Genomic DNA, 54,151 nt, shown 5'->3' with positions numbered 1-54,151 from the left:
GCGTGCCGCTGCTCATCGCGCCGGACACCCGCACCTATCCCAAGTACGACCCGGAGGTGCTGTACCAGAAGCTGGGTGAAATCTGGGAGGGCGACCAGCGGCTGCCCCTCAAGATGAACCCCACGCTGCGCAGCCGCCACATGTACACGCGCGCGCAGGTGATGGAGGTGCTCGCGGGCAAGCGGACCGCCGTCTTCAAATACAACAAAGAGGGCTACGCGCTCTTGCGCTTCCGCGACCGGAGCCCGGCCCCGGCGTGCGTCGTCTTCGACGACACGGTGACGCTCAGCGACGCGGGCACGTACATCCAGGCGGGTGAGCTGTCCGTGCCCGTGGTGAACGACCCGGCGGCCATCGCGAGCCATGACTTCAACGCGGTGGTCTTCACCTGCTCGCTCAACTTCGAGACGGAGGTCCCGCACGTCCGCGCGCTGCTGGAGGTGGCCACGCGCAGGCGGCTGCCGGTGGTGTCGCTGTACGACGACATCCTCTATTACGACCTCTTCGACGGGCTGGAGCCGGACCCCCACCTCTTCTTCCGCGTGGCGGTGCCGGAGCAGGACGCGCTCGCGAAGCCGGGCCCAGAGGACTACGGGCCGCGCAACCTGCTGGGCGTCTTCGGCACGGACACGGTGCAGGGCAAGTTCACCACGCAGGTCTACCTGCGCGAGGCGCTGGCGAAGCACGTGCGCGTGCGCCACCACGCCACCGAGCCCACGGGCATCCTGCTGGGCTCCGACACGGGCTACTCGCGCGTGCTGCGTGTGGAGCCCCCGCAGCGGCTGGCGTTCGAGCGGCGGATCATGCAGGAGCTGGCGAACGACTGCGACGTGGTCATCACCGGCGGGCAGAACGGCCTGCTCTACGTGCCGCAAGGCATGGACAAACGGGCCAACGCCTCCACGCTCATCTACGAGACGTTCCTGCCGCGACTGGTGGTGCTGACCGTGGCGGTGGATACGAAGCCGGAAGACGTCATCGCGACGCGCGAATATCTGGAGTCGCTGGCCCGCGAGCACAACGTGCCCTGCACGGTGGTGGGCCTGGCGATGATGGGCGGGCGCAAGCTTTTGGGCAGCCGCTGGACGGAGACGTGGTTCCTGGGCGTCCGGGACGAGGTGCTGGAGGAGGCGCGGCGGAAGATGGAGCAGCACACCGGCCTGCGCGTCCACGCCATTCCGGAGGAAGTGGACGCACTGGCGCGGAGCGTGCTCACGCACCTGTGATGGAAGCGGGCGGCGCGATGCAGGAAGAAGGGGCCCCCGGGCTGCGGCAGTCGGCGCGCTATCTCGCCGCGCTGCTGCGGCTCCTGCGTCCCGCGTGGGGCTCGCTCTTGAGGAGCGCGCTCCTGGGCCCGGTCATCACCGGGCTCTTGCTCATTCCGCCCTTCCTCACGCGGCTGTTGTTCGACCACGTGTCGTCCCCTCGGGACCTGGGGCTTCTGCACGTGCTGGTGCTGAGCATCCTCGCCGCGTCGGTGGCGGCGGCGCTCGTGGAGTCACTGTTCGGCTACTACTCCGCGTACCTCACGGTGAAGCTGGAGAGCTCCGCCACGCTCTATCTCTTCAACCACCTGCAGCACCTGCCGGACCGCTTCTTCTCCCGGCGTCAGGTGGGTGAGCTCACCAGCCGCTTCGACGACGCGAAGGCGGGCATGGCCCTGGTGCTGGGGTTGATCCGGCTCGTCTTCTCGCAGCTCACCTTCCTGGTCGTCATCCCCTTCACCCTGGCGTCGCTGCACTGGGAGCTGGCGCTGGCGGCCGTGGCCACGCTGCCCTTCGTGGTGGCGGTGCCGCTCGTCATCGGCCGCGCCATGGGGATGGCCTGGCAGGAGGTGATGGGCGTGCACGGCGCCCTCCAGGCGCTCCAGGTGGAGACGCTGCGGCAGAGCCGCACGACGAAGGTGCTGGCGCTGGAGCCGTTCATCTACCAGCGCGCGGCGGGGCTGATGCGGTCCGTGCTGCGGGCGCACCTGCGGGCCCACGGAGTGGAGGGGCTGATGCGGCTGTTCGAGCGCACGGTGGAGGCCGCGCAGACGGCGCTGTTCACCTGGCTGGGCTGGCGGCTCATCATCCAGGGGAAGCTGACGCTGGGCGGCTTCGTGGCCTTCGTGGCGTATGCCGCGTACCTGCGCGGGCCGGTCATCGAGGCCATCGGCTTCGTCACCGGCCTGCAGCAGCGAGGGGTCCACCTGCGCCGCTTCTTCGAGTACCTGCACGAGGCGCCGGAGCAGGACCCGGCCCGCTCGCTGACGCCGCCGGCTCCGCTGACCCAGCGGCTCTCTGGCGGGGTGGAGCTGGAGGACGTGTCCTTCGGCTACCTGCCCGGGCAGGACGTGCTGCGCGAGGTGAGCGCGCGCATCCGGCCTGGCGCGGTGGTGACCATCGTTGGCTCCAGCGGCTCCGGGAAGACGACGCTCGCGAGGATGCTGACGCGGCTGGAGGAGCCGGGCCGGGGGCGCGTGCTGTTCGACGGGAAGGACGCGCGGACGCTGGAGCTGTCCGACCTGCGCCGGCAGCTCGCGGTGGTGTGGCAGGACGTGGAGCTGTACCACGGCACCGTGCGCGACAACCTCACCCTGGGGCTCCCCGCCGTGAGCGAGGAGGACCTGCGGCAGGCCGTGCGGCTGTGCGCGCTGGAGTCCGTCCTCGCCGCGCTGCCGCAGGGCTTCGACACGCCGGTGGCCGAGGCGGGCGCGAGCCTCTCTGGCGGACAGCGGCAGCGGCTGGCGCTGGCCCGGGCGGTCTTGCGCGACGCGCCCGTGCTGTTGTTGGACGAAGCCACTTCGCAGCTCGACGTGGAGACGGAGTCCGCCATCGTGCGGGCGCTGCTCGCGCGGGCCCGGGAGCGCGGACAGACGGTGGTGTTCATCACGCACCGGCTGGCCAACGCGCCCCTGGCCGACGAGGTGTGGATGCTCGCGGGAGGCCGGCTGGTGGGACAGGGGCCGCACACGGAGCTGCTCGCACGCTGCGCGCCGTATCAGCGGCTGTTCCGTGCGGGCATGGGCGAGGCGGACGCCGCCTGACGCGGCGGAAAGGAAGGGTCCCGGTCATGGCGAACGAACTCCCACGCCCCACCGCGCAGCCGCTGCCCTCGCGGCTGCCGCTCCTGGAGGACCCGGACCACGCCGGCCTCTTCGTCGTGCGGCGCATTGGCACGCTCACGTTGCTGCTCATTTTGGTGCTCGGCGCGGGGATGGTGCTCGCGGGTTCGCTCGTGCACCTGACCGTGTCCGTTCCGGACGCCGTCCCGCCCCGCACGGAGTCCGTGTCGCTGGGCACCTATGTGTTCCGGCAGCTGAAGCTCTGGAGCCCTTCGCGCCCGGGAGGCACCTCGCCGTGAAGAAGGTGGGCATCATCGACAGCGGCGTGGAGGTGGCCTTCCTGCGCGAGCACGCGATGCACCTCGCGGGAGCGGCCACCTTCTCGCTCGACCTGGACGCGCAGGTGCTGGAGGCGCGCGCCTACGAACGGGAGGAGCTGGAGGCGTGGCGGGACGGCACGGGCACGCTGGACATGGAGGACACGCACGGGCACGGCACGGCCGTCCTGAGCATCCTCTACGACCAGGTCCGTCCCTGGCCGGACGTGGAGGTCTACGTCGCCCGCGTCCTCGACCAGAACATCCGAGGACACTCGCTGTGCCTCGTGGAGGCGATGGGGTGGATGCTCGATGAGGTGGGCGTGGACGTGCTCAACCTGAGCCTGGGCACGACCCACCGCGCGCTGGAGGCATCCATGCGGGAGGTCACGAACCGCGCGGCGGCACGGGGCGCCATCATCGCCTCGTCCGCGGGCGGCATGCCCACCCTGCCCGCGCAGCTGGAGTCCGTGGTGTCCGTGGGCGACCCCGCCCTCATGGAGCGCGTGGGCGCGGACGTGAAGGTGGACCACGTCGTGAAGGAGCGGGAGGTGAAGCTCTACATGGGCGGCCACTGGATGCAGGTGCCCATGACGACCAGCTTCGCCTGCGCGGTGGCGGTGGCCGAGGTGCTGCGCGAGGGGCCTCCGCCTGGATGGCGGCGCAAGCCCGGCTGAGGCAGCTCACTGCGCGGGTGCGCCCTGGGTGGGCGGCGTCACCTCCGTGGCCACATCGCCCAGGTCCAGCACGTCACCGTCCTTCATCTTCAACGGCCGGCGCAGACGCCCCTGCGAAGAGCCGCCCAGGATGAGGAGGACGCGCTCGCCCGCGCGCACCCCGCCGAGCGAGAAGCGGCCCTCCGCGTTGGAGACGTGCTCCAGCAAGGGTTGCTCCCCCTCGATGAAGACGAACGCGCCGGAGACGGGCGCCTTCGTGGCCCCGTCCACCACCCGGCCCCGAACGGTGCCGGAGGCCTCCAGGGGAATGTCCACTTCGAGCACCGCGCCCGTGGTGGGCGAAGCCGTGATCTCACCAATGGAACCGTCCACCGTGCGCGCCGTCAGCTTCACGGGGTCGGGCGGGACGTCGCGCAATTCGAAGCGGTCGCCGGAGAACTCGAAGGGGCCTCCGCCCTTGGAGAGGTAGCCCCTCTGGAGTTGGAGGGAGAGGGTGAAGCCGCGAACGGGCTCGCCCTTGCGCACCACGCGGCCGCGGAGGAAGGCCGCGGGCATCAGCCGAACCACCACCTCCTTTTCGAGCGTGACGGGCACGGGCGCGCTCGAGCGTCCTCCATTGCGCGCGCCCAGCAGCACGCGGTTCGGGATGGAGAAGCCCGGTCGGAAGGAAACGGCGAAGCGCCCCTCCTCATCCGAGGGTGTCATCGACAGGGGGGTGCCATTTCCTTCCGCGGCCGTGAGGGTGATGACGGCATGGGGCGACGGCGAGCCATCCTGCTCCAGGACGACACCCCGGAACGCGCGCTCCTCGGGCGGTTCCTCCCAGATGAACTCGATCTGGGCCGTCCGTCCCGCCTCCACGCGCACCTGCTCTGGCTTGCCCTGAGCGAAACGGCCGCGCGCCGAGAGCGTGACCGTGTAGGCGCCAGCGGGAAGGGTCATCCGGAAGACCCCGTCCGCGCCCACGTCGGCACTGCCGAGGATCATCCCCGTGGCCCCCGGCTGCCTGTCCGCCATGGCCGTCACCTCCAGCTGACCCTCCGAGAGGTCTCCACGGGCCGCGCGCACCCTGCCCTCGAGGGTCCCCGTGCCATCCAGGGTGAAGTCCGCCCGGGCCGTGCGGTTCTCCTCCACGGAGACGGTCTGGCGGATGCCCGCCGTCGTCCCATCCTGGCTCGCGGAGAGGGACAGGATGCCCGTGGCGATTCCCTCGAGCCGGTAGTGGCCGTCCGCGTTCGTGCGGGCCTCGATGGAGCTCAACTCCATTCCGCGGCTCCAGCCGCTGACGCCGGAGATCCGGGCCGCGGCCACCGGCGCTCCGTTCCGGTCTCGCACCTGGCCCTCCACCGCGCCGGTGCCCGAGAGCTGAAGTTCCACGGGAAAGCGTTCGCCCTGCCTGACCGTCAGGCCCCGGCGCATGGCGGGCGAGTAGCCCGAGGCCGTGACCTTCGCGTCGTAGCCGCCGGGGGCAAGCCCCCGCACGAGGAAGTGCCCCTCCGCGTCCGACACGGCGACGCCGGGGTCCGCGTCCCCGCCGGAGCGGCTGACGTCGACGCGCGCTCCCTCCACCGGCTTGCGCGAAAGCGCCTCGACGACGCGGCCCTCCAGCACCGCGCCCGGTCCCAGCTGGATGCGCACGTCGCGCACGGTGCTGCCCGCGGCGCAGAGCACTGGCAGGTCAAGCGCGCCGGACTCCTCGCCGCGCCGCGCGGACAGGAGATGGGAGCCGGGCTCCACCTCCACGGAGAAGCCACCCTGCGCACCCGTCGTCACCACCTGCGAGGCGCTGCCGCCGACCCGCACCTCGGCGTCCGCGGCCGGCAGGCCCTTCGAGTCCACGACGAAGCCCTCGATGACGCTCGCCAGCCGGAGCGCCAGCGTCAGCGGGCCTTCCGTGGGGATGAGCAGACGGCCCAGCACCAGGCGCGCGTAGCCGGGGGCGCGGGCCTCCAGCTTGTAGGTGGCCGGGGTGAGTCCGTCGATGCGGAAGTTCCCCCGCTCGTCGCTCGTGGCATAGACGCGCTCGTCGTCGGGAGCATCCGGGCGCTGCCAGGTCTCCAGGTCATGGGCGTGCGCCGTGAGGACGATCTCCACGAGCGGTAACGGTTCATTCGTTCCGCGCACCACCGTGCGGCCCGCGAGTGATTGCGCGGGCTCCAGGGAGATCCGCAGCGCCGTGCGCGACTCGCCGAGCGGGCGGGACACGTCATGCAGCAGAGGGGTCCGGCCCGGAGCGCGCACCGCCACGAGATAGCGCCCGGGCCCGGAGGCAAGCCGGACGTGGCCTTGCGGATCCGTGACCCCAGAGCCCATCAGCGTCCAGGTGGACGCCCGCGCCCCCCTTGCGTAGAGCCGCACGGTGGTTCCGAGTGAAGGCTTTCCATCGGACAGCACCTCCACGTCCAGGACGCCATCCGCTTCGCTCGGGGACTGCGACTCCTGGAGCCCCTCCACGGGGCCGGAGCGCTCCGGTGTGGGCACGGTGTTCGCGGGGCGCTTCCGCGTCAGCGTGGCTTCCGCATTGCTCTCCTGCGTGACGGGGCCACCGGAGCGCAGGGCCCAGAACAGCACGAGGCCGCACGCGACCAGGACCGCCACTCCACCGATGAGCCACCTGCGCATGCCCGCCGTCCTCGCCCCCGCCTCCATGGGGCACATGGCCACCAGTATCCCCCGAAGCGGCGCGCGCGTCCCCGCACGGTGAAGCCGTCACGGGTGGAGCCGGCCTCCCGCGAGGAAGATGTACAGCACGCTCACGGCGCCCCCCACGAGCAGTCCCACCAGCAGCAGGATGAGCCAGGAGCTGACGGGCGCGGTGGGCCCCGCGATGGTCTGCGTCTTCCAGCGCTCGGTGTCGGCGGCCACGGCTTCCAGTTGCTGCTCCAGCCGCGCGATGTCTCCGTGCCTGGCGTCCAGTTCGGCACGGACCCGCGTGAGCTCGGCGTCGGCTTCAGTGCTGGGATTCTCCATGCGTTCCATGGGCGAAGCTCCTTGGGGCTACGGAACCGGGAAGGTGGGCGGAGGTCCGCTGTCCCACGCTGGCTTGTACGTGGGACTGGAGGCCTCCGGAGGCATCCTGCCGCCTCCCCAGACGACGGCCCACTGGAGCAACACCCCTCCCAGCACTACCCCCACCACGAACGCGACGATTCGATACTCCGAAGCCGGCCGGGGCTCCTTCACGGCCCGCGCCTGCCACTTGCGGGCCTCTCGGGAGCGCGCCTCCAGGGTCTGCTCCAACTCCTGCACCTTGCGCCGCGCGGCCGCCAGCTCCACCTGCGCGCGCTCAAGCTCGCTCCGGACCTCATGACCGGAGCGGCCGACCCCACCCTGGACGCGTTCCACGGACCGCACCTCCCTGTGCAGCGAGCCTACCGCAGGGCCCCGCCGTAGCGGGAATCCCTACCGGGCCACCGGCCGGAACCACGTGGGCTCGGAGCGGACCGTCGTGCCGCCCGTGAACATGCCTCCGGCGAAGAAGGCGTCCTCGAAGAAGTGGTACGGGTGGACGAGCTCCGGGCGGCTGACGGCCTCCAGCTTCGCGGCGAGCGCGTCGGGGATCCGCACGTCGAGCGCACGCAGGTTCGCCTCCAGCTGCTCCATCCGCGTCGCGCCGATGATGGTGAACGCCACGCCGGGCCGGCGCGTCACCCACGCGAGCGCCACCTGCGCGGGCGAGCGGTCCAGCTCCGTCGCCACCTCGCGCAGCACGTCCACGATGGCCCAGTTGCGCTCGGCGAAGAGCTTCTCGAAGCCCGGGTTGCCCCCGCCCTGGATGGATGGCAGCCGTCCCTCGCCCTTCGCATGTGTGCCCTCGCGGGTGTACTTGCCGGACAGGAGTCCCGACGCCAGCGGGCTCCAGGGCGTGATGGACGCGCCCAGCGCCAGCGCCGCGGGGATGTGCTCGCGCTCGATGAGCTGGCGCGGGAGCTGCTCCCCCGCCGCTGAAATGAGCCTGGCCGCTCGACTCCCGCTCGGGCAGGCGGGCATGCTGCGCGTCGCTGAGTCCCCTTCTCGTGGACTGTTATGGCGGAAGTCGGGCCGGTCCCACACCGAAAGGACAGGAACATGGCGCAGCACGGACAGCGTGTCGGTCTCTTCATGGCGCTCACGATGGCGGCGGCCCTGCTGGGCGCTCCCGCCCACGCGGCGAACACGGCGAAGAAGCCCAAGCCCTCCACTTCCGCGAAGGCGGACGCCGGAGTCGAAGACAAGGACGCGGGCACGGCCGCCACGCCGGAGAAGGACACCACCGCGTCCGAGGGCGCCGGCCGCTGCACGGGCAAGGCGAACTTCTGTGGCGTCTTCTCCCAGATGTACTGCAGCAGCCAGCCTGGATGTGCCTACATGTTCGGGTCCAATATGTGCGGCGGCGTGGCCATCGCGTGCGAGAAGGCCACCAACGAAGCGTTCTGCAAGAAGATCAAGGGCTGCTCCTGGAAGTAGCCCTCTCGCACTGCCGGGGGACTCCATGCCGAAGCGCGAATTCGACGAGGGCATCGACACCGCGACCCTCCCCCGCATCTCCATCCTGTTCATCCCCTTCGACGCGGCGAAGAAGTTCTACAAGGCCAACACCGCCAAGGGCGTGAAGGGGCTGAGCGCGACGCTGGATGACACGGGGGCGCGGGTGGACGGGGCGAACCTCGCGAACCCGCTCGTCCCCAGCATGGCCTCCAGCGCGTTCCTGCAGGGGCCGGACATCGCAGCGAAGCTCGCGGACATCGTGGAGCAGGAGTGCGACCTCATCCGCAACATGCACGTCCGCGACGCCGACTATGACGACAACCTCCAGTCATGGTTGGCGAGCAACGGCCCCCAGGCGGCGGACACGTCCCAGTGGAGCGACCGGCGCAAGAGCCGCATCGAGCGGAACCTGCGCGGCTACAAGCACTACCCCGTCTTCATCTTCCTGTCGGAGAACCCCACGGGTTCGCCCTTCCCGGACCGCATCGACGTCCCGGGCCTGGGCATGTCCTACGTGCGCAAGCACCTGATTGACGACGCGACGGTGAAGGGAATCAAGCACGTCAACGAGATTGCCCTCTACCTGCGCGAGGACATCGACGGACAGTTGGACAACGTGAAGGAAGACGGCTTCTACCTGGAGGCCACCACGCTCACGCGGAAGACGGCGTCCATCCAGACGAAGCTGAAGTCCAAGGACGAGTACATCCTCAAGGTGACGCTCGGGAACCGGTATGGCTACTCGGTGACGGTGGCCGGGGTGCACCTGCGCGCGTCGCTGACCGGCTCCAACCCGCATGAGCGGCAGGTGGAGCGCAATGCCTTGCAGGCCTTCTGCAAGACCGAGGGCATCCAGGTGATGGTGGGGGACTTCAACATGGACCTCCAGGAGACGGCCCAGGGCAGCCGGGGCGTCTTCTTCGACGGCCGGCCGGAGACGCAGCCCACGTACATGCTGGCCCACAAGAGCAGCGAGGCCATCCCGCTCTTCCAGCAGCAGTATTCGAACTCCGCCGGCAACGCCCACTACATGGGCTACTACCAGGCGGACACGGAGCACCTGGAGCTGTCCGGTCCCGGCATGTTCGGCCTGATGGGCGCCAGCGGCTCCCGGCACCTGAAGTCCGAGGGCAAGTACTACTCGGACCATCCGTCCATCTACCTGCAGGTGAAGTCCACGCGCCTGACCGACGAGGCGCGGGACAAGATCTTCCGCCGGAAGATCTTCCGCATCGTGAAGCCCAAGCAGTAGGGCTCCGTTCGCGTCAGTACACGTAGGGCGTTTTGCGCGCCCACTCCGTCTTGCCGTATTGCTTGTGGAGGTACGCGAAGGCCTTCTTCGCCTCCGGGGTGTTCTGGCCGCAGCCCCGCTTGCTGGAGCGGACCGCGCGGAACAGCGCGATGGGCGAGCGCGGATCCTCCGGGTGCGCCTTCGCCCAATCCAGCGCCACGCCGGAGAAGAAGGCCACGGAGGAGCCCGCCTCGTTGAGGGCCTTCCACTCCGCGGCGGCGTCCGTCCGCTCCTCTTGGCTCGCGAACGGGAGCGGCGTCTTCAGCGGATCCTCCAGGTTCTTCGGCCCCGGCACGCACCAGCCGTTGCGGTACCAGCTCAGGTCCTCGGTGAGGTCCAGCTTCGGGGAGGCGTTGGCCAGCCGGTCCCTGGCGGGCTCCAACCTCGCGGAGACGACCGGCAGTCCCATGATCAACAGCCGCGCGTCGAACTGGCGCTCCTCCGCCGTGGGCCGCGCCACGATGGCCAGCAGCTCCGCGCGGGCCTTGGGCTCCGTCTCAGCGAGCGTGGTCGCCTGGGCCTTGAGCATGGCGTCATCCCCCACCACCGCGGCGCGGGCGAACACGGCCCACGACAGCTGCCGGCGCAGCTCGGGGGTCAACGACGGAAGCGCGGCCCACTCGCGCAACCGGCGCGTGGGGACGTGGGACTCCAGGAAGGTGGCCCGCGCGGCGCTGAGTCCCATGGGTGCGCTGCCGTCCTGCTGGGGGGCCAGGACGGACTCCTCCACCAGGAACTGGGCCGCGTTGCGCAGGGCCTCGTCCCAGCCGTTCGCCAGGTGCAGCCGCTCCTCTCGCAAGGCGTTGTCCGTGGAGAGCTGGTCGCGCACCTGCTCCGGGGGAATGGCGTCCAACCGCGCCCGGGCCTCCGCCAGCTGTCCCCGCTCCCGCAGCAGCTGCACGGAGCGCCACGCGAGCGTCATGCCCGCGGGAGACTCCACCGGCACCTTCCCCGCGTCCGCGAGCAGCGTGGACACCTCCGGCGAGTCCGCGCGGGCCGACAGCAGCGCGAGCACGAGCCAGGGCTGATTCCCGGACTTCTTCCAACGGGCCACGGCGGTGCCGTAAGCCTTCGCGGGCCACGGCGCCTCCGGAGCACCGGGCTCCTCGGTGATGGGGGTGGACATGAACCGGAGCCACTCGAAGAGCTCCGCCGCGCGAGGCTTCAGCCCTGGGCAGGTGACGGCGTTGCCCTCCGCGTCGGCCCCTAGAGAAAGGCCGGCCAGCTCCGACTCCAGTCCAGAGCCCGTCCCCTTCTCCAGCACCCGCGAGAACAGCTCGCACCGCCAGGTGGCCGGCGACAGGCGCAACCGCACGAGGGACAGCAGGCGCCGCGCGGGCCCGTGCACCTCGCGCAGCTTCGGATCCGCGAGCACCTTCTGGATGGCCTCCTCCGCCTTGGTGAAGCGCGCGAGCGATGCCTCGTCCACCTTGCGCACCTCGTAGTAGTCGTCCGGCTGTAGGAACAGCGCCTCGCGAACGCGGGTGCGGGCCACGAGGTACGCGGCGAGGACCCGGTAGGGCGAGTCCGCGGTGCTGGCGATGTTCTGGAAGGCCTCCGCCGCCGCGTCGAACTTCCCGCAGTACAGGTGCATGGCCGCGGCCTGGTAGTCGCGCTCGGCCTGTCTGCGCGTCTTCTCCCGGGGCGTCAGCGACTCCTCGATGCCCGGCGCCGGGTCGGCCAGGGTGCAACCCTTGCTGAAGACGTTGTCCTGGTTGCCCACCCACTCCTTCAGCAGGGCCGGACGCTGCTTCCATTCCTTCGCGAGCGCGCGGGCCGTGACCGCGGCGTGCAGGAAGGCATCACCGTGGATATAGGCGTCGTTGGAGGCGTACACCAACTGGTTGGCGTCCACCTGCGGCAGGTCCTTGGCGGGCACGACCTCCTGCCGGACGGCGGTCCATTGATCACGGGCCCAGCTCGGGTCGGGCCCATAGCGGCCCTCCGCGTCCGTCCAACCCACCACCAGGTGCTTCTGCTCATCCGCCGTGGTGGGGATGCCCATCATCGAGCGAAAGGCGAAGGCGAGGTACGGCGGGTCGAACGTACGGCGGAGGATGCCCAGGCGTCCGGCGGCGTAGTTGCTGAAGGGCCGGTCAGGATTGTCCACGACGGAGAAGCGGGGCGCGGGCCCGAAGTCGGGTCCGCAGGCATCGGCGATGACGGGAGGAAGCAGCACCGCGAGGCCCACGAGCCCCAGGACTGTTCTTGCGTTCTTCATGGTCGGGTCTCCGCCACGGCGCGAGCGAACGCATCGGGCGTCCACGGCCGGGGGTTGAAGAGATAGAGGGTCGAAACGCCGGGAGGCACGGGCTGCCACTCGTCCATGGCCAGCCCCATGCTTCCCGAGCACGGAAGAGGCAGGCCGCGCGCGAAACGAGCACGCCAGACCGGCCCGTCCGGGCCCATGCGGAAGAGCTGCGGCACCACTTCGTCCACGGGCGCGCGGGCAATCCAGCTGCCAGACACACACCACGACGCGAGCCCCGTGATGGACAGCGGCATCCCCGGAGGCAGGCGCGCGCGCAGCCGCTGGAGCAGGTCGACGTAGGCGTCGTATTCCGAAGCGCGGGCATCGAAGTCGAGTTGCAGCGCCGTCACGTCAGGGCGGCGTCGCGCGAGCGCATCCAGGCTCCCGGCCAGCGACTCCAGGCGCTCCGGACCGAAGCGCGCGAGCGAGCTCCCCGGAAGCATCTGCAACCGCACGGTGGCCTTCAACGCGGTACCAAGAGGAACCCGGAGCGGCTGCCTGCGAGGCACCAGGTGCTCGTCCTCTTCGGTGAGATCAATCGTCGCGAGCAGGAAGGCGACATCCACCGCGCGGCCTTCCAGGAAGCCCAGGTCCTCCGGCCGCTCCCACGCCCAGAGGACGAGCCGAGGCGGCGACGACACTGGCGGCGGCGTGGCCACGGAAAGCGGCAGGCACAGCAGCGTGAGGACAGCAGTGGCCCGCAGGCCGCGCCGTGGGCCGGGTGCCGCGTGCGAATGAGACTGTTCGGGGAGCATCGCGGCCAGGAAGCCACGGCCGGGCACCCTGCCCGGCCGGCACTGCGACACATAGCAACCCACGCGCCACCCGGTCATCCACGCGCGCTTGCGCCTACGGCTCAGGTCGTCCCGGTCGTGGCGCGAACTCCGACGCAGCGGGTGCCGCGCCCACCGCCCGCCTCACTTCCCCGCCTTGACCCCCAGCATCCGCAGCGCCAGCTCCGCGTGCAGGTCCGCCAGCGTGTCCACGTCGAGCGCGGGCGTGGGTTCGAACCAGTAGGGCAGCCGCAACCCCATGGCGGAGATGGCCGCGGCGACGACGCCCGCGTTCGGCACGGAGAACACGCCCTGCGCGCGCCCCCGCTCGATGACCGCCATCAGCAGCGCGGACGACTGCTCCCGCAGCGCCAGGGACGGCGCCGCCAGCTCCGGCGGCAGCGCATGGATTTCGTCGTTCACCACCACGGCCAGCTGCGGATGGGTCGCGTGCAGCTGCGTGTGCGCCCGGACCAGGGCCCGGAGCTGCTCCACCGGCTTCGCCCCCGCGCCGAGCAGCGCCGTGCGCAAGCCCTCGTGGTGCGCCTCGTGCCCCAGCCGCACCAGCTCCGCGAGCACGTGCTCCTTGGAGGGGAAGTGCGCGTAGAGCGCGCTGGGCCGCAGCTCCAGCTCCTTGGCCAGGTCCCGGATGGACGCGTCATGGAAGCCCCGGCTCGCGAAGAGCTGGAGCGCCGTCTCCAGGATGCGGCGACGCGTGCCGTCAGCCAGCGCCGAGGCCGGAAGCACCGCCTTGCGCGCACGAAGACGGGACGGGGAGGAAGACGCCATGGGGGCCACCTTGAAAAACGAACGGTCGTTCAGCTACGGTTCCACCGACCCTGGAAGCGTAGTCCAACCCCTCTCTGAACGGTCGTTCACCCGACGATGCCCACGTTCTCCCTTCCCGACGGCGTCACCCTGCACCTCCAGGAGTCCGGCGAGGGAGCGCCCATCCTGCTCCTCCACGGGCTGGGTTCGTCCGGCAGCGACTGGGAAGCGGTGGCGCCCCGGCTGTCCGCGCATCACCGCGTGCTGGTGCCGGACGCCCGAGGCCACGGTCAGAGCGACAAGCCGGCGGGCGCGTATGGCGTGGCCCTCTTCGCGCGGGACATCGCCGCGCTGTGTGACGGGCTGGGGCTGAAGCAGGTGCACGTCGTCGGCCTGTCCATGGGCGGGATGATGGGCTTCCAGCTGGCGGTGGACCGGCCGGACCTGGTGCGCAGCCTGACCGTGGTCAACAGCGGGCCGGACATGGTCGCGCGCACGTTCCGCCGGAAGATGGAGTTCGCGGCGCGACTGCTGGTGTTGCGCCTGCTGGGTCCCCGCGGGCTGGCGAAGCGCGTGGCCCCCAGGCTGTTCCCAAAGCCGGAGCAGGAGGCCCTGCGCCAACGGGCCATCGAATCCCTGGGCGCCAACGCGCCGGACGTGTACCTGCGCGCGACGAAGGGGCTCGTCGGGTGGAGCGTCCAGGACCGGCTGAAGGACATCGCCTGTCCCGTGCTCGTGCTGCACTCCGAACGGGACTACACGCCGCTGTCCACGAAGCAGGCCTACGTGGGCCAGCTCAAGGACGCGTGGCTCCAAGTGCTGACGGATTCCGGGCATGCCGCGCCCGTGGATCAACCCGGACAGGTCGCTGACGCGGTGGAGCGGTTCCTCCGGGAAGTCGAGTCACCCGGGCGCATGACGCGTCCTGGCTGAAGCAGGAGGCAGACACATGTCGGTGACTCGGAAGGTCCAGGCCATGTCTCGCATGGCGGTGGCGGTGTGCGCGCTGTTCGCCGTGTTGGGAACCACCCAGGCCCGCGCGGGAGAGTGGGTCCACGGCGTCTATTCGAACGTCTGGGGCACCCGGAGCTACCAGCTCTGGGTCCCCACCGGCTACCAGCCCGGTGAGCCGCTCCCGCTCGTCGTGGGGCTGCATGGCTGTCTTCAGAACCCGGACCAGTTCGCGGGCCTGTCGCGGCTGAACGCGAAGGCGGACGCGGAGAAGTTCCTGGTGCTCTATCCCAACCAGGCGATGTTCGCGAACGGCACCCAATGCTGGAACTTCATGTTCTCCTCCAACCAGGAGCGAGGCATTGGCGAGCCGTCGATCATCGTCGGCATGGTGGACCAGGTGAAGAGCCACTACGCGGTGGACTCGCGCCGCGTCTACCTGGGCGGCGTCTCCGCGGGCGCGGTGATGACCAGCATCCTGATGGCCTGCTACTCGGATGTGTTCACCGCGGGCATGGTGGGCGCGGGCGCCATGTACAAGGCGGCCACCACGGCGTCCGGCAGCCTCTATGCCATGACGTTCGGCAGCATCTATTCGCCGGATGACCGGGGCTATGACGCGTGGGCGTGCTCGGGCAAGCCGCGCCGGAAGGTGCCGGTGCTCGTGGTGCACGGCACGTCCGACGACGTCGTCAATTCCGTCAACGGCCAGCAGACCGCACGCCAGTTCGTCCAGACGAACGACTACGGCGACGACGGCTCCAACAACAACAGCGTGTCCAACACCCCGGCCCGGACGACGTCCGCTGTTTCACCGGGAGGCCGCAAGTACACCGTGAGGGATTACGTCTCCAACGGCGTGCTCCTGGTGCAGCACATCGAAATCCAGGGCATGGGTCACGCATGGCCCGGCGGTGACGGCGCCTTCCCGTTCGCGGACCCGGCGGGTCCCGACGGAACCACCATCATGTGGGACTTCTTCAAACAGCACTCCCGCTGAAGGGGCGCGGTCCGTCCGGCGGCTCCCGGACTACCCGGGAAGACGTGGACAGCCCATCAGCCGACATGTTGAGCTTGGGTCAAAGGCATCCATCGCCCGTACGCCCGAGACGCCGGCCCCATGTCCTTCTTCGAAGTGCTTTCACCGGTTCCACAGAAGATGGACATGGGGGGCGACCTCCCCCTGCGCTTCCGCACGCGTCCGCTGCTCGGCCAGGTCGTGTGGCCGCTGCTCGGGCTGGTGCTGCTGGTCGTGCTCCCCGTCGCCTACGCACTGGACCAGGGCCTGTCCCTGGCCCTGCTGCGCGAGCAATGGATGCTGCCGCTGGTGGGCGTCCTGGGCCTGTTCGTGACCGGGACGCTCATCGTGCGGTGCGTGACGACCCGCTTGGAGGTGTTGGTGACGGCCTCGGAGGTGTCGCTGCGCGGTGGAGGGGCCCTGAGCGCCTTCACATGGAACGAGCCCCTGGATCACTACGCGGGCCTCGACTGCGAGCGGCGCCACCACCCGGACTGGATTGGCGCGCAGGACGAGTACGGCATCGCGCTGACGCACCGGAAGGACCCCGAGCGGAACGTCGTCGTGCACTGGGGCCGCGATGCCCGGCGCTTCGAGGACCGGCTCGCGCGCTACGCCCAGCTCCTCCGGCTCCCCGTCCGCCGGGAGCAGCGCGCGCCCATCGCGCAGCCGCGCGTCGCCCGGAGGTAACCGCTCCCACTCCGCCTCCTCTCCCGCCACGGGCGTCCCTTGACGCGTCGGATATTCCCGACGTATCAATCCGGGCCATGTCCGAACCGGATGTCTTTTCGGCGCTCTCCAATCCGGTGCGCCGGGAAATCCTGCTGCAGCTGCGCAAGGGGCCTCGCGCGGTGAACGACCTGGCGAGCGGCTTCAACCTGGGCCGGCCCGCCGTCTCCGAACATCTCCAGGTCCTGCGCAAGGCGCGTCTCGTCCGCGAGGAGCCGCGCGGCCGTGAGCGCTACTACCACCTGGATCCGCGTCCGCTGTCGGAGGTGGACGACTGGCTCAAGGCCTTCACGCACTACTGGAAGCAGCGGCTCGCCGCGCTCGAGGACGTGCTCGACGAGGAGTCACGCAAATGAATCCCCCCGCCGTCATCCAACTGGACCACGTGTATGCCCATCCGCCCTCCGCCGTGTGGAAGGCTTTGACGGACCCGGCGCTCCACGCGAAGTGGTGGGCCGCGGGCGACGTGCGCCCCGTCGTGGGCCACCGCTTCACGCTCGACATGGGCGCCTGGGGTCAGCAGCCCTGCGAGGTGCTCGCGGTGGAGCCGGAGCGGCTGCTCCAGTACCGCTTCGCCACGGGGACGCTCGACACGACCCTCACCTGGCGGCTCGCGCCGGAGGGAACGGGGACGCGGCTCACGCTCGTCCACGAAGGCTTCAACCTGGACTCGCCCATGGGCCGCCGGGCCTTCGAAGGGATGAAGCCGGGCTGGCCGGGGGTGCTCGCACGGCTGGGCACCGCGCTCGGCGCCTGAGTGCCCGCCCCCTGAGACGAGGCGTGGACGCACGGGGGGAACGCGGATACAAGGCCGCCGAATGGAGGCCGTACCCGTGAAGAAGCCCACCCTCGTCACCGAAATCTCGAAGGAGTTCACCTTCGAGGCCGCGCACCGCCTGCCCAACGTTCCGGAAGGGCATAAGTGCTCGCGGGTGCACGGCCACAGCTACCGCATCGAAATCACCCTCCGCGGCCCCGTGCATCCGCAGTTCGGGTGGATCGTGGACTTCGCGGAGCTGAACGCCGCCTGGCAGCCGCTCCACGCCCAGCTGGACCACCGGCTGCTCAATGACGTCCCCGGCCTGGAGAACCCTACGAGCGAGCTGCTGGCCGCGTGGCTCTTCGAGCGCGTGAACGTGCCCGGCACCACCGTCGCGCGCATCCGCGTGGCGGAGACCTGCACGTCCTCGTGCACCGTCTACGCCGCGGAAGGCTGAAAGCCGGCTTCAGCGCTCTATCTGGCCCAGGTTGGCGTGGATGACCGCGCCATTCAGGACCGGGGTGGTGGCGCAGAGGTAGAGCACGCCGGCGATCTCCTCCGGCGTGATGAGCCGCCCGAACGTCGTCATCCCCGCCACGCTCGCCCGGACCGCGGGGTCCGTTCCCATGTGCTCGCGGAGCATCTCCGTGTCCGTGAAGCCGGGGCAGACGCAGGCGGTGTGGACCTGGGTCCCCGCCAGGTCCTGGCAGGTGGCCCGCATCATCCCGATGAGCGCATGCTTGGTCGTCACGTAGGACGCCACGCCCTTCACGGCCTTCTCCCCCAGCGTGGATGACACGTAGAGCAGGGACGAGCCGTCCGTGAGCAGCGGCCGCGCCAGGCGGTTGAGCACCAGAGGGGCCACCACGTTGACCTCCAGCACGCGGCGCAGGTGGTCCGCGTCCATGGTCAGCGCGTCGTCGTGCTCGTAGAGGGCGGCGTTGTGGATGACGGACAAGCGCCCCTGCCCGGCGCCGTCGCGCAGCGCCGCTTCGACCGCGGGCTCCCAGCCCGGTACGGCCAGGTCCACCGGCACGTTGACGACGCCCAGCACGGTGCAGGGGCTTCGCGACACGTTGATGACGCGCCAGCCCTCCTTGCGAAACCGCTCCGCCGCCGCACGGCCAATGCCCCGGCTGGCGCCGGTGATGAGGACCTGATCAGACATCGCGTTTCCACTCCCAGGAGGCCCACTGGCCAGGGCCCGAAGCGCACTTCACCACCAGCCCGGTGATGTGGTCGCGAGCCATGCCGCTGCCGTCGCCCACCAGTTCCTCGCCGAAGACGCGCGCCAGCTCCTCCAGCGACACGTTGGCCACCGGGAGCACCGTGACGTCGCGCGCGAGGAAGCGCAGCTCCTCGCCGTTGAAGTGCGCCACGTGGTTGCCCTTTTCGTCCCGCTCCAGCCGCAGGTGCTTGGAGCGGCTGGGGAGGAAGAACGTCTCGTTCCAGGACTTGCAGCGGTTGATGATGGCCTGCTTGAGCGGGCCGTAGTCCGACAGCAGGCCATCGTCGGCCACCTCCCCCGTCAGCGCGACGTAGACGGAGAAGTTGTGCCCATGCAGGTTCTCGCGGTGCGTGGCGGAGAAGATGGTGAAGTGCCCCGCAGAGAACTTCATCTCTTCCTTGTGCAGTTCGAGGGTCGTGGTGCGCGGAGCCATGGGATGGCCCAGGGCATACCACCCAGGGCCAAGGCCGGACTAGAAGAGGAAGTCCGTGGTGAGGAAATCCGACTCTCTGCGCGTCAGGATGGATTGGACGAGCGCGGTGTTGTCCGGCGTCGTCTTTGTCGCCACCAGCGTGCGGATGGAGAACACCCGCAGCGCGTCCGCCACGGACAGCGTCCCTTCCGCGGAGTCCTTGCGGCCGTTGAACGGGAACGTGTCCGGCCCGCGCTGGCACTGGCAGTTGAGGTTGATGCGGCCCACCTGGTTGGAGAACGCGTCGATGAACCGCCCGACGCGCGCGGAGTCCTTCCCGAACAGGCTCAGCTGCTGACCGAACTGCGACTCCACCACCAGCCGCACGGCCTCCGCGTCCTCGTCGAAGACCATCACCGGCACCACCGGACCGAACTGCTCCTCCGTGGCGAGCCGCATGTCGCGCGTGACCGGGTACACCACCGTGGGTGAATAGAACGACCGGGCCCCCTGCCCGCCCGTCTGGTTGACCACGCGCGCGCCCTTCGACACCGCGTCGTCCACCAGCCCCTGGAGGTATGTCGCCTTGCCCGGCTCCGGCAGCGGCGAGACGGCGACGCCCGGGTCCCAGGGCATGCCGGGCTTGAGCTTGTCCACGGCGGCGGTGAACTTCGCGAGGAACGCGTCCACGATGTTCCGGTGCACCACCAGCAGCTTGAGCGCCGTGCACCGCTGGCCATTGAAGGACAGCGTGCCGGTGATGCACTCCTTCACCGCGTTATCCAGGTCCGCGTCCTCCAGGATGGTGGCCGGGTTCTTCGCGTCCAGGCCCAGCACGGACTTGAGGCGGTGCGGCCGGGGGTGCATGCGCTTCAGTTCGCTGGCGCCCTTGTTGGTGCCAATGAAGGCGAACAGGTCCACCTGCCCGCTCTCCATCAGCGCGCCCACGGTCTCCCGGCCCCGGCCATAAATGATGTTGATGACGCCGGGCGGGAAGCAGTCCCGGAACGCCTCCAAGAGGGGCCGCACCAGCAGCACGCCGAACTTCGCCGGCTTGAACACCACGGTGTTGCCCATCAGGAGCGCAGGGAAGAGCGTGCTGAAGGTCTCGTTGAGGGGGTAGTTGTACGGCCCCATGCACAGGGCCACGCCCATGGGCGCGCGGCGGATCTGCGCCATGATGCCCTGGTCCTGGACGAAGCGGGACGAGGTGCGATCCAACTCCTTCAGCGCGCGGATGGTCTCCACGATGAGATCCACCGTGCGGTCGAACTCCTTCTCCGAGTCCGGCTGCGTCTTGCCAATCTCCCACATCAGCAGGTTCACCACGGCGGTGCGCTGGGCGCGCATGGCGGTGAGGAAGCGCTCCACGTGCTCGATGCGCTCGGCGACCTTGAGGGAGGGCCAGACGCCCCGGCCGGAGTCGTAGGCCTTCACCGCCGCCGCCAGCGCGTCCAGGGACTCACGCGAGGTGAGCAGCGGGGTCGCGCCAATGACCTTCTGCTTCAGCCCGTCCGGGGTCCGGACGAACACGGGGCTCGCCACCGGGTTGAGCTCACCGGCCCAGGTGCGCAGCTCGCCTCCCACCAGGTACTCGCGCTGCTCCAGATAGGCAGGCAGCCGCACGCCGGGGGGAATCTGCTCTTCGGTGGGAAAGAGGGTGTCGAGTGCCGTCATGGACGGCCTTTCTAATCAGACACCGCGCCCCCGGCACGGTTTCCCTTCATGATGAAACCATGATGAGGAGACGAGCCCCCCATGCGGTTCGATGCGGGGCGCATCTGGATGATGGCTCCACCCTGATGCGCGAGAGGTGGTCCATGCTGAAGTCCCTCCTGAGAAGTGCCCTGCCCCTGCTCTTGATGATGCTCCCCGTGGCCACGCGGGCCCAGCTGGATGCGGGCGCCCCCGCTACGAGCACCATCATCGGCACGGTGCTTGACGACACCACCAAGAAGCCCGTGATGGACGTGGTGGTCTCCGCGACCTCACCGAGCCTGCAGCGTGAGCAGGTGGTCGTCACGGACGCCCAGGGGAACTACCGCATCCCCCGGCTCCCCGCGGGTACGTACACCCTGAGGTTCGAAAAAGAGTCGTTCAAGCCTTTCGCCCGCCCTGAAATCCAGCTGAAGCCCAACCGCACCATCCGACTGAACGTGGAGCTGCTCCCGGAGAGCTGGTCGTCGACGGAAACCATCGTCGGCGCGCCCCCGACCATCGTCGGCGCGCCCCCGACCATCGACGTGGGATCCACGAACCAGGGCGTGTACGTGGACCCGGAGTTCATCAAGCGCATCGCGGTGGTGCGCCCGGTGGGCAAGGGCGGCGCGACGCGCAGCTTCGAATCCCTGGCGGAGCCCAAGCCTGGCAATGGCTACGTGGTGGACGGTCTGAGCACGAACACCCCGTCGGGCGACGGCGACCCAAACAGCACCAACGACCGCGCGCGTGCCCCGTCCTGGGCCCTGCCACACATGCACATCGTCGTCCCGGACGGCACTCCGCAGACGGTGTACCGCGCGCCCCAGGCCTCGGCGGACCCGACGCCGCAGCCCGCGCCGGAGCGCACCGAGGCCCCGCAGGGTCAGCGCTTCTTCGACATGTACTTCAAGGGCTACGGCGTGAACCCCACCGTGGACACCGAGGAGGAGCGCTTCTCCACCTTCTCCGTGGATACGGACACGGCGTCGTACACACTGACGCGCGCCTACCTGGAGCGCGGCGCGCTTCCCGACGAGCAGGCCGTGCGCGTGGAGGAGTTCGTCAACACCTTCGACTACGACTATGCCAACGCTGCGGACGCGCCCTTCAGCGTGAACGTGGAGGGCTTCCCCTCCCCCGCGCGCAAGGGCTACCAGGTGGTGCACATCGGAGTGAAGGCGCGCGACGTGAGCAACGCGCAGCGCAAGCCGTCACACCTGGTCTTCGTCATCGACGTGTCCGGCTCCATGGCCATGGAGAACCGGCTGGGCCTGGTGAAGCGCTCGCTGCGCCTCTTGGTGGACGCGCTGGATGAGCGGGATCAGGTGTCCATCGTCGTCTACGGCGACACCGCCCATCAGGTGCTCGCCCCTACCAATGCCACGCAGAAGGCGCTCATCCTGAGCGCCATCGACAATGTCCAGTCGGAGGGGTCCACCAACGCTCAGGCGGGCATGGAGCTGGGCTACACGCTGGCCGCGAGCCACATGCTCAAGGGCGGCATCAACCGCGTCATCCTCTGCTCGGACGGCGTGGCGAACAACGGCGTCACCGAGGCGGATGGCATCTGGGCGCTCGTGAAGGAGAAGGCGGCGGCGGGCATCACCCTGTCCACCGTGGGCTTCGGCATGGGCAACTACAACGACGTGCTGATGGAGCGGCTGGCCCAGGTGGGTGAGGGCAACTACTCCTACGTGGACAAGCTGGAGGAGGCCCGCCGCATCTTCGTGCAGAACCTCACCGGCACGCTCCAGGTGGTGGCCAAGGACGTGAAGCTCCAGGTGGAGTTCGACCGCAAGACGGTGTCCCGCTACCGCCTCATCGGCTACGAGAACCGGCTGCTCACCAAGCAGCAGTTCAACGACGACCGCGTGGACGCGGGCGAGGTGGGCGCGGGCCACGCCGTCACCGCTCTCTATGAAGTGAAGCTGCGCGACCCGTCGCAGACGAACTTCGGCACGCTGCGCATCCGCTACAAGGCCCCGGAGGGCGGCAGCTCGCGCCTCATCGAGAAGGCCATGCCCATGACGCTCCTGCGCCCCGCCTATGAGAAGGCCGCGTCCCCCACCCGCCTGTCCTACGTGGCCGCCGCCTTCGCGGAGAAGCTGCGCGGCTCCTACTGGGCGCGCCCGCTCACCTACGACGCGCTGGTGTCACTGTGGGAGGAATTGGGCACGCCGCTGAAGTCCCGCACTGACGTGGTGGAGCTGGGCAACCTCATCCGGCTGGCGAAGAAGCTGGACCGCCGCGAGGACCGCTTCGAGTCCTTCGCGCCGGTGCGCACCATGGACGCCGACCGCGTCCCCACCATCAAGTAGGGACTGTCCGGATGCCGCGCAGGCTGCTGCCCACCCTCGTCGCACTCGTGCTCGGCCTCGCCGGGCTCGCGGTCGGCCTGGGCTATCTCCACCGCATCTTCGCCGCCGAACGCGAGGATGCTCGGGCCTCGCTCCGTTCCCGGCGCGAGGCCCTGGAGCAGTACGCCCGCGCGTCGTTGGGGCAGGCGCTGCGAGAGGGACTGGATGCCTCGCGTTCCACGCTCGCCGCGGCGAAGGAGGATCCGCTCGTGGCCACGCCGGGGCTGTACCTGCGGGAACAGGGGGAGCAGGTGCTGCCGCGGCTGGCTCTCTTCGATACGGCGGGGGACTCACCCGCGAAGGACCGCTACGCGCGGCTGCGCGCCGGCACGGAGGTCGCGGACGAGGACGAGGGGCCCTGGAAGGAACGGCTGGAGCGGATGGCGCTGGTGGAGCAGTCGCTGAAGGCGAAGGACCGGCGGGCCACGCTGCTGTCGCTGATGGCGCTGCTCCAGCACCGCGCCCGCTTCGTGCTCGCGTCCACGAGGGACCTGCCCTCGATGCTGGTGGTGCTGGAGGACGTGGCGGCGCGGGGCGACGTGGTGCCGGACCTGATGCGGGCCCTGGTGCGCGACGGGCTCGTGGATGGACAGGGCGGTGGGCGGCTGGAGGGGTTGCAGCGGCTGCTGTTGCTCAAGCGCTCGCGCTTCACGCCGGAGGACTTCGACTTCCTGCGTGGGAAGGTGGTGGCGCTCTCCATGCGCGTGGGCGTGCCGGTGACGGACTTCGAAGCGAGGACGCGCGAGATGGCGTCGACGCCGCTTCCCCTGCCGGAGGAAGTGCGGGAGCCGGTGCTGGCGCGGTCCGGCTGGTACCTGGAACCGCTCCAGGGGGCCGACGTACGCGGGCTGGCGCTGGACCTGTCAGGGCTCCTGGCGGGGCTCACCCGCGAGATGCGGGAGCGCGGCCTGCTGAAGGCGGACGGACACGTGGCCCTGCCGGGGGATGCGCCAGTACTGACGCTGGCGTCGCTGCCGGTGGCGGTGGAGTCGTCCGAGTGGACACGGGGCGAAGAGGCGCTGGAGAGCCGCTACCGGATCAAGACGCTGATGCTGGTCCTGTGCGCGGCGCTGGCGCTCACCATCGCGGTGCTGGCCTTCGTGGCGCAGCAGCGCAAGTACCGCTTCCTGGAGCTGAAGAGCGACTTCGTGGCCACGGTGTCGCACGAACTGCGCACGCCGCTGGCCTCCATCCGCCTGCTCGCGGAGACGCTGGAGTGGCGGGTGGCGGAGGGCGCGGACGCGAAGGACTACCCCGCGCGCATCATCCGCGAGGCGGACGGGCTGGGCTTCCTGGTGGAGAACCTCCTGTCCTTCAATCGCATCGACAAGGGGCGCTGGGTGCCGAAGCTCGCGCCGGTGCGGTTGGACGAGCTGGTCTCCAACCTGCGCCGGGACCTGGAGTCCGGCGCGCCGATGCCGGTGGAGCTGACCGCGGACGTGGACGCGCGTGAACTGAACGCGGACGCGCAGTTGCTGCGGCTGCTGCTTGCGAACCTGGCGCGCAACGCATGCGCGTACAACACGCGAAGCCCCGTGTGCCTGCATGTCCAGACGCTGTCCGGAGGTCGCGTGCACTTCACGGACAACGGCACCGGCATCCCGACGTCCGAGTGGGAGCACGTCTTCGGCGAGTTCTACCGGCTGTCCGGCCGCGACGGCCGCGAGGTCCCCGGCAGCGGGTTGGGGCTCGCGCTGTGCCGGAAGATTGCCCGGCTGCACGGAGGCACGCTGCGCGTGGCGGCCTCCAGCACCGAAGGCACCACCTTCGAACTGACGCTTCCCGAGTACCGGAGCAACGCATGACCACCGCCGCCCCCACCGTCCTCGTCGTGGAGGACGACCCGAACCTACGGCTCGCGCTGCGCGACAACCTGGAGCACCAGGGAGGCTACGCCGTGGAGGAGGCCTCCACGGTGAAGGAGGCGCGCGAGCACCTGTCCCGCCGCGACTTCCAGCTCATCCTCCTGGACGTGATGCTGCCGGATGGAGACGGCTACTCGCTCTGCCGCGCGCTGCGAGAAGAAGGCCTGAGCGTACCGGTGCTGATGCTCACCGCGCGCACGCTGGAGGAGGACGTGGTGCGCGGCTTCGAGTCCGGCGCACAGGACTACCTGGGCAAGCCCTACCGGCTGCGCGAATTGCTCGCACGTGTGGGCGCCCACCTGAAGCGCGGTGGCGGTGTCGCCCCGGCGAAGGTCCTGCGCTTCGCGGGCTACAGCGTGGACCTGGACCGGCGGCGCGTGGATTCCCCCGAAGGCGCGGAGGTGGAACTGACGCGCAAGGAGTTCGACCTGCTGGCCTTCTTCCTGAAGGAGCGCGAGCGGGCGCTCAAGCGCGACGAAATCCTGGACGCGGTCTGGGGCACGGACGTGGTGGTGGATCCACACACCGTGGACAACTTCGTCTCCAGCCTGAAGCGCAAGCTCAAGTGGACCAGCGCCTCACGCTTCTCCATCCAGACCGTGCGCGGCGTGGGCTACCGGATGGAAATCGAGCGAGGCTCCTGACCGCTTGTCAGCCCCGGGACCGCGGGAAAGACTGGCCGCATGGCCTCTGCTCGCCGCGTCCTCGTCCCGCTGCCCGATCATGATTTCGACGTCACCGAGGTGGCCGTCCCCTGGCGCCTGCTCACCGACGCGGGCCACGAAGTGGTGTTCGCCACGGAGAAGGGCCACATGCCCGCCGCGGATCCGCTGCTGCTCACCGGCGTGCTCTTCGGACAGCTGGGCGCGGATCCGGAGCCCAAGCGCTTCTATGGCGACCTCACGCTCACGCAGGCCTTCCAGAAGCCTCTGACCTGGGACGCGGTGACGCCGTCGGATTTCGACGCGCTCCTGCTGCCTGGAGGCCATGCGCCGGGCATGCGGCAGTACCTGGGCAGCGGCGCGCTCCAGGCGAAGGTGGCGGCGTTCTGGGCGCTCCAGCGGCCCGTGGCGGCCATCTGCCACGGCGTGCTGGTGCTGGCGCGCACGAAGGACCCCGCCACCGGCAAGAGCGTGCTCCACGGCACGCGCACCACGTGCCTGCCGAAGTACATGGAGCGCTCCGCGTACCTGCTGACCGCGTGGAAGCTGGGGCGCTACTACCGCACCTATCCCGCGTACGTGGAGGAGGAGGTCGTCGCCGCGCTCGCGGACCCGAGCCACTTCGAGCGAGGCCCCCGCGTCCTGTCCAAGCGCGGCACCGCGACGGACCACGCGCCCGCCTTCGTGGTGGAGGACGGGCGCTACGTGTCCGCGCGCTGGCCGGGGGACGCGTACCTCTTCACGGAGCGCTTCCTGAAGCGCCTTTCGGATTCCCCGGATTGACTGGATATCTAGCCTGATGGCATGAAGCCAGGAGACTTTGTTCTTTCAGAAAACAAAGTCTACCTGGGATGTACAAATACACCTCCCAGGAGTTCCTCCATCTGCTGGCGGTACCCATGGGAGACGTCATGAGCCACAAGGGAATGATCCGCGGTCTGTCTTTGCTGGGAGTCGTGGGCGCGCTGGCGGGCTGTTCGGGCCCGGAGGCCGGAGACACCGCGCAAGAAGCCGTGGGCCAGGTGGAGAGCGCCGCCGTGGTGTCGACCATCACGGAGGGCGACTACGTCATCCGCTCGGTGCGGACGAACAAGTGCATCGACGTGGCGTCGTCCAGCACGGCGGACGGCGCGAAGGTGCAGCAGTGGGACTGCAACGGCACCAACGCGCAGAAGTTCCACATCTCGCCCACGTCGGGCGGGTTCTGGAAGATCATCAACGTCAACAGCGGCAAGGCCCTGGACATCGTGGGGGTGAGCACCGCGGAGAACGCGGTCCTCCACCAGTGGACCTACGTCGACGGCGCCAACCAGCAGTTCCAGTTCATCAACCGGGGCGGCGTGCAGTTCAGCTTCCACCCGCGCCACACCGGCATGGCCATGGACCTGTCGTATGGCCTGCCTGACAACGGCACCCTCATCGTCCAGTACCCGTTCTACGCGGACCGCGACAACCAGCGCTGGACGTTCGACAAGGTCTCCGGCGGCGGTGGGGGCGGCGGCTCGGGCTTCGGGGGCATCCTCACCCGCGACATGTTCAACACCATGTTCCCCGGCCGCAACGGCTTCTACACGTACGACGCGCTCATCGCCGCCGCGAATGGCTTCCCGGGCCTGGCGACGACGGGTGACACCGACACGCGCAAGCGCGAGGTGGCCGCCTTCCTGGCCAACGTGTCACACGAGACGGGCGGGCTCGTGTACATCGAGGAGATCAACAAGGGCGACTACTGCGACACGTCGTGGGGCCCTCCGGGGTGCAGCTGCGCCCCGGGCAAGCGGTACTTCGGACGCGGACCCATGCAGCTGTCGTGGAACGGCAACTACTGCGCGGCGGGCAACGCGCTGGGCCTGCCGCTCCAGGCGAACCCGGACCTGCTGGCCCAGGACGCGAACGCCGCGTGGCGCACGGGCTTCTGGTTCTGGACCACGCAGAACGGCGCGGGCTCCATGACGGCCCACAACGCCATCGTCAACGGCGCGGGCTTCGGTGAGACCATCCGCACCATCAACGGGTCGGTGGAGTGCTACGGCCGCAACCCCGGCCAGGTGAAGAGCCGCGTGGACACGTACAAGCACTTCTGCAGCCTGCTGGGCGTGAGCCCCGGCAACAATCTGGAGTGCTAGGCCCGGTGCGGGTGGCGCTCAGCGCCTCTGGCGAGCGCCACCTGCATCCGTCAGACACGCCCCTAGCGGGCGGGCGCCTGGTTGCGCCAGATGAGCAACACCTGGTTGATGGTGTTCACCCACCGCCGCGCGGCGTCCGCGTCCTCGTAGATGCCGTCCTTCATCAGCTTGAAGACGAAGTCGTTGCCATCCTGGAGGAGCAGCCGGATGCCGTCGCCCTTCCAGAAGCTCTCACGCACCTCCGCGCGGGCAATGTCCTTCAAGTAGAAGTTGAAGAGCAGCGTGCCGTTGGCGTCCTCGGCGAAGACGCGCTTGCTGGTCATCGTCGCCAGGTAGGTGCCGAAGAACGTGTCATCGGGCCTCCGCGTCGCCACCAGGGACTGCAGCTGGATGTCTTCCTTCGGGGCCAGCAGGACCTTCGTCTTCATGACTCCCCCTCCTCGGACCTGCCGCCCTGGAACAGCGGGCCTTCCTTGTAGAGCTCTGTGTATCCACACGTGTCACAGACCGCGGCGAACAATGAAAGGACCTGCGGCGTCGCGAAGCTGTCGTCCGGCTGCAAGGTGTAGCGGCTGGGGGGGACGGTCAGCAGGGTGTTCGGGCAGTTGATGCAGAGGAGGGTCTTCGACTCCTTCTGCACAGGGTGTGCGCGCAGGGGCATGGACTCAGTCCTCGGTGATCTTGTTGTGGCCGCGAGGCGTGTTCTTGTTGATCTTGTCCCGCGCCGCCTGGTCCTTCATCCGCGCGATGTCCGCCTGCGTCTGCTCGTGACGGTTCGAATCGATCCGGTCATAGGCGTCGTCCATGACGGCCCCCAGCCCCCGTCCCACCACGGCAGCGCCGCCAATGGCCTTCCCCACGCCCCGCACGACCGAGCCGCTGCCCGGATACACGAGGTCCGCCACGCCGGAGACCAGGCCCACGGCCCCCGCGACCTTGCCGATGGCGTCGTAGGTCTTGTCCCGCTGCTGCTGGCTCGCGGAACGGCCATTCCCCGCGGCCTCGATGCCGGCCATGACCGGGTCCTCCGCGGGCTCCTCCCCCGAGGAGGGCATGCTGAAGGGGTCTTCCGTCTGGGAGCGGCCTCCCCCGAAGAAGCCCCCCTCGTCATCCGGCATGACGGCCGGCATCTGCAAATCCGCCTGGCCTCCGGGACGCCGGAGCGGCTCGGGAGCGTCGGAGAAGAACCCCGCTCCGGGCTTCCGGCCCGGATGCGGAAACTCCTCCTGGGGCGGGGTGGGCCCGCGCGGACGCAGCCGCACCTCTTCCACCCGCGCGGTGTTGGACTGCGGAGCCTCGTCCTCTTCGTCGAAGAAGCCAGCCATGTTTCCCCCTCATGGGATTATTCCCACGGAGCTGCATTCCCAATCCTGGGCCGCGAAGTGCGACCCCGTCAAGACAGGGGGGAGGGGGACGCGGCGGGTCCCGCCGTCAGGGAAGCTGGCCCAGCAGTTCGAAGAGGGCCTCGCGCGTCAGCCCCGCCGCGTCGCGCGCCACCGCCTCCAGCATCCCCCTGGCACGGCCCAACCGGGCCGGGTCTGCTTCCTCCAGCGCGGCCACGGCGGCCTCCTGGAGCTCGCGCGACGCGGCCGGGCCCAGCTGGCCCTTCAGCAGGAAGAGGGCCTCCGCCGCCGGAGCGCCGGAGCGAACCAGCGCCACGGCGGAGCGGGCCGCGACGTGTGGACTCTCGTCGCGGAGGTGCTCGCGCAGGGCCGCGATGGCCTCGGGCGACAGCGGACCGCGCAACCCCAGCAACGCCGCCGCTTCCTGCCGGATGGGCGCTTCCGGCGCGGTCAGCGGGCGCAGCAGCGCGGACTCCAAGCCTGGCAACGCGGGCGCGGGCCGCGCCTCTCCGTTCAACTCCTCCAACAGGCCCCGCAGCGACACCAGGGCCAGGTAGAGGCGCGCTCCGTCGGAGTCGCGCACCTGCTCCAGCAGCCGGGGCGCGGTGAGGTCCGGCGCCAACGGGGCGAGCGCGGCCAGGGACTCCAGCGCGGAGAGGGCCACGGCCTCCTCGTCCTCCAGGAGCGCCAGCAGCTGGCGCAGCTCCGACGCCGCGGCGGTTCCCAGCCGGCCCACGACGCGCGCCATGGCGCCGCGCACGGAGGCCCTCGGGTGCTGGAACAGCCCGTCCAGCGCGGCGAGCTGGAAGGGATCCACCCGGCACACCCCGGCGAGCACGCTCGCGGCGTTCTCCAGCGCCGGAGCGTCCGCCTCCATCCGCGTCAGCGAAGCCAGCACGCTCTGGACGGCGAGCCCGGCGAGGCCCGGCTGCGGAGGCCACCAGCTGCGCTGCAACAGGAACAGCAGGGGCTCCGTGACCGCCGTCCCGGGCCGCCCCAGCTCCTCCAGGAGCGCCCGCGCGGTCCGCTCCCGCGCCGCCGGCTCCCCGGACACCAGCAACTCCTCCAACGCCGACTGCGCCTCCTCGCGTGTTCCCGCATCGCGCGAGGACAGCCGCCCCAACCCTTCCTCCACCGTGCGGACACGGCCCTTGCTGCGCTCCGAAGACATGGCTCCACGCTAGCGCAACACCCCGGGGGCCCGGGGCCTCAACACAGGCATCAGACCTGCGCTATCTGGATGAGGTTTCCGCAAGTGTCCTCGAAGACAGCGACGGTGACGGGGCCCATGACGGTGGGCTTGCTACGGAACACCACGCCGAGTTTCACCATGCGTTCATATTCCGCCTGACAGTCGTCGACGCCGAACGACGTCAACGGGATGCCCGCGTCGAACAGCGCCTTCTGGAACACGCGCGCGGGCGCGAAGCCCATGGGCTCCAAGAGAATCTGCGTGCCCTCCGGCGCGTCCGGCGCGACGACGGTCAGCCACCGGTCCTTGGGGCCCATCGGGACATCCACCTTCAGCACGAAGCCCAGGACCTCCGTGTAGAACTTCAGGGCCCTGGACTGGTCATCCACCATCACGCTCGTCACGCTGATCCGCATTGCATTCCTCCCAGGGGTTTCCATCATTTCACTTCAGCGGTGCCGCACGCCGTGCCGGAAGCAGTCCACCGTGTGGTCATCCACGATGCCGGTGGCCTGCATCCACGCGTAGACGATGACCGGCCCCACGAACTTGAAGCCGCGCTGCTTGAAGGCCTTGGCGTACGCCTCCGACAGCTCCGTCTTCGCCGGCACGTCGCCCCGGCCCTTCCACACATTGCGGATGGGCTTCCCGCCCGCCATGCCCCAGACGAACGCGGAGAAGTCCTCGCCCGCCTCCTGCATCTTCAGATAGGCGCGCGCGTTGCCGATGGTCGCTTCAATCTTCGCGCGAGCCCGGACGATGCCCTCGTCCGCCATCAGGCGCGTGACGTCCTTCTCCGTGAAGCGCGCCACCACCTTCGGGTCGAAGCCCTTGAACGCCTTCCGGAAGGCCTCGCGCTTGCGCAGGATGACAATCCAGGCGAGCCCCGCCTGGAAGCCCTCCAGCATCAACATCTCCCAGAGCGCGCGGCTGTCGCGCACGGGCACGCCCCACTCCTCGTCGTGGTAGGTCTGGTACAGCGGATCCGCTCCCACCCACACGCAACGCTGTTGCATCCGCGCTCCTCGCTGGTTCGCGGCAGGGGCTACCACGAAGACTGAACAGGCGGCCAGTCCCGTCGTCTGTGTTTTCAGCGCGGGCGCGTCAGCAGCGCGAACAGCCCGTCGCTCCACCACCGGCCGCGCAGCCCCGGCACGAACCGCTGCCAGTACACGCTGCTGCGGGGAATCCGCCCGGGCAGCGGATAGTCGAAGTCGATGGACTGGAAGCCCGCCTCCACGGCCATGCGCCGCGCGTCCAGTTCCGTGATGGGCGTGATGTGTCCGGAGTCCCGGTAGTCCTGCTCGCAGAACGCGGGGAAGTAGCCCCGGACCAGGAAGGACAACCTTGCCGTCAGGCTGTCGTTGTTGGGCGTGGTGAAGAAGAGGTGGCCCCCGGGCTTGAGCACGCGGAAGGCCTCCTTCACGAAGTGGCGCGGGTTGGCCAGGTGCTCCAGCACTTCGATGGCGAACACCCAGTCCACCGACCCGTCGCCCCACGGCAGCGCGTCCCGGGACACGTCCCGCAGCTGGAACTCCACGCCCGGCAGGCGACTGGCGCCCGCGTCGTGGATGTCCGTGCTGAGGATGCGCTCGACGGCGGGGTTCTGCCGCAGCCGGCGGATCCACCCGCCACTGCCCGAGCCCACGTCGAGCACCACGCCAAAGGCCCGCTGCCCCGCCACGCTCCAGGCCGCGTCCCGCAGCGGCTCCGGGGACAGCCCGTCCTGACGCTGCGCGTAGGCGGCGGCATCATGGCCCAACGGTCCCGTGTTGCCCTTCACATCTGGCTCCATGCGCGGGGAGTCTAGCCTCCGGAGCGCCGGGATGCGCAGGTGAAGGAAAGCTCTGCTCTCCGCGCGAAACGCTATCATCCGCGCGCCAGGTGCTACCGGGAGGCACGCATGGGACAGGAAGTGGATGTCATTGTCGTGGGCGGAGGGCTCGCGGGACTCGTCGCCGCGACCGAGCTCGCGGATGCGGGCAAGCGCGTCGCCGTGGTGGACCAGGAGGGACCGCAGAACCTGGGCGGCCAGGCGTTCTGGTCGTTCGGCGGCCTGTTCCTCGTGGACTCGCCCGAGCAGCGGCGCATGGGCATCAAGGACTCCCACGCGCTCGCGATGGTGGACTGGATGGGCACCGCCGCCTTCGACCGCGAAGAGGACCACTGGCCGCGTCAGTGGGCGGAGGCCTTCGTCAACTTCGCCGCGGGCGAGATGCGCCCCTGGCTCGTCCAACAGGGAATGAGCTGGTTCCCCGTGGTGGGCTGGGCGGAGCGAGGCGGCTACGGCGCCGTGGGCCACGGCAACTCCGTGCCCCGCTTCCACGTCACCTGGGGCACCGGCCCCGGCGTGCTGGAGCCCTTCGTCCGCCGCGCCAAGGCGGCCGAAGCCAAGGGCACCCTCACCTTCCACTTCCGCCACCGCGTGGACGAGTTGCTCACGCAGAACGGCGCGGTGGTAGGCGTGCGCGGCATGGTGCTGGAGCCCACGGACGTCCCCCGGGGCGCCAGCAGCTCGCGCGTGACGACGGGCGACTTCGAGCTGCGCGCGAGCGCGGTCATCGTCACGTCCGGCGGCATCGGCGGCAACCACGAGCTGGTGCGCAAGGCGTGGCCCGAACGCATGGGCCCCGCGCCGAAGTTCATGATTCAAGGCGTGCCCGACCACGTGGACGGCCGGATGATCGCCATCACGGAGGCCGCGGGCGGGCGCCTCATCAACCGCGACCGCATGTGGCACTACACGGAGGGCCTGCGGAACTGGAACCCCATCTGGCCCCGTCACGGCATCCGCATCCTGCCGGGCCCCAGCTCGCTGTGGCTGGACGCCACCGGCAAGCGCCTGCCGCCGCCGCTGTTCCCCGGCTTCGACACGCTGGGCACGCTGGAGCACATCCTCAAGACGGGCCACGAGCACACCTGGTTCATCCTCAACCAGTGGATCATCAAGAAGGAGTTCGCGCTCTCCGGTTCGGAGCAGAACCCGGACCTCACGGGCAAGGACTGGCTGGGCGTGCTCAACCGCGCCGTGGGCAAGAAGGCCATGGGCCCGGTGGAGGCCTTCAAGGAGAAGGGCGAGGACTTCGTCATCTCCAACAACCTGCGCGACCTGGTCGCCGGGATGAACGCGAAGACGGAAGCCCCGCTGCTGGACTTCGCCACGGTGGAGCGCGAGGTGAAGGCCCGCGACCTCCAGATGGACAACCCCTTCAGCAAGGACCTGCAGCTCGCGGCCATCCGCCAGGCGCGCAACTACCGGGGTGACAAGCTGGTGCGCACCGCGAAGCCGCACCGCATCCTGGACCCCAACGCGGGGCCGCTCATCGGCGTGAAGCTGAACATCCTCACGCGCAAGACGCTGGGCGGCTTCGAAACGGACCTCCAGGGCCGCGTCTTCAACGCCCAGGGGAAGACCATCCCAGGGCTCTATGCGGCAGGTGAGGTGGCCGGCTTCGGAGGCGGTGGCGTCCACGGCTACCGCGCCCTGGAAGGCACGTTCCTGGGAGGCTGCATCTTCTCCGGCCGCGCCGCGGGCCGGGCCGCCTCGGGGAATGTGTAGTCATGGGCGGTGACGGGCAGGGGCGCGTCAAGGCCCCTGCCCCTCCGGGCGTCCTCAGGCGGCGGCCTGGAAGGGCCACGGAGTGGAGCGCGCCCCGGCCATCCAGTTGTCGTGCCGGCCGTCCCAGTACTTGAAGGTGAGCAGCGACGGGTCCACGTCATCCAGCGTGTTGACGTAGATGGAGACGAACTTCCCGCCCAGCTCCGGGACGTCGCCGTCGCCGAAGCACACGACGCCGCAGCGGCCGCAGAAGCTGCGCGTGTTGGGGCTGCCGTCGCGCCCGTACTTCTTGATGGCGTCCTGGCCCTTGAGGAGCCGGAAGGCGTCCGGCTTCATCCCCGCGCCGCCGCCGTAGCCGTACTTCATGCAGATGGTGCAGTTGCAGCGGGTCACGTCTGCCAGGTCCACGGTGGCCTCGTAACGCACGGCGCCACACAGGCAGCCGCCCGCGTAGGTGTGCACGCCGCTCAGGGCAGGGGTCTTCTGAAGGTCGTTCTGGGTCATGGCGGAATCTCCGGTGCCGCGTTGTGGGAACGAACCCAATGTCGCCCCTGGCCGTGACAGCCTTATGTCAGGTTTGTCGCCCGCCTCTGTTGAACCCGGCGGGGCCTGGCCCAGAGTGCCCCGGTCCGCCGTTCCCGGAGGCCGCATGCCCGCGTGGAAGTCCCTGTCCCGTGTCCTTGCCCCGACGTTGCTCCTGCCGCTGCTGGGGGCCGCGCCGCCCGCCACCCTGCCCGCCACGAAGCCCGCTTCGGCCGTGAAGGCGGTCGCGGGCGCGACGGCGGCCCGGCCGTCGAAGCAGTACTCGGTGGAGCAGTTCATGGGGTCCACGGAGGTGATGGCTCCGGTCTTCACCTCGGATGGCAAGCAGCTGCTCTTCTCGTCGAACGCGTCCGGCATCTTCAACGTGCACAGCGTGCCGGTGGGTGGGGGCAAGCCCACCGCGCTGACGCGCTCGAAGACGGACAGCATCCGGGTGGTGGGGGCCTTCCCGCGCGACAGCCGCTTCCTCTTCGAGCACGACAAGGGCGGCGATGAGCAGTCGCACGTCTACGTGCGCACGCCGGACGGCAAGGAGAAGGACCTCACGCCCATGAAGCAGGGCGTGGCCCACTTCCTGGGCTTCAGCCACGACGACAGCGCGTTCTACGTCACCACCAACGAGCGCGACCCGGGCGCCATGGACGTGTACCGCCATGACGCGAAGACGTACGCGCGCACGCTCCTGGTTCAGAACGACAAGGGCTTCGGCGTCGCCGCCGTGGCCCCGGACGAGAGCTGGGTGGCGCTGGAGGAGGCGGTCACCACGTCGGACCGCAACGTGTGGCGCTACGACGTCGCGACGAAGGTGCTGAAGAACCTCACGCCCCACACGGGCGCGGCCAGCTACCGGGTGGGGGACATCCACCCCGTCACCGGGGAGCTGTACGTCATCACGGACGACGGCTCGGAGTTCGAACGCGTGGTGCGTCCGGCGAAGGAGGCCGGCAAGTGGGAGGACGTGGAGAAGGCGGACTGGGACGTCTTCGGCACCCACTTCTCGCGCTCGGGGGCGTTCCGCGTCTCCATCATCAATGTGGACGCTGGCATCGAGGTGCGCCTGCACGACGTGAAGGCCGGCACCCAGGTTCCGCTGACGCAGTTCCCCGCCGGGATGATCTCCGAGGTCGTCTTCTCCCGTGACGAGAAGCAGCTGGCGGTCCAGCTGGAGACGGACCGCACCTCCGCGAACCTCTATGTCCTGGACCTGGCCACGAAGAAGACCCGGCGCGTGACGGACACGATGAGCCGCGAGCTCGACTCCGAGGACCTGGTGGACGCGCAGGTGGTGCGCTTCAAGTCCTTCGACGGGATGGAGATCCCCAACCTGCTCTTCAAGCCGCACCAGGCGACGGCGGAGCACAAGGCTCCCGCCATCGTCTACGTGCACGGCGGTCCCGGCGGCCAGACGAGCCGGGGCTACAACAACTTCGTCCAGTACCTGGTGAACCGCGGCTACGTGGTGCTGGGCATCAACAACCGGGGCAGCGCCGGCTACGGCAAGACGTTCCTGAGGGCGGACGACCAGAAGCACGGCAAGGATCCGCTGCGAGACTGCGTGGAGGCGCGCAAGTACCTGGCGAGCCTGCCGTACGTGGACGGCTCGCGCGTGGGCATCCTCGGCGCCAGCTACGGCGGCTACATGGTGCTGGCGGCGCTCGCCTTCCACCCGGACGCCTTCGACGCGGGCGTGGACGTCTTCGGCCCGTCCAACTGGCTGCGCACGCTCAAGAGCATGCCGCCTGAGTGGGGCGCCTTCCGGCAGGCCATGTTCCAGGAGATGGGCAACCCGGAGACGCAGGAGGCGATGCTCAAGGAGATCTCCCCTCTCTTCCACACGGAGCGCATCCAGAAGCCGCTGTTCGTCGTGCAGGGCGCCAACGACCCGCGCGTCCCCCAGGCGGAGTCTGACGACATCGTCGCGGCGGTGAAGAAGAACGGCGTGCCCGTGGAGTACCTGCTGCTCCCCGACGAGGGCCACGGCTTCAAGAAGAAGAAGAACGAGGCGGAGGTGGACCGGCGCGTCCTGGAGTTCTTCGACCGCTACCTGAAGGCCGCCACCGCCACGGCCCCCAAACCCTGAGGGGCGCTTTACAGTACCTGTACATGCAGGTATCTCTCCCGGCATGACGACTTCCGTCCGCCGGCCTTGCGTCCTGCTGTCCGTGCTGTTGGGGCTGTCCCTGGGGTGCGCCACCGCGCGTCCCCCGGCCCCTTCGGCGCAGGTGGAGACATCCGCGCCGCTGGTCGCACAGGAAGCGGACGCGGTCTTCACCGGCCACCGATTCCAGGACGGGACGGTGCTGCCGGAAGTTCGCATCCACTACGCGACGCTGGGCACGCCGCGCCGGGACGCATCCGGCGCGGTGACGAACGCGGTGCTGCTCCTGCACTGGACGAGCGCGAGCGGCGAGGTGCTGCGGAGCAAGTCCTTCCAGGACGCGCTGTTCGCGCCGGGCCGTCCGCTGGACGCGACGAAGTACTTCCTCATCTTCCCGGACAGCGTGGGCCACGGCCGCTCCAGCAAGCCGAGCGACGGCCTGCGCACGAAGTTCCCGGCCTACGGCTACCGGGACATGGTGGAGCTTCAGCACCAGCTCGTGACGCGGACGCTGGGCATCCGGCGTCTGCACGCCATCGTGGGCCTGTCCATGGGCGGCATGAACGCGTGGCAGTGGAGCGAGCTGTACCCGGACGCGGTGGAGGGCGTGATGCCCATCGTGTCCCTGCCCACGCGCATCGCGGGGCGCAACCTGCTGTGGCGGCGCTTCGTCTCGGTGCAGATCCGCAACGACCCGGAATGGAAGGACGGCCTCTACACCGCGCCGCCCCGGGGCTGGCTGGAGGCGTTCCCGGTCTTCCGGATGATGCTGGACGGGGTGCCGCACCTGCAGGCCACGCTTGCGGATGCGCAGGCGGCGGATGCCTTCATCGCGACGGCGCGGGCGCAGGCGGCGGGCATGGACGCCAATGACATCCTGTACTCGCTGGAGTCCTCGCGGGACTACGACCCGGAGGGCGCGCTCGGGGACATCCAGGCCCACGTGTTCGCGCTCAACTTCTCCGACGACGAGTTCAACCCTGTCTCCCTGCGCACGATGGAGACGTTGATGCCGAGGGTGAAGCGCGGCCGCTTCGTGGTGCAGGAAGGCAGCGCGAGCTCCTTCGGCCACTTCACCCAGGCACACCCGGAGCTGTGGGCGGATCAGGTCGCCGCGTTCCTGAAGTTCCTCGAGGAGGGGTGAGCCGTGGGGATGCGCTCAGCGTCCGCGGCGGCGGGGGGTGGCCTTGGGAGCCGGAGGGGCTTCGACCTCCGCTTCGGCTTCGCCCAGTCCCGTCCGGGAGACGGCGGCCAGCAGGTCCCGCAGCGCGGTGGCCTGGGTGTTGCCCACGGCGTTCTCGAAGTCCGACTGGGCGCGCAGCCACAGGGGCCGGGCCTTGCGGTAGACGCCCTGCCCTTCCGGAGTGATGGCGATGGCGCGCTGGCGCCGGTCGGTGCGGCCCACCTCCAGCACCACGAAGCCGTCCTTCAAGAGGGGCTTCAGGTTGTGGGTGAGCGTGGAGGGGTCCATGACGAGCTGATCCGCCAGCGCGTTCACGGTCAGCGGGCCCTGGGTCTGGACGCGGTGGAGGATGGAGTACTGCGTGGTCCGGAGGCCGCTGGGCGCGAGCACCTGATCATAGAACTGCGTGACGTGGCGGCTGGCCTGTCGCAGCGCCAGGCAGTTGCAGAGGGTGCGCTGGAGTTCGTCTTGGGACATCGCTGCCGGAAAGTATACGTGGGCCCGGGCGTGGCCGCTTGAAGGAGACACCGTCATGAGGACACGCCGGTTTCATTATGCGTGGGTGATGGCCGCGGCCATCTTCGTGGTGCTCCTGTGCGCGGCGGGCGTGCGGGCGACCCCGAGCGTCTTCATCGTCCCGCTGGAGCGGGAGTTCGGCTGGAGCCGGGCCCTCGTCTCCTCGGCCGTGTCGGTGAACCTGGTGCTCTACGGGCTCGTGGGGCCGTTCGCCGCGGCGCTGATGCAGAAGTTCGGCATCCGGCGCACGACGCTCGTGTCCCTCTGCATCATCGCGGTGGGCGTGGCGCTGACGAACTTCATCCACGCGCCGTGGCAGCTGCTCCTCTTCTGGGGCGTGCTGGTGGGGCTGGGCACGGGCACGACGGCGATGGTGCTGGGCGCCACGGTGGTGCAGCGCTGGTTCGTCGCGAGGCGCGGGCTGGTGATGGGCGTGCTGACCGCGAGCACCGCCACGGGGCAACTGGTGTTCCTGCCGTTGCTCGCGATGTTGGTGGAGCACCACGGCTGGCGCGTCGTGTCCTTCACCGTGGCGGGCGTGGTGGCGTGCGTGATTCCGCTCGTCGCATGGCTCGTGCGCGACCGGCCGTCGGACGTGGGACTGAAGCCCTACGGGGCCGCGCCGGAAGACGAAGAGGTGAAGCCATCCAGCGTGAATCCCCTGGCCAACGCGCTGGGGGCGCTGGGGCGGGCTTCGCGCAAGCGGGACTTCTGGCTGCTCGCGGGGAGCTTCTTCATCTGCGGCGCGACGACGAACGGGCTGGTGGGCACGCACCTGATTCCGGCGTGCATGGACCACGGCATCCCGGAGGTGCGCGCGGCGGGGTTGCTCGCGCTGATGGGCATCTTCGACCTGGTGGGCACGACGGCGAGCGGCTGGATGTCGGACCGCTTCGACAACCGCTGGCTGTTGTTCTGGTACTACGGCCTGCGAGGGCTGGCGCTGCTCTATCTGCCGAGCGCCTTCGAGATGTCCCTCTTCGGCCTGCCGTTGTTCGCGGTGTTCTACGGCCTGGATTGGATCGCCACGGTGCCACCGACGGTGCGCCTGACGACGCAGACGGTGGGTGCGGAGGACGGGCCCATCGCCTTCGGCTGGGTGGTGGCCGCGCACCAGGTGGGCGCGGGACTGGGAGCGCTGGGCGCGGGCGTCATCCGCACCTCGATGGAGACGTACACGCCCGCCTGGGTCGTCGCGGGCGTCATCTGCCTCGCGGCGGCGCTGGTGGTGCTGCGCATCGGACGTGGCTCCGCTTCATCACCGCCGGTGGTGGGCGCGCCCGCGACGCACTGAAGGACCTCAGTCCGAGCCCAGCAACACGACCTTGCCCACCGTGCGCCGCCCTTCCAACTGGCGGTGGGCCTCTTCCGCGCGAGACAGCGGCAGCGCCAGGCCCACCAGGATGCGCAGGCGCCTCGCCACGACCTCCGCCAGCAGCGCCTCTCGCGCCTTGCGTTGCACCTCCGGGGGCGTGGGCGTGCGCAGCCAGTAGGCGCCCACGGTGAGTGACTTCGCGTAGAGCGACTCCACCTCCACGTGCGGCGGATGGCCGCTGGCGTTGCCGTAGCTCACCAGGTGTCCGAAGGGCGCCAGCGCATCCATGCTGGCCTTCCAGGTGCTCGCGCCCACGGAGTCCAGCACGCGCTCCACGCCGCGCCCTTGCGTCAGCTCGCTCACGCGCGCCGCGACGTCTTCCTGGTCGTAGCGGATGACGGCATCCGCGCCCACGCCCCGCGCGAGCTTCGCCTTCGCCTCGCCCGACACCGTGCCGATGACCCGCGCTCCCGCCGCCTTCGCCAGCTGCACCGCGAGCAGCCCCACGCCTCCGGCCGCCGCGTGGACGAGCACCGTCTGCCCCGCCTCCACGCGCCCCACGGTGTGCACCACGTGGTACGCCGTCAGCCCCTGCACCAGCAGCCCGGCGGCCTCCTCGAAGGACACCTCCGGCGGCAGGACCAGCAGTTCATCGACCGACGCGAGCGCGGCCTCCGCGTAGGCCTCCTTCGTCAGGGCGACCACGCAGCGGCCCACCCAGGATGCGTCCACACCGGGCCCCACAGCTCGCACCACGCCCGCGGCTTCGCTGCCCAGGATGCGCGGCAGGGGCGCCTGGGCGTCGTACAGCCCGCGGCGGCGCTCGGTGTCCGCGAAGTTCACGCCCGCGGCATGGACTCGCACGAGGACCTGGCCCGGCCCGGGCACGGGCTCCGGCGCGTCCTCCCAACGGAGGACCTCCGGCCCTCCCACCTGGTGGTAGCGGATGGCTTTCATGCGCGGAGTCCTAACGTCCGCACCGCTTGCCTGTCAGGACTGAATTTCCGCCGCCGTCGCTGGGAGCGAAAGGAGCGGTCCCGATGCGCCAGGCGACGAAGCAGGCCCCGATGAACCTCAAGCACCCGAATCCTTCCGGTCACGGCATCGACGCGGCCTCGCGTCCCAGCCCGGTGACCGCTCCTTCCACGTGCCGCTGGCGGGACTTCGCGTCCTATCGCCTCGCCTCGCCCGGCTCCTGAAGGCGCCCGGCTCCGTCCCTGACGCGGCATGGCCCTGGAGGCCGGGCTCCCGACAAGGGGACCCGGCCTTCTTCACGTCCGGGCTCCCGCTCACCTTCCGGGGACGTAGAGCGTTACGGAGACGCGCTGGCCTGTAGAGCCGGAGCCCTTGGAAGCCCGCTGGGTTCGACTCCCAGCGTCCCCAATCCCTCACCCACATAGGCCGCGCACCGGGTGCAGTCCGAACTCCAAATCCGGACGAGCAGGGTTCGACTCCCTGGCGGCCTGTCCCGCCCGAAAGGCCCTGTGTCATGGAAACGCTGGTTCTGAGCCAGTCATATGAACCCGTCGCACGCATCCCCTGGCAACGCGCCATCATGCTGCTCGTCCAGGGCAAGGTGGAGGTCGTCGAGGAGTACGAGGACCGCGTCATCCGCTCGGTGACGGTGGAGCTGCGCATGCCGTCCGTCATCCGCTTCGTGCGCGCCCTGTGGAAGGGCCCGCGCGGCGTGCGCTTCAGCCGCGAGAACGTCTACCAGCGCGACCAGTGCCGCTGCCAGTACTGCGGCCACAAGGTGACCCGTCCGGAGGCCACGTACGACCACGTGCTGCCGCGCGCGCAGGGCGGCCGCACGAGCTGGGAGAACATCGTCATCGCCTGCGTGCCCTGCAACCAGAAGAAGGGCAACCGCACCCCGGCGCAGGCGCGCATGACGCTGCGCACCGTGCCCGCGAAGCCGAAGCGGCTGCCGGACGCGCTGGTCGTCTCGTTCCTCGTGGAGAAGGGCCTGCCCCTGTCCTGGCGCAAGTTCCTGAGGGACGTGGCCTATTGGCACACGGAGCTGGAAGCGTAGGTCCCGGCCCAAGGGTGGGCCGGGACTTCGCTTCCGCGCCGCAACGGTTAGAGTGCCGCACGTCGAGGGGGCGTTCCGGACCACACCATGGCGACGAGGAAGAACGAAGACCAGGAGCGGCTCATCGACCGCGACCTCACCGCGATGGCGCGCGAGGGCAAGCTGCCGGCCGCCCACGGCGTGGACACCGCCGTGACGGAGGTGCTGGGGCTGCTGACGCGCGGAGGCAAGCACCCGCTGCTGGCGGGCGAGCCCGGCGTGGGCAAGAGCGCGCTCGTGCAGGAGGTGGCCCGCCGCATCGCCGAAGGGCGCGTGGACGGCGACCTCGCCCAGGCGCGGCTCGTGGAGGTGTCCGTCGCGAACATCCTGGCGCGCAGCACCCAGCGCCAGGCGGCCGAGTCCTTCGAGGAGTTGCTCATCCACCTGGGCCGCCACCCCTGCCCCATCGTCTACATCCGTGACCTGCCGGTGGCCCTGGGCGGGCCCCTGGCGCCCGTGGCCGTGCGCGCGCTGCGCACCGGCGGCCTGCGCTTCATCTTCGAGACCGAACCCAAGCGCGTGCAGGAGCTGCTGCGCGCCGACGAGGCCCTGGCCGAACGGCTCCACTTGCTGCCCCTGAACGAGCCGCCACTGGAGAAGGCGCGCTGGATCGTCGGCCGCGTGGCGGAGGAGCTGGAGCGCGAACTGCGGCTGCCCATCGACCCGGCCGCGTGCGACCTGGCGCTGCGCCTGTCCGCGAAGTTCCTCCTGGCGCAGCACATGCCGCGCAAGGCCATCGAGCTGCTCAAGGAGACGGCGGCGGAGGCCGCGGGCGTGGCGCGCGACCACGTGGGGCCGGAGGACGTGCTCACCCGCTTCTGCGCCGCCACGCGCCTGCCCCGCTTCGTCGTGGACGACGCGATGCCGCTGGACCTGGAGGAGACGGAGCGCTTCTTCGGGGAGCGGCTGCTCGGCCAGACGGACGCGGTGGCCGCGGTGCTGCGCTCGGTGGCGCTGCTCAAGGCGGGGCTCAACGACCCGCGCCGCCCGCTGGGCGTGTTCCTCTTCGCCGGGCCCACGGGCGTGGGCAAGACGCAACTGGCGAAGCTGCTGGCGGAGTACCTCTTCGGCTCCGCCGACAGGCTGGTGCGCCTGAACATGGCGGACTACCCCAACGACGGCGACGAGAGCGTCCCCTTCGGCGCGTCGTGGGCGCCCGCGCTGGAGACGCGGCGCGGAGAGCTGTCCGCGCTGCTCGACGGCAAGGTGTTCACCGTGCTGCTGCTGGACGAGTTCGAGAAGGCCGCGCGCAGCGTGCACGACCGCTTCCTCCAGCTCTTCGACGAGGGCACCTTCGTCAACGGCGCGGGCGAAGCGGTGTCGTGCAACAACACGCTCATCGTGGCCACGTCCAACGTGGGCTCGGAGGTGTACCGCGAGGCGGGCCTGGGCTTCGCCGCGCACAAGCGCGCCGAGGAGCAGGTGTCGGAGGTGGACCGCCGCATCGCGGAGGCCTTCCGTCCGGAGTTCCTCAACCGCTTCGACGCCATCTGCCACTTCCGTCCGCTGTCGCGCGTGGACATCCGCAAGATTGCCCAGCGCGAGGTGGGCCGCGTGCTGGAACGAGAAGGCATCCGCGCCCGCGCCCTGGACGTGGAAGTAACACCGGAGGTGGTGGACCGGTTGGTGGAGCGCGGCTATTCGCCGCAGTTCGGCGCGCGCTACCTGCAGCGTGAAATCGAGAAGACGCTCACCGCGGCGCTCGCGGTGGAGATTGCTCGCAGGCCGCTGCCGCCGGGTACGCCCGTGCGCGTGGAGGCCCGTCCTGGAGGCCGCGTGGTGGCGGTCGCGGAGCCCGTGCCGACTCCTCGCGAGGTGACGGCGCAGCTGCTCCTGCCCACGCCGAAGGCCGCGGCGGTGAAGCGCCGGTTGGACCGCAAGTCGCTGCTGATTGAGATGGACCGGCTGGTGGGCCGTGCCCGCGCGCTCGCCGAGTCCACGGGACGGTCGGAGCTGGAGGCGCGCCGCGCGGCGCTGCTCGCGGAGACGCAGGCGCCCAACCTCTGGGACGACTCGCAGCGCGCGGCGGACGTCCTCCGCGCCTTCCGCACGGTGGAGGCGCAGCTGGGAGAGCTGGACCGCCTGGAGGCCGCGTGCAACTTCGGGCGCCGGCTGGTGCGCGAGGCGAAGAACGAGGTGCAGCTGGGCTCCGCCGCGAAGCAGGTGGAGGAGGTCGCGCGAGAGGTCCAGATGGCGGAGGCGCTGCGGGCCGCCGGGGCCACGACGTTGGACAACGAGGCGCTGGTGGACATCTGCGCCAGCGACGCGGCTGAGCTGCAGGACGTGTGGGTGCAGGAGCTGGCCACCATGTACCTGGGCTGGGCGCAGCGCCGGGGCTACGAGGCCACCGCCGTCGCGGAGGCGGACGCCCCCGCGCGCGTGGTGGTGCGCATCGCCGGGCCGGGCGCGTACGGATTCCTCGCGGGCGAGGCGGGGCTGCACCGCCGCCTGGAGGACGAGAAGCGCCAGCGCGCGTACGTGCGCGTGCACCGGGGCGGACCGATGGAGGAGGTGGAGCGGGAGCTGCTGGTGCTGGAAGGCCGGCCGGTGAAGAGCCGCGAAGGCGAGTACCTCCAGCGCGTGCGCAACGAAGTCACCGCGAAGGACGAAGCGACGGGCCGCGTGCTCACGCTCATTGGCGCCGGGGAGCTGGATGAGCTCAAGGGCATCGCCGCGCGCGTCGTCGCCGGCCAGGGCGCCAGCACCGACGAAGCCCGCCGCTACTTCCTGGGCCGTGGAGCGCGAGTGGAGGATCCGCGCACGGGCGCGGGGACGCCCCGCGTGAAGGACGTGTTGCGAGGCGAGCTGGACGTGTTCATCGCCGCGTGGATCTCCCGTCCACCCCCGGAAGGCTCCACGCCGCTGTCCTGAGCCGTCGGGGCGTCCCCGGCCCGGCCGGGGTCATCCTCGCCGCGCATGCACGGTCAGGGCAGGTCGCCCCGGGCCACGCCCAGGCGCATGGCCTCCGCGAGTACGTCCAGGCCATGCGCGGTGTTGATGCGGGAATGAGCCATGGTGCCGCTGACCACCTGCACCGCTCCGCCCAGCACGAAGGGCACGGGCCGGCGTCCCAGCCGCAGAAGCCGCTCGTCGTAGAACGCGGCCGGGGCGCGCTCACGCACCAGGCGCGCCAGGGTCACCATGTTCGCGGTGCGCGACGGCTGCATCGCGGGGCCCAGGCACGAGAAGTCGAACCCCACCTCCGGCAGCACGGCGCCCCGGCCGTCGCGGTCGAAGACGAAGACGACTTGCGACGTCTCCTCCTGCGAGCCGCGCACGCTCTTCTCCGCCGTCTTCGTCAGCTTCAGGCCGCCCGTGATGAGGGCCGTGCCCAGCGCCACCTGTGTCGTCTTCTCCGTGTGCTCGCTCTGCGTGCGCAGGGACGACGCGCCCCGGAGGATGAGCGTCACGTCCTCCAAGGCCATGGTGAGCGGCGCGCCCGCACGAGGCGTGAACGTCGCCTGCGCCGCGCTGAACGTGACGGTGCGTGCAGTGACGCGCTCCGCGACCTCCGACTCGTCGATAGCGAGCGCCGCGAGCCCCGCGTCCCTAAGGGTCTTCACCAGGGCATCCGCCGCATCGGGAGCCAGTCGCGCAATCAGGGCGGGCGGCTCGGGGGCCAGCCGCATGCGGGCCTCCGCAGGGGCCATGCCCGCCGCGGCGGCGAGCACCTGGGCTGCTTCCGGAACCTCACCCGCGGGACGAACGAGCGCGACGATCTTCATGGCGTTTCCCACCCCTGGCACTGAGCGCCGCCATCCTCGCGCGAAAGCAGGATGGCGCGCATCCGAACCCCGGTGTGGCGGGGACATTCCCCGCGCGGTGGACAAACGCTCAGTCGAGCAGGTGCGGGTTGCGCAGCAGCAGCACTCCGGCCTGCACGGTGGCGGTGTAGCCATTGAGCTTGCCGGTGCGCACCCACTCGCTCACGTCGCGCACGCCGCCCTCCGCGAGGACTCGGTCCACCACTCCCTCACCCTGGTTGTAGGCCGCGAGCGCGAGCCGCCAGTCGCCGTAGCGCTCATACAGCGCCTGGAAGAGGGACGCGGCGGCCTCCGTTTCCCGCGCCACGTCCAGCCGCTCGTCACGTCCCGCCTCCACCTTCAGGCCGTAGCGACGCGCCGTCTCCGGAATGAACATCCACACACCCGCGCCCCGCGGCCCCGGCGCCATCGACGGCTCGCGAGACGTCTCCGGCAGGTTGCTCACCGCCGACTCCACCATCGCCACCGCGAGCAGCCCCTCCGGCAGGGAGCGCGAGCGCAGCGTGCCCGCCATCGCCTCGCGGTGCTCCTGGAGGTTCGCCAGCGCCTTGCGCATGAAGTCGCGGCCCTTCCGCGTGGTGACGAACTTGTTGAGCTGTTCGACCACGGCGGCATCCACCACCACCGGCAGGTCCCCCGCCTTCTGCCCCGCCTCCGCCAGCGCACGCGCCTCCGTCAGCGACACCGCGCGCCCCCGCACCGTTCCCTGCGCCCACAACGCCAGCGGCGCGAGCACCAACGCCAGCGACAACGACAGACCCAGGGTGCGCACGGAGCTACGGGGACGAGTCTGGAACAGCATGTGGATCCTCCTGACAGTGGGGTGGGACATGCCGGTGACACCGGCGGGAAGAGCAAGGGCAGCAGGGACACGCAGCGACGCCTGCAACAGGCACCTCGCATACGCATCCGCGGACACGTGCTTCACGGCGACGAGCGCCTCGTCACAGGCGAACTCCTGATGCTCCGCCAACCACCGCGAGAACGCCCGGGCGAACGGATTCCAGAAGAAGGCGCTGTCGAACCCCAGCCGCGCATAGGCAAACACCGTGTCCCGCTGCCGGTGGTGTTGCAGCTCATGCCGCACCGTGAGCCGGAGCGCCTCCGAGTCCTCCAACACCTCAGCGGGAACCACCGCCCACGCGCCTCCAAACGGGAACCACACGGAGAACGCGCCGTCCGCCGCGTCCCCCAGCACCACGCGCACCCGGCCCACTCGGCGAAGCACGGGCAGCGTCTCCAGCTTCCGCCGCAAGCGCGCATACCGCCGCAGCTCCCACGCCAGGAACGCCAACGCCCCCGCACCCACCAACCCCATTCCGACCATCGCCCACGGCAGGCCCATGCCCGAGGACCGCGTCTCCGTCACTGCGCCGAGCACGGGCCGCGCTTCGACTGGCGCCAGCGGCGCGGCGTAGCTCACCAGGGAACGCTCGAACTTGAAGAGCGGCGCCGACGGCATCCACTCCCGTGCGGCGAGCGCCAAGAACGGAAGGAGCACCGCCAGCCCCAGCGCCACCCGCCCCACGCGCAGCGTCTGCCGCGCGTCCAGCCTCCGCTCCATCCCCAACGCCAGCGCCGCGCGCAAGAGCCCGAAGCCCACCGCCACCAGCACCGCCGCCGTGAGGTACGCGGCCAGCACGTCCCGGACGAAGGCGCTCATCCCCGGCCTCCCTTTCGGCCCAGCAGCTTGCGGATCTGCTCCACCTCCTCCGGAGACAGCGGCACCGCCTCCACCAGCCGAGCCACCAGCGACGACGGCGTCCCGTCGAACACCGTCGCCACCAGGTGGCGCACGCTCTGGGTCTCGTAGGCCTCGCGAGACAGCCGCGCCGAGTACAGGTGCCCCCGCCCCTCCTTGCGGCTCTGCACCACGCCCTTCTGCTCCAGGATGCGCAGCACCGTGGACACCGACGTGTAGGCCAGCTTGCGCTCCGGCGGCAGCGCCGCGAGCACGTCCGCCACGCTCACCTCCCCCAGCTTCCACACGAGCTGCATCAGCTCCAGCTCCACGGGCGTGAGCGGCTTGGACTCCTCGACGGACGGCGGCTTCGTCACGGGCATGCCCTCCCCGGCTTCGAACTAAACCCTTAGTTTAAATACAACTAAGCCTTTAGTTTGAAACCGTCAAGCAGGCGGGCGGTGGCTCTCGGTGGTGGGGTGTGCGGATTCCTACGCACTGGAGCGGCCGGGCCCTTAGACTTCCGGGCACATGCTCCACGTCATCCCTCTGGGCGGCCTTGGCGAAATCGGCCTCAACGCCATGGTGCTCGCCTGTCGTGGGGAGATGCTGCTCATCGACGCCGGCTTGATGTTCCCCTCGGCGGGAATGCCCGGCGTGGACATCATCGTCCCGGACTTCACACACCTGCAGCGCAACGCGGCCCAGCTCAAGGGCGTGCTCCTCACGCACGGGCATGAGGACCACATCGGCGCGCTCCCCTACCTGCTGGGCGACATGCCCGTGCCCATCTACGGCACGCGCTTCACGCTCGCGCTCGCGCGTCAGCGCCTGGAGGAGCTGGGCGTGAAGGCGGACCTGCGCGAAATCGAGCCGCGCACGCCCTTCCCCGTGGGCAGCGTCTTCAGCGTGGAGGCCACGCGCGTGACGCACACCGTGCCGGACGCGGTGGGCTTCATCGTGCGCTCCCCCGAAGGCACCGTCATCCACACCGGCGACTTCAAGCTGGACCCCGACCCCATCGACGGCCTCAAGACGGACCTGGAGCGCTGGGGCGAGGCGGGCGACGAAGGCGTGGTGTGCCTGCTGTCGGACTCCACCAACTCCGAGCATGTGGAAGAGACCGGCAGCGAGCGCGTGGTGCAGACCACCTTCGAGCGCCTCTTCCACGAGACGAAGGGCCGCATCGTCGTGGCCCAGTTCTCCTCCAACCTCCACCGCGTCCGGCACCTGCTGGACCTGTGCGAGCGCACCGGCCGGCTCGTCGCGCTCCAGGGCCGCAGCATGGTGCGCAACGTGGAGCTGGCGCGGGAGATGGGCTACCTGGACGTGCCCGACTCGCTCTTCGTGCACCTGGACAACGTGCCCAAGCTCGCGCCCCACCGCGTGGCGGTGCTCACCACCGGCGCGCAGGGCGAACCGCGCGCGGGCCTCACCCAGCTGGCGAATGGCGATGGGCCCGTGCGCCTGGAGCCCGGCGACACCGTCATCGTCAGCGCCCGGCCCATCCCCGGCAACGAGCGCTCCGTGGGCGCGCTGCTCGACCAGCTCCACTGGCGCGGCGCCCGCATCGTCTACGCGCAGGTGGAGCCCGGCGTGCACGTCTCCGGACACGCCAGCCGCCCCCAGCAGCGCCGGGTGCTGGAGTTGATCCGCCCCCGGAATTTCATCCCCGTGCATGGGGAAGTCCGGCACCTGCACCGACACCTGACCACCGCCCGCGAGGCCGGCATGGCGGCGGAGGGCCTGCTGCTGGCCCACGACGGGGACGTGGTGACGTTCGAGGAGGGGCGGGGCCGTTTCACTGGCAGCGTGCCTTCAGGGCGCATCATGATGGAGCGCTCCGGGGACGGGGTGGTGACGCCGGAGACGCTGGTGGAGCGCAACCGGCTGGCGGAGACGGGCGTGGTGGCCGCGGCGGTGGTGCTCCGGCGCGACACCCAGGCGCTGGTAGCGGGGCCCCAGCTGTCCGGCCAGGGCCTCAGCCCGGACGAGCAGGGCGTGCTGGCCCGGGTGGCCCAGGACGCGCGGGCCTTCTTCGAGGAGCTCAACCCCCTGCTCCGAGGGGACGACGCCCTGGCGCGGGAGGAGCTCGTGAAGGCGGTGAAGCGGGCCTTCAAGCAGCACACCTCCCGGCGCACCCTGGTGGTGCCCTTGGTCGTCCGGGTGTAGGTATGGTAAGGGCGCGAAAAGGTCCCCCCCCATGCCCTCCTTTGACGTCATCTCCAAAATCGATCTGGCTGAGCTCGACAACGCGGTCAATCAGACCCGGAAGGAGCTCAGCACCCGCTACGACTTCCAGGGCGTGAAGGCCGAAATCGAAATCGCTCCGGATCATTCCTCGCTCACGCTGAAGACCAACAGCGAGGAGAAGCTCCAGGCCGCCAAGGAGGTCCTGCTCGGCAAGCTGGCCAAGCGCGGCATCAGCCTGCGCGTGCTGGAGTTCGGCGACATCGAGAAGACAGGCCTGTCCAACGTCAAGCAGCCCATCAAGCTCCAGCAGGGCATCCCGGTGGAGAAGTCCAAGGAGCTCATCAAGGTCCTCAAGGAGTCGAAGATCAAGGTGCAGGGCTCCATCCAGGCGGATCAGCTCCGCGTCACGGGCAAGAACCGGGACGACCTGCAAGAGGCCATGGCGCTGTTCCGCAAGGAGCAGGACCGCCTCAGCCTGGACATGCAGTTCACCAACTTCCGCGACTAGAGGCGCCCCTTCGCCATGCACGCCGCCCGTCTGGCCTCCCTGCCGCTCTGCCTGCTCTTCGCCACCGCCTCACTCGCGCAGGACGGGGCGCCCCGGCCCAGCAAGCCGGTGCCCGTGCTCAAGAAGGCGCCCCGGCCGGAGAAGGGGCTCAAGGACTTCGGCTCGCCGCTGGTCCTCAAGCCGCTGTCCACCGAGGGCGCCACCGCCAACTTCTCCGCCCGGGTGGGCTGGCGCAAGGACACGCTCTTCGTGGGCGTGGAGGCCACGGACAACCAGCTGCTCGCGGGTGACATCATCACCCTCACGCTCTACTTCCCGGACTCGGGGACCACCGCCACGGGCTACACCTACCGCTTCGCCTTCGACGGCCAGCGCACCTCCGGGGCGGACAGCGGCACGCCCAGGTTCGCGCAAAGCCTGGTGAACGCCGCCGTGCACCGACAGGGCGACACCCTGTCGGTGGTGGCGATGATTCCCGTGCGCGCCCTGCCCCGCTTCCCCGCCGTGGATCCGCTCGTCATGGACCTCTGCATCACCTACGAGGACCAGGACCAGGTGGGCGCCAAGGTGGTGCCGGTGTCCAACTGCAAGGGCGGCACCATGCCGGAGGGTGAAGCGCTGCGCCTGCCGGACGAGGCGCGCAAGAACCTCAAGCTGAAGCCCCCCGCCAGCGTCACCGCGCTGGAGGCGGCGCCCACCGGCTGGCTGGGCTGGAGCCTGTTCAGCTACCCGGACTGGGCCCAGGGCGAACAGGCCCTCACCCCCGCCTCGCTGCGCGCGCTGGTGGCCCCCACGGCCGTGGACGCCTCGAAGATGGGCGTGAACCTGCCGGAAGCATTAAGCCTGCCGGACGGACGACCGGTCGTTACCGTGCTCACTGGGAAGAATCCCTATGCCGTCGAGGGTCAATGCGACTCCGACGACGAGCTCCGGATGGGGCTCTATGTGGTGTCGGGGAAGACAGCCCAGCGAGTGCTCGACTGGCCGGCCGCCACCTGTGCGCTGGGTCGCGCCACTTCGGTGGAGCTGGAAGAAGACGGGGCGCTGAACATCGGTTACTCGAACGGCGCCATCATCAACTTCGTTTGGAGTGCGGACCACTTCGAGCGAACGCAACTGGGAAAGCGGTAGACGCGCGTGGAAGAGACCAAGAGCCTGTACATGATGACCCTCGGCTGCCCGAAGAACCGGGTGGACTCCGAGGTGATGCTGGGCACGCTGCGCACGCGCGGCTATTCGCTCGTGCAGGAGGCCTCGGAGGCCGAGGTCATCGTGGTCAACACGTGCGCCTTCATCGGGCCGGCGAAGCAGGAGTCGGTGGACTCCATCCTGGAGATGGCGGAGCTGAAGAAGTCGGGCTCGTGCAAGACGCTCGTCGTCACCGGCTGCCTGTCCCAGCGCTACGGCCAGGAGCTGTCGCAGGAGATGCCGGAGGTGGACCACTTCCTGGGCACCAGCGCGTACGCCCAGATTGGCGACCTGCTGGCGGCGGAGGCCACGCCGCGCCAGGTGATTCCGGATCCGGACTACATCCACAACGCGGAGACGCCGCGCATCAACTCGATGCCGAAGTACACGGCGTACCTGAAGATTTCGGAAGGGTGCGACAACGCCTGCGCGTTCTGCATCATCCCCACGCTGCGCGGCGGCCAGCGCTCGCGCACGGTGCAGGACATCGTGGCGGAGGCGCGGAACCTGGTGGACAGCGGCGTGCAGGAGCTGAACCTGGTCGCGCAGGACCTGACGGCGTACGGGCATGACCTGCCCGGCAAGCCGAAGCTCCACGAGCTGCTCAAGGAGCTGGTGAAGGTGGACGTGAAGTGGATCCGCCTGCACTACGCCTACCCGCGCGTGTTCCCGGACGAGCTCATCGACGTCATCGCCACCGAGCCGAAGATCGCCAAGTACCTGGACATGCCGGTGCAGCACGCCAGCGACAAGCTGCTCCTGTCCATGAAGCGCGGCCGCAACTCGGAGTTCCTCAAGAAGCTGCTGGGCAAGCTGCGCGAGCGCGTGCCGAACCTGGTGATGCGCACCTCGCTCATCGTCGGCCTGCCGGGTGAGACGGAAGAGGACTTCGAGCTCCTGAAGGAGTTCGTGAAGGAGCAGCGCTTCCAGCGCCTGGGCGTGTTCCAGTACTCGGACGAGGAGAACACCGCCGCGTTCGACCTGCCGAACAAGGTCCCGGCGAAGACCATCGAGCGCCGCTGGCGCGAGGTGATGGCCATCCAGAAGCGCATCAACCGCGAGCAGAACAAGAAGCTCGTGGGCCAGAAGCTCACCGTGCTGGTGGAGGGCCCCAGCGAGGAGTCCGAGCACCTGCTGGTGGGCCGTCACGAGGGCCAGGCGCCGGAAATCGACGGGCAGGTCTACATCAACGACGGCCTGGCGTACCCGGGCGAGTTCGTCACCGTGGAGGTGACGGAGGCGCACGACTACGACCTCATCGCCCGCGTGGTGGAGCGCCCGGATCCGAAGCAGCGCGAGCACACCCCGCGCGAGGCCCATCCCGCGCCCGTGCCGCTGAAGGCGCTGGCGCGTCCGCCGGAGCCGCGGCCGGAGTAGCCCGTCACCGCGAAGGCCGTGCCCCGGGCCCGCCCCGTCCTCCCCACCGGAGGCGGTCGCGGGCCCGAGCCGTTCGTGGGCCCTACTTCGGATCCTCGGGCTCCAGCTCGCGCTCCTCGACGGGCGGCGGCTGCGGGCCCGAGCCCTTCGTCGGCACCGCCACGCCCTCGCCCAGTGGCGTGGGCTGGCACTCGCACACGGTGCGCCGCGACGCGGACTCCGTGACGAAGGCGCACGTCGTGGGGCACTCGGGCTGACGCCCTTCTTCCACCAGCGACACCACGTAGCTCTTCGCGCTCTGGAGCGCGGCGTGGCACGCGGGCAGGGTCTTCTCCAGCGACGCCCACGGCAGCCGGTGCTGCGTGTTGGCGCCACGGGTGGTGGTCGGGAAGCTCAGGCCCACCTGGCAGCCCGTCTCCAGACGCTGACCCTCCACGCCCCGAGGCTCCACGTACAGGCGCACGCCCTCCGGCACGTCCCGGAACACCTCGCCGGAGAGGGCCACCGCGCCGTCGGGCTCCGCGCGCACGAAGATGCCGTAGCAGCCCTCCTCGCTGAACGCGCCGCCCTCGCCCGCGCACTGCTGCCGGCCTCCGCCCTCGGGCGTGCGCACGTGGGGCCTGCGCAGCACCAGCGCCCCACCCTGCGCGTCCACGGTGGTGGTGAAGCGGCCCCACACGTCCGGCCCCAGCCGGCCCAGGCTGCTCTGCGACGGCCAGCGCCCCGCGGCCTCCATCACCAGGGGCTTCACGCCCAGGCCGTCGGCCACCTCCACCGCGTCCACCACGAAGGTGCGCGGCGGCAGGCCCGCGGCCGTCTCCAGCGGCTGAAGCCCCTGCCCCAGGGAGGGGTCCACCGCCAGGCGGGAGAAGGGCTCACGCGTGCCCAGCACGAAGGGGCCGGTGATGCTCGCCCCGCCCTGCGTCACCTGCACGGCCAGGAGCGGCCAGTCGCCCAGCGGCTCGCGGCTCAGCTCCACCACGTGCGACTCGCGCACGGCGTCCGTCCCGCGCAGCTCCGCGTCGTAGGCCTCCCGGGGACGCGAGGCGGTGAAGGTCACCTCGCGGCGCAGCGGATCCACCGTGAGGGCATACGGAAACAGCACGTCCTGACCCAGCGTCACCGAGCAGCCCGTCTCACCGGAGAGCAGCAGCGTGCGCAGGGGCGGCGACACCGGGCCCACCGTCAACGGCGGCGCCGGAACCTCCGGCCAGGAGCGATGACCTCCGGAGGACTCCGGCACGCGAGCGGTCCCCGCGGCCGCGGGCGGCGCGCCGTCGAAGCAGCTGGAGGACACGAGCGACAGCGGCCGCGTGACGTCCAGCACCACCGGCACGGCCCGGTTCCCCAACCGCCCCGCCACCGTCAGCCGCAGCGCGGGCGACGACAGGAGGGGCAGCGTCTGCCCCGCGAGGCTCGTGGGACGTGAAGGGCCCGCGGGCGCGGCGGAGTGACACCCCGCGCCCAGCAGCACGCATCCCGCCAGCAGCACGCCGCGCATGGGGGCGGGCCGTCCTACTGCGCCTTCTTGGTGAAGTCGTCCACGCGGGTGCCCTCGGGCGGGTTCAGCTTGAAGCTGTCCGCGGAGATGCCCACGTTCGTCTTCAGGTCCAGGAAGGCGATGGTGTTCTCACTGCCGTCCGGATCCACCACCGTGCTCTTGAGCACCTGCGCCGTTGAAGGGTCCACCTCCAGGCGCACCTGGCGGAAGCGCGGCTCGTTCTTCAGCGGATCCAGCACCAGCAGCGTGCCCTTGCAGTCCTTGCAGGCGCCCTTGGTGATGGCGAACTCGTCCGCCAGCTTCCCCTGGCCGAAGAGGAACGTCACCGACGCGGACAGCTGGCTGGTGTCCATGGCCGCCACCGACAGCGTCTGCGCTTCCGGGTCGTGCATGTAGACCTTGTTGCCCGCGAGCACGAACGTCCGCTTGGACGGGTTCTCGTACTCCCAGCGCATCAGGCCCGGCTTCTTGTAGGTCACCGTGCCCGTGGACGTCTGCGTGCGGCGGAAGGCCTTGTACTTGTAGTCCTGCTTGAAGCCCGCCTTGAAGTCGCCCGTCTTCTCGTAGAAGGCCTGCATCCGGTCCACGAGCGTCTTCACCTCGGGCGCCATCGGCTTCGGAGCGGCCGTGGTGGCGCCGGCGGCGACGCTCGCGTCGCCCTGCTTCGCGGCGGGGGGCATGGCGGCGGTGCCGGCATCCTTGGGAGCGGCGGGCTGCGGC

53 protein-coding genes and 1 tRNA gene (1 of these 54 cut by a window edge) are annotated in these 54,151 nt (G+C 70.0%); 29 read left to right on the top strand and 25 right to left on the bottom strand.

The window, feature by feature from the left end; genetic code table 11:
* The 4 genes in view from D7Y15_RS09825 to D7Y15_RS09810 are tightly spaced (at most 26 nt apart) and all read left to right on the top strand, a layout consistent with a single transcriptional unit that may run on beyond the window.
* Nucleotides 1–1,226, top strand: the final stretch of a protein-coding gene (locus D7Y15_RS09825; RefSeq protein ID WP_121752385.1) for a DUF1611 domain-containing protein. Its footprint begins 1,759 nt before the window's first position; 1,226 of the gene's 2,985 nt are visible here — the last part of the coding sequence; its start codon lies off the left edge, out of view; its stop codon occupies nucleotides 1,224–1,226.
* Between the two features lie 17 nt (nucleotides 1,227–1,243).
* On the top strand, nucleotides 1,244–3,028 hold the full coding sequence (locus tag D7Y15_RS09820; RefSeq protein ID WP_158624400.1) for a peptidase domain-containing ABC transporter: 1,785 nt from the start codon (nucleotides 1,244–1,246) through the stop codon (nucleotides 3,026–3,028).
* A gap of 26 nt (nucleotides 3,029–3,054) precedes the next feature.
* Nucleotides 3,055–3,345: a hypothetical protein gene (locus D7Y15_RS09815; RefSeq protein WP_121752383.1), complete on the top strand. Its 291-nt coding sequence runs from the start codon at nucleotides 3,055–3,057 to the stop codon at nucleotides 3,343–3,345.
* Nucleotides 3,342–4,040 carry a S8/S53 family peptidase gene (locus tag D7Y15_RS09810; RefSeq protein WP_121752382.1) on the top strand — a complete coding sequence of 233 codons (699 nt, stop codon included), beginning with the start codon at nucleotides 3,342–3,344 and terminating at the stop codon, nucleotides 4,038–4,040. The genes D7Y15_RS09815 and D7Y15_RS09810 overlap by 4 nt, the downstream gene beginning before the upstream one ends.
* A gap of 6 nt (nucleotides 4,041–4,046) precedes the next feature.
* Here D7Y15_RS09810 and D7Y15_RS09805 read toward each other — a convergent pair whose 3' ends face one another.
* The 4 genes from D7Y15_RS09805 to D7Y15_RS09790 form a co-directional block, all read right to left on the bottom strand.
* Nucleotides 4,047–6,662, bottom strand: a complete 2,616-nt coding sequence (locus tag D7Y15_RS09805; RefSeq protein ID WP_158629028.1) for a carboxypeptidase regulatory-like domain-containing protein — start codon at nucleotides 6,660–6,662, stop codon at nucleotides 4,047–4,049.
* An 87-nt stretch (nucleotides 6,663–6,749) separates the two neighbouring features.
* Complete coding sequence (locus D7Y15_RS09800; RefSeq protein WP_120576772.1) at nucleotides 6,750–7,019, bottom strand: hypothetical protein; 270 nt, start codon at nucleotides 7,017–7,019, stop codon at nucleotides 6,750–6,752.
* Between the two features lie 18 nt (nucleotides 7,020–7,037).
* Nucleotides 7,038–7,385: a hypothetical protein gene (locus D7Y15_RS09795; protein ID WP_120576771.1), complete on the bottom strand. Its 348-nt coding sequence runs from the start codon at nucleotides 7,383–7,385 to the stop codon at nucleotides 7,038–7,040.
* A gap of 57 nt (nucleotides 7,386–7,442) precedes the next feature.
* Entirely contained in the window at nucleotides 7,443–8,030 is a 588-nt protein-coding gene (locus D7Y15_RS09790) for an aldo/keto reductase (protein WP_233604874.1), read from the bottom strand.
* A gap of 78 nt (nucleotides 8,031–8,108) precedes the next feature.
* Between D7Y15_RS09790 and D7Y15_RS09785 the strand changes: the two genes are divergently transcribed.
* Nucleotides 8,109–8,486: a hypothetical protein gene (locus D7Y15_RS09785; RefSeq protein ID WP_120576770.1), complete on the top strand. Its 378-nt coding sequence runs from the start codon at nucleotides 8,109–8,111 to the stop codon at nucleotides 8,484–8,486.
* A gap of 25 nt (nucleotides 8,487–8,511) precedes the next feature.
* Nucleotides 8,512–9,759: a hypothetical protein gene (locus tag D7Y15_RS09780; RefSeq protein WP_121752379.1), complete on the top strand. Its 1,248-nt coding sequence runs from the start codon at nucleotides 8,512–8,514 to the stop codon at nucleotides 9,757–9,759.
* 13 nt (nucleotides 9,760–9,772) lie between these two features.
* Here D7Y15_RS09780 and D7Y15_RS09775 read toward each other — a convergent pair whose 3' ends face one another.
* The 3 genes from D7Y15_RS09775 to D7Y15_RS09765 form a co-directional block, all read right to left on the bottom strand.
* Complete coding sequence (locus D7Y15_RS09775; RefSeq protein WP_121752378.1) at nucleotides 9,773–12,019, bottom strand: hypothetical protein; 2,247 nt, start codon at nucleotides 12,017–12,019, stop codon at nucleotides 9,773–9,775.
* A complete protein-coding gene (locus tag D7Y15_RS09770) occupies nucleotides 12,016–12,882 on the bottom strand; it encodes a DUF3142 domain-containing protein (RefSeq protein WP_233604873.1) in 867 nt (288 codons plus the stop codon). The genes D7Y15_RS09775 and D7Y15_RS09770 overlap by 4 nt, the downstream gene beginning before the upstream one ends.
* Nucleotides 12,883–12,966: 84 nt before the next feature.
* Nucleotides 12,967–13,611: a TetR/AcrR family transcriptional regulator gene (locus tag D7Y15_RS09765; protein ID WP_121752377.1), complete on the bottom strand. Its 645-nt coding sequence runs from the start codon at nucleotides 13,609–13,611 to the stop codon at nucleotides 12,967–12,969.
* 96 nt (nucleotides 13,612–13,707) lie between these two features.
* Between D7Y15_RS09765 and D7Y15_RS09760 the strand changes: the two genes are divergently transcribed.
* From D7Y15_RS09760 to queD, 6 genes are all read left to right on the top strand, one after another.
* Nucleotides 13,708–14,523, top strand: coding sequence for an alpha/beta fold hydrolase (locus D7Y15_RS09760; RefSeq protein WP_121752376.1), 816 nt, complete (start codon nucleotides 13,708–13,710; stop codon nucleotides 14,521–14,523).
* A gap of 16 nt (nucleotides 14,524–14,539) precedes the next feature.
* On the top strand, nucleotides 14,540–15,541 hold the full coding sequence (locus tag D7Y15_RS09755) for a PHB depolymerase family esterase (protein ID WP_121752375.1): 1,002 nt from the start codon (nucleotides 14,540–14,542) through the stop codon (nucleotides 15,539–15,541).
* Nucleotides 15,542–15,706: 165 nt separating this feature from the next.
* On the top strand, nucleotides 15,707–16,249 hold the full coding sequence (locus D7Y15_RS09750; protein ID WP_148712732.1) for a hypothetical protein: 543 nt from the start codon (nucleotides 15,707–15,709) through the stop codon (nucleotides 16,247–16,249).
* A 77-nt stretch (nucleotides 16,250–16,326) separates the two neighbouring features.
* The gene (locus tag D7Y15_RS09745) at nucleotides 16,327–16,644 is read left to right on the top strand and encodes a helix-turn-helix transcriptional regulator (protein WP_120566657.1); all 318 of its coding nucleotides are present in this window, start codon (nucleotides 16,327–16,329) and stop codon (nucleotides 16,642–16,644) included.
* Nucleotides 16,641–17,045, top strand: coding sequence for an SRPBCC domain-containing protein (locus tag D7Y15_RS09740; RefSeq protein ID WP_120576763.1), 405 nt, complete (start codon nucleotides 16,641–16,643; stop codon nucleotides 17,043–17,045). Before D7Y15_RS09745 ends, D7Y15_RS09740 begins: the two co-directional genes overlap by 4 nt.
* Nucleotides 17,046–17,106: 61 nt before the next feature.
* On the top strand, nucleotides 17,107–17,505 hold the full coding sequence (gene queD / locus D7Y15_RS09735; RefSeq protein WP_120576762.1) for a 6-carboxytetrahydropterin synthase QueD: 399 nt from the start codon (nucleotides 17,107–17,109) through the stop codon (nucleotides 17,503–17,505).
* A gap of 9 nt (nucleotides 17,506–17,514) precedes the next feature.
* Here queD and D7Y15_RS09730 read toward each other — a convergent pair whose 3' ends face one another.
* The 3 genes from D7Y15_RS09730 to D7Y15_RS09720 are packed head-to-tail and all read right to left on the bottom strand — an operon-like array spanning nucleotide 17,515 to nucleotide 20,365.
* On the bottom strand, nucleotides 17,515–18,216 hold the full coding sequence (locus tag D7Y15_RS09730; RefSeq protein WP_121752373.1) for an SDR family NAD(P)-dependent oxidoreductase: 702 nt from the start codon (nucleotides 18,214–18,216) through the stop codon (nucleotides 17,515–17,517).
* A complete protein-coding gene (locus D7Y15_RS09725) occupies nucleotides 18,209–18,709 on the bottom strand; it encodes a 6-carboxytetrahydropterin synthase (RefSeq protein ID WP_120576760.1) in 501 nt (166 codons plus the stop codon). Before D7Y15_RS09725 ends, D7Y15_RS09730 begins: the two co-directional genes overlap by 8 nt.
* Before the next feature lie 39 nt (nucleotides 18,710–18,748).
* Nucleotides 18,749–20,365 carry an NADP-dependent glyceraldehyde-3-phosphate dehydrogenase gene (locus tag D7Y15_RS09720; protein ID WP_121752372.1) on the bottom strand — a complete coding sequence of 539 codons (1,617 nt, stop codon included), beginning with the start codon at nucleotides 20,363–20,365 and terminating at the stop codon, nucleotides 18,749–18,751.
* Between the two features lie 185 nt (nucleotides 20,366–20,550).
* Between D7Y15_RS09720 and D7Y15_RS09715 the strand changes: the two genes are divergently transcribed.
* From D7Y15_RS09715 to D7Y15_RS09695, 5 genes are all read left to right on the top strand, one after another.
* Nucleotides 20,551–22,707: a von Willebrand factor type A domain-containing protein gene (locus D7Y15_RS09715; protein WP_233604875.1), complete on the top strand. Its 2,157-nt coding sequence runs from the start codon at nucleotides 20,551–20,553 to the stop codon at nucleotides 22,705–22,707.
* Nucleotides 22,708–22,718: 11 nt separating this feature from the next.
* Entirely contained in the window at nucleotides 22,719–24,551 is a 1,833-nt protein-coding gene (locus D7Y15_RS09710; RefSeq protein WP_121752371.1) for a HAMP domain-containing sensor histidine kinase, read from the top strand.
* The gene (locus D7Y15_RS09705) at nucleotides 24,548–25,255 is read left to right on the top strand and encodes a response regulator transcription factor (protein WP_121752370.1); all 708 of its coding nucleotides are present in this window, start codon (nucleotides 24,548–24,550) and stop codon (nucleotides 25,253–25,255) included. The genes D7Y15_RS09710 and D7Y15_RS09705 overlap by 4 nt, the downstream gene beginning before the upstream one ends.
* Nucleotides 25,256–25,294: 39 nt before the next feature.
* Complete coding sequence (locus D7Y15_RS09700) at nucleotides 25,295–26,056, top strand: type 1 glutamine amidotransferase domain-containing protein (RefSeq protein WP_121752369.1); 762 nt, start codon at nucleotides 25,295–25,297, stop codon at nucleotides 26,054–26,056.
* Between the two features lie 128 nt (nucleotides 26,057–26,184).
* A complete protein-coding gene (locus tag D7Y15_RS09695; RefSeq protein WP_121752393.1) occupies nucleotides 26,185–27,399 on the top strand; it encodes a glycoside hydrolase family 19 protein in 1,215 nt (404 codons plus the stop codon).
* A 62-nt stretch (nucleotides 27,400–27,461) separates the two neighbouring features.
* Here the strand turns inward: D7Y15_RS09695 and D7Y15_RS09690 are convergent, their stop codons facing one another.
* The 7 genes from D7Y15_RS09690 to D7Y15_RS09660 form a co-directional block, all read right to left on the bottom strand.
* Nucleotides 27,462–27,827: a hypothetical protein gene (locus D7Y15_RS09690; protein WP_120566647.1), complete on the bottom strand. Its 366-nt coding sequence runs from the start codon at nucleotides 27,825–27,827 to the stop codon at nucleotides 27,462–27,464.
* A complete protein-coding gene (locus D7Y15_RS09685) occupies nucleotides 27,824–28,060 on the bottom strand; it encodes a hypothetical protein (RefSeq protein ID WP_121778537.1) in 237 nt (78 codons plus the stop codon). The genes D7Y15_RS09690 and D7Y15_RS09685 overlap by 4 nt, the downstream gene beginning before the upstream one ends.
* A gap of 4 nt (nucleotides 28,061–28,064) precedes the next feature.
* Nucleotides 28,065–28,724, bottom strand: coding sequence for a hypothetical protein (locus D7Y15_RS09680; RefSeq protein ID WP_121752368.1), 660 nt, complete (start codon nucleotides 28,722–28,724; stop codon nucleotides 28,065–28,067).
* 106 nt (nucleotides 28,725–28,830) lie between these two features.
* Nucleotides 28,831–29,913 carry a hypothetical protein gene (locus D7Y15_RS09675; protein WP_121752367.1) on the bottom strand — a complete coding sequence of 361 codons (1,083 nt, stop codon included), beginning with the start codon at nucleotides 29,911–29,913 and terminating at the stop codon, nucleotides 28,831–28,833.
* Between the two features lie 50 nt (nucleotides 29,914–29,963).
* Complete coding sequence (locus D7Y15_RS09670) at nucleotides 29,964–30,350, bottom strand: VOC family protein (RefSeq protein ID WP_121752366.1); 387 nt, start codon at nucleotides 30,348–30,350, stop codon at nucleotides 29,964–29,966.
* Nucleotides 30,351–30,383: 33 nt separating this feature from the next.
* Complete coding sequence (locus tag D7Y15_RS09665; RefSeq protein ID WP_120597597.1) at nucleotides 30,384–30,950, bottom strand: DNA-3-methyladenine glycosylase I; 567 nt, start codon at nucleotides 30,948–30,950, stop codon at nucleotides 30,384–30,386.
* A 74-nt stretch (nucleotides 30,951–31,024) separates the two neighbouring features.
* A complete protein-coding gene (locus tag D7Y15_RS09660) occupies nucleotides 31,025–31,729 on the bottom strand; it encodes a bifunctional 2-polyprenyl-6-hydroxyphenol methylase/3-demethylubiquinol 3-O-methyltransferase UbiG (RefSeq protein WP_126935321.1) in 705 nt (234 codons plus the stop codon).
* Nucleotides 31,730–31,837: 108 nt separating this feature from the next.
* On the opposite strand from D7Y15_RS09660, the gene D7Y15_RS09655 reads away from it, so the two are divergent.
* The gene (locus D7Y15_RS09655) at nucleotides 31,838–33,493 is read left to right on the top strand and encodes an FAD-binding dehydrogenase (protein WP_121752364.1); all 1,656 of its coding nucleotides are present in this window, start codon (nucleotides 31,838–31,840) and stop codon (nucleotides 33,491–33,493) included.
* Between the two features lie 54 nt (nucleotides 33,494–33,547).
* On the opposite strand, the gene D7Y15_RS09650 is transcribed toward D7Y15_RS09655, so the two are convergent.
* Nucleotides 33,548–33,997, bottom strand: a complete 450-nt coding sequence (locus tag D7Y15_RS09650) for a GFA family protein (RefSeq protein ID WP_121752363.1) — start codon at nucleotides 33,995–33,997, stop codon at nucleotides 33,548–33,550.
* 145 nt (nucleotides 33,998–34,142) lie between these two features.
* On the opposite strand from D7Y15_RS09650, the gene D7Y15_RS09645 reads away from it, so the two are divergent.
* Nucleotides 34,143–36,116, top strand: a complete 1,974-nt coding sequence (locus tag D7Y15_RS09645; RefSeq protein ID WP_121752362.1) for a S9 family peptidase — start codon at nucleotides 34,143–34,145, stop codon at nucleotides 36,114–36,116.
* 43 nt (nucleotides 36,117–36,159) lie between these two features.
* On the top strand, nucleotides 36,160–37,278 hold the full coding sequence (locus D7Y15_RS09640; protein ID WP_121752361.1) for an alpha/beta fold hydrolase: 1,119 nt from the start codon (nucleotides 36,160–36,162) through the stop codon (nucleotides 37,276–37,278).
* 15 nt (nucleotides 37,279–37,293) lie between these two features.
* On the opposite strand, the gene D7Y15_RS09635 is transcribed toward D7Y15_RS09640, so the two are convergent.
* Entirely contained in the window at nucleotides 37,294–37,794 is a 501-nt protein-coding gene (locus tag D7Y15_RS09635) for a MarR family winged helix-turn-helix transcriptional regulator (protein ID WP_121752360.1), read from the bottom strand.
* A gap of 55 nt (nucleotides 37,795–37,849) precedes the next feature.
* Here D7Y15_RS09635 and D7Y15_RS09630 point away from each other — a divergent pair, with 55 nt between their 5' ends.
* Nucleotides 37,850–39,127 (top strand): MFS transporter, encoded by a 1,278-nt coding sequence (locus tag D7Y15_RS09630; RefSeq protein WP_121752359.1) that lies wholly within the window; start codon nucleotides 37,850–37,852, stop codon nucleotides 39,125–39,127.
* Between the two features lie 6 nt (nucleotides 39,128–39,133).
* On the opposite strand, the gene D7Y15_RS09625 is transcribed toward D7Y15_RS09630, so the two are convergent.
* Nucleotides 39,134–40,105 (bottom strand): quinone oxidoreductase, encoded by a 972-nt coding sequence (locus D7Y15_RS09625; RefSeq protein WP_120578713.1) that lies wholly within the window; start codon nucleotides 40,103–40,105, stop codon nucleotides 39,134–39,136.
* Nucleotides 40,106–40,188: 83 nt separating this feature from the next.
* Between D7Y15_RS09625 and D7Y15_RS44655 the strand changes: the two genes are divergently transcribed.
* The 4 genes from D7Y15_RS44655 (at nucleotide 40,189) to D7Y15_RS09610 (ending at nucleotide 44,090) form a co-directional block, all read left to right on the top strand.
* A complete protein-coding gene (locus D7Y15_RS44655; RefSeq protein WP_158624487.1) occupies nucleotides 40,189–40,347 on the top strand; it encodes a hypothetical protein in 159 nt (52 codons plus the stop codon).
* A gap of 99 nt (nucleotides 40,348–40,446) precedes the next feature.
* Nucleotides 40,447–40,531, top strand: a tRNA-Tyr gene (locus tag D7Y15_RS09620).
* Nucleotides 40,532–40,637: 106 nt separating this feature from the next.
* The gene (locus tag D7Y15_RS09615; RefSeq protein ID WP_120578714.1) at nucleotides 40,638–41,180 is read left to right on the top strand and encodes an HNH endonuclease; all 543 of its coding nucleotides are present in this window, start codon (nucleotides 40,638–40,640) and stop codon (nucleotides 41,178–41,180) included.
* Nucleotides 41,181–41,267: 87 nt separating this feature from the next.
* Nucleotides 41,268–44,090, top strand: a complete 2,823-nt coding sequence (locus D7Y15_RS09610; RefSeq protein WP_120578715.1) for an AAA family ATPase — start codon at nucleotides 41,268–41,270, stop codon at nucleotides 44,088–44,090.
* A 53-nt stretch (nucleotides 44,091–44,143) separates the two neighbouring features.
* Here D7Y15_RS09610 and D7Y15_RS09605 read toward each other — a convergent pair whose 3' ends face one another.
* The 3 genes from D7Y15_RS09605 to D7Y15_RS09595 form a co-directional block, all read right to left on the bottom strand.
* Nucleotides 44,144–44,944 carry a hypothetical protein gene (locus D7Y15_RS09605; protein WP_120578716.1) on the bottom strand — a complete coding sequence of 267 codons (801 nt, stop codon included), beginning with the start codon at nucleotides 44,942–44,944 and terminating at the stop codon, nucleotides 44,144–44,146.
* A gap of 109 nt (nucleotides 44,945–45,053) precedes the next feature.
* On the bottom strand, nucleotides 45,054–46,646 hold the full coding sequence (locus tag D7Y15_RS09600; protein ID WP_120578717.1) for a M56 and MltD domain-containing protein: 1,593 nt from the start codon (nucleotides 46,644–46,646) through the stop codon (nucleotides 45,054–45,056).
* The gene (locus D7Y15_RS09595; protein WP_121752392.1) at nucleotides 46,643–47,041 is read right to left on the bottom strand and encodes a BlaI/MecI/CopY family transcriptional regulator; all 399 of its coding nucleotides are present in this window, start codon (nucleotides 47,039–47,041) and stop codon (nucleotides 46,643–46,645) included. The genes D7Y15_RS09600 and D7Y15_RS09595 overlap by 4 nt, the downstream gene beginning before the upstream one ends.
* Nucleotides 47,042–47,195: 154 nt before the next feature.
* Between D7Y15_RS09595 and D7Y15_RS09590 the strand changes: the two genes are divergently transcribed.
* From D7Y15_RS09590 to rimO, 4 genes are read left to right on the top strand one after another with little or no spacing between them, the layout of a single operon-like run.
* Complete coding sequence (locus D7Y15_RS09590; RefSeq protein WP_121752358.1) at nucleotides 47,196–48,836, top strand: ribonuclease J; 1,641 nt, start codon at nucleotides 47,196–47,198, stop codon at nucleotides 48,834–48,836.
* Nucleotides 48,837–48,867: 31 nt separating this feature from the next.
* Nucleotides 48,868–49,365 carry a YajQ family cyclic di-GMP-binding protein gene (locus tag D7Y15_RS09585; protein WP_121752357.1) on the top strand — a complete coding sequence of 166 codons (498 nt, stop codon included), beginning with the start codon at nucleotides 48,868–48,870 and terminating at the stop codon, nucleotides 49,363–49,365.
* A gap of 15 nt (nucleotides 49,366–49,380) precedes the next feature.
* Nucleotides 49,381–50,496: a hypothetical protein gene (locus D7Y15_RS09580; RefSeq protein ID WP_120578720.1), complete on the top strand. Its 1,116-nt coding sequence runs from the start codon at nucleotides 49,381–49,383 to the stop codon at nucleotides 50,494–50,496.
* Between the two features lie 6 nt (nucleotides 50,497–50,502).
* Nucleotides 50,503–51,930: a 30S ribosomal protein S12 methylthiotransferase RimO gene (gene rimO, locus D7Y15_RS09575; RefSeq protein WP_120578721.1), complete on the top strand. Its 1,428-nt coding sequence runs from the start codon at nucleotides 50,503–50,505 to the stop codon at nucleotides 51,928–51,930.
* Between the two features lie 82 nt (nucleotides 51,931–52,012).
* Here rimO and D7Y15_RS09570 read toward each other — a convergent pair whose 3' ends face one another.
* The gene (locus D7Y15_RS09570) at nucleotides 52,013–53,431 is read right to left on the bottom strand and encodes a hypothetical protein (RefSeq protein ID WP_199745905.1); all 1,419 of its coding nucleotides are present in this window, start codon (nucleotides 53,429–53,431) and stop codon (nucleotides 52,013–52,015) included.
* Nucleotides 53,432–53,445: 14 nt separating this feature from the next.
* Nucleotides 53,446–54,111 carry an outer membrane lipoprotein carrier protein LolA gene (locus D7Y15_RS09565; protein ID WP_121752390.1) on the bottom strand — a complete coding sequence of 222 codons (666 nt, stop codon included), beginning with the start codon at nucleotides 54,109–54,111 and terminating at the stop codon, nucleotides 53,446–53,448.
* Between the last annotated feature and the right edge of the window lie 40 nt (nucleotides 54,112–54,151).

The organism is Corallococcus sp. AB030, from assembly GCF_003668965.1.
Classification (GTDB): Bacteria; Myxococcota; Myxococcia; order Myxococcales; family Myxococcaceae; genus Corallococcus; species Corallococcus exiguus.
Note: the sequence above shows the minus strand (reverse complement) of the source record. Positions and strands in the feature narration are given on the sequence as shown.

What these genes read in the sequence shown, in the direction of transcription:
- D7Y15_RS09820 (WP_158624400.1), top strand. Translation starts at nt 1,244, where the DNA reads ATGCAGGAAGAAGGGGCCCCCGGGCTGCGGCAGTCGGCGCGCTATCTC.
- D7Y15_RS09815 (WP_121752383.1), top strand. Translation starts at nt 3,055, where the DNA reads ATGGCGAACGAACTCCCACGCCCCACCGCGCAGCCGCTGCCCTCGCGG.
- D7Y15_RS09805 (WP_158629028.1), bottom strand. Translation starts at nt 6,662, where the DNA reads ATGCGCAGGTGGCTCATCGGTGGAGTGGCGGTCCTGGTCGCGTGCGGC.
- D7Y15_RS09800 (WP_120576772.1), bottom strand. Translation starts at nt 7,019, where the DNA reads ATGGAACGCATGGAGAATCCCAGCACTGAAGCCGACGCCGAGCTCACG.
- D7Y15_RS09790 (WP_233604874.1), bottom strand. Translation starts at nt 8,030, where the DNA reads ATGCCCGCCTGCCCGAGCGGGAGTCGAGCGGCCAGGCTCATTTCAGCG.
- D7Y15_RS09785 (WP_120576770.1), top strand. Translation starts at nt 8,109, where the DNA reads ATGGCGCAGCACGGACAGCGTGTCGGTCTCTTCATGGCGCTCACGATG.
- D7Y15_RS09780 (WP_121752379.1), top strand. Translation starts at nt 8,512, where the DNA reads ATGCCGAAGCGCGAATTCGACGAGGGCATCGACACCGCGACCCTCCCC.
- D7Y15_RS09775 (WP_121752378.1), bottom strand. Translation starts at nt 12,019, where the DNA reads ATGAAGAACGCAAGAACAGTCCTGGGGCTCGTGGGCCTCGCGGTGCTG.
- D7Y15_RS09770 (WP_233604873.1), bottom strand. Translation starts at nt 12,882, where the DNA reads ATGACCGGGTGGCGCGTGGGTTGCTATGTGTCGCAGTGCCGGCCGGGC.
- D7Y15_RS09765 (WP_121752377.1), bottom strand. Translation starts at nt 13,611, where the DNA reads ATGGCGTCTTCCTCCCCGTCCCGTCTTCGTGCGCGCAAGGCGGTGCTT.
- D7Y15_RS09760 (WP_121752376.1), top strand. Translation starts at nt 13,708, where the DNA reads ATGCCCACGTTCTCCCTTCCCGACGGCGTCACCCTGCACCTCCAGGAG.
- D7Y15_RS09755 (WP_121752375.1), top strand. Translation starts at nt 14,540, where the DNA reads ATGTCGGTGACTCGGAAGGTCCAGGCCATGTCTCGCATGGCGGTGGCG.
- D7Y15_RS09750 (WP_148712732.1), top strand. Translation starts at nt 15,707, where the DNA reads ATGGGGGGCGACCTCCCCCTGCGCTTCCGCACGCGTCCGCTGCTCGGC.
- D7Y15_RS09745 (WP_120566657.1), top strand. Translation starts at nt 16,327, where the DNA reads ATGTCCGAACCGGATGTCTTTTCGGCGCTCTCCAATCCGGTGCGCCGG.
- D7Y15_RS09740 (WP_120576763.1), top strand. Translation starts at nt 16,641, where the DNA reads ATGAATCCCCCCGCCGTCATCCAACTGGACCACGTGTATGCCCATCCG.
- queD (WP_120576762.1), top strand. Translation starts at nt 17,107, where the DNA reads ATGGAGGCCGTACCCGTGAAGAAGCCCACCCTCGTCACCGAAATCTCG.
- D7Y15_RS09730 (WP_121752373.1), bottom strand. Translation starts at nt 18,216, where the DNA reads ATGTCTGATCAGGTCCTCATCACCGGCGCCAGCCGGGGCATTGGCCGT.
- D7Y15_RS09725 (WP_120576760.1), bottom strand. Translation starts at nt 18,709, where the DNA reads ATGGCTCCGCGCACCACGACCCTCGAACTGCACAAGGAAGAGATGAAG.
- D7Y15_RS09720 (WP_121752372.1), bottom strand. Translation starts at nt 20,365, where the DNA reads ATGACGGCACTCGACACCCTCTTTCCCACCGAAGAGCAGATTCCCCCC.
- D7Y15_RS09715 (WP_233604875.1), top strand. Translation starts at nt 20,551, where the DNA reads ATGATGCTCCCCGTGGCCACGCGGGCCCAGCTGGATGCGGGCGCCCCC.
- D7Y15_RS09710 (WP_121752371.1), top strand. Translation starts at nt 22,719, where the DNA reads ATGCCGCGCAGGCTGCTGCCCACCCTCGTCGCACTCGTGCTCGGCCTC.
- D7Y15_RS09705 (WP_121752370.1), top strand. Translation starts at nt 24,548, where the DNA reads ATGACCACCGCCGCCCCCACCGTCCTCGTCGTGGAGGACGACCCGAAC.
- D7Y15_RS09700 (WP_121752369.1), top strand. Translation starts at nt 25,295, where the DNA reads ATGGCCTCTGCTCGCCGCGTCCTCGTCCCGCTGCCCGATCATGATTTC.
- D7Y15_RS09695 (WP_121752393.1), top strand. Translation starts at nt 26,185, where the DNA reads ATGAGCCACAAGGGAATGATCCGCGGTCTGTCTTTGCTGGGAGTCGTG.
- D7Y15_RS09690 (WP_120566647.1), bottom strand. Translation starts at nt 27,827, where the DNA reads ATGAAGACGAAGGTCCTGCTGGCCCCGAAGGAAGACATCCAGCTGCAG.
- D7Y15_RS09685 (WP_121778537.1), bottom strand. Translation starts at nt 28,060, where the DNA reads ATGCCCCTGCGCGCACACCCTGTGCAGAAGGAGTCGAAGACCCTCCTC.
- D7Y15_RS09680 (WP_121752368.1), bottom strand. Translation starts at nt 28,724, where the DNA reads ATGGCTGGCTTCTTCGACGAAGAGGACGAGGCTCCGCAGTCCAACACC.
- D7Y15_RS09675 (WP_121752367.1), bottom strand. Translation starts at nt 29,913, where the DNA reads ATGTCTTCGGAGCGCAGCAAGGGCCGTGTCCGCACGGTGGAGGAAGGG.
- D7Y15_RS09670 (WP_121752366.1), bottom strand. Translation starts at nt 30,350, where the DNA reads ATGCGGATCAGCGTGACGAGCGTGATGGTGGATGACCAGTCCAGGGCC.
- D7Y15_RS09665 (WP_120597597.1), bottom strand. Translation starts at nt 30,950, where the DNA reads ATGCAACAGCGTTGCGTGTGGGTGGGAGCGGATCCGCTGTACCAGACC.
- D7Y15_RS09660 (WP_126935321.1), bottom strand. Translation starts at nt 31,729, where the DNA reads ATGGAGCCAGATGTGAAGGGCAACACGGGACCGTTGGGCCATGATGCC.
- D7Y15_RS09655 (WP_121752364.1), top strand. Translation starts at nt 31,838, where the DNA reads ATGGGACAGGAAGTGGATGTCATTGTCGTGGGCGGAGGGCTCGCGGGA.
- D7Y15_RS09650 (WP_121752363.1), bottom strand. Translation starts at nt 33,997, where the DNA reads ATGACCCAGAACGACCTTCAGAAGACCCCTGCCCTGAGCGGCGTGCAC.
- D7Y15_RS09645 (WP_121752362.1), top strand. Translation starts at nt 34,143, where the DNA reads ATGCCCGCGTGGAAGTCCCTGTCCCGTGTCCTTGCCCCGACGTTGCTC.
- D7Y15_RS09640 (WP_121752361.1), top strand. Translation starts at nt 36,160, where the DNA reads ATGACGACTTCCGTCCGCCGGCCTTGCGTCCTGCTGTCCGTGCTGTTG.
- D7Y15_RS09635 (WP_121752360.1), bottom strand. Translation starts at nt 37,794, where the DNA reads ATGTCCCAAGACGAACTCCAGCGCACCCTCTGCAACTGCCTGGCGCTG.
- D7Y15_RS09630 (WP_121752359.1), top strand. Translation starts at nt 37,850, where the DNA reads ATGAGGACACGCCGGTTTCATTATGCGTGGGTGATGGCCGCGGCCATC.
- D7Y15_RS09625 (WP_120578713.1), bottom strand. Translation starts at nt 40,105, where the DNA reads ATGAAAGCCATCCGCTACCACCAGGTGGGAGGGCCGGAGGTCCTCCGT.
- D7Y15_RS44655 (WP_158624487.1), top strand. Translation starts at nt 40,189, where the DNA reads ATGCGCCAGGCGACGAAGCAGGCCCCGATGAACCTCAAGCACCCGAAT.
- D7Y15_RS09615 (WP_120578714.1), top strand. Translation starts at nt 40,638, where the DNA reads ATGGAAACGCTGGTTCTGAGCCAGTCATATGAACCCGTCGCACGCATC.
- D7Y15_RS09610 (WP_120578715.1), top strand. Translation starts at nt 41,268, where the DNA reads ATGGCGACGAGGAAGAACGAAGACCAGGAGCGGCTCATCGACCGCGAC.
- D7Y15_RS09605 (WP_120578716.1), bottom strand. Translation starts at nt 44,944, where the DNA reads ATGAAGATCGTCGCGCTCGTTCGTCCCGCGGGTGAGGTTCCGGAAGCA.
- D7Y15_RS09600 (WP_120578717.1), bottom strand. Translation starts at nt 46,646, where the DNA reads ATGAGCGCCTTCGTCCGGGACGTGCTGGCCGCGTACCTCACGGCGGCG.
- D7Y15_RS09590 (WP_121752358.1), top strand. Translation starts at nt 47,196, where the DNA reads ATGCTCCACGTCATCCCTCTGGGCGGCCTTGGCGAAATCGGCCTCAAC.
- D7Y15_RS09585 (WP_121752357.1), top strand. Translation starts at nt 48,868, where the DNA reads ATGCCCTCCTTTGACGTCATCTCCAAAATCGATCTGGCTGAGCTCGAC.
- D7Y15_RS09580 (WP_120578720.1), top strand. Translation starts at nt 49,381, where the DNA reads ATGCACGCCGCCCGTCTGGCCTCCCTGCCGCTCTGCCTGCTCTTCGCC.
- D7Y15_RS09570 (WP_199745905.1), bottom strand. Translation starts at nt 53,431, where the DNA reads ATGCGCGGCGTGCTGCTGGCGGGATGCGTGCTGCTGGGCGCGGGGTGT.
- D7Y15_RS09565 (WP_121752390.1), bottom strand. Translation starts at nt 54,111, where the DNA reads ATGCCCCCCGCCGCGAAGCAGGGCGACGCGAGCGTCGCCGCCGGCGCC.